General features: G+C 61.8%; 53 protein-coding genes and 7 pseudogenes. 28 read left to right on the top strand and 32 right to left on the bottom strand.

Features of this window, described 5'->3' with window-relative positions:
• The 3 genes from BMG07_RS14210 to BMG07_RS44070 all read left to right on the top strand — a co-directional run.
• Window positions 1-810: PA2169 family four-helix-bundle protein (locus BMG07_RS14210; protein WP_198085111.1), on the top strand; the 810-nt coding region annotated here is incomplete at its 5' end.
• Between the two features lie 258 nt (window positions 811-1,068).
• Entirely contained in the window at window positions 1,069-2,949 is a 1,881-nt protein-coding gene (locus BMG07_RS14205) for a diguanylate cyclase domain-containing protein (RefSeq protein ID WP_307866958.1), read from the top strand.
• A complete protein-coding gene (locus BMG07_RS44070; RefSeq protein WP_307866957.1) occupies window positions 2,946-3,197 on the top strand; it encodes an EAL domain-containing protein in 252 nt (83 codons plus the stop codon). Before BMG07_RS14205 ends, BMG07_RS44070 begins: the two co-directional genes overlap by 4 nt.
• 1,021 nt (window positions 3,198-4,218) lie before the next feature.
• Here BMG07_RS44070 and BMG07_RS14200 read toward each other — a convergent pair.
• Window positions 4,219-5,031 (bottom strand): oxidoreductase, encoded by an 813-nt coding sequence (locus BMG07_RS14200; protein WP_198085110.1) that lies wholly within the window; start codon window positions 5,029-5,031, stop codon window positions 4,219-4,221.
• A gap of 88 nt (window positions 5,032-5,119) precedes the next feature.
• Window positions 5,120-5,719, bottom strand: coding sequence for a TetR/AcrR family transcriptional regulator (locus BMG07_RS14195; RefSeq protein ID WP_198085109.1), 600 nt, complete (start codon window positions 5,717-5,719; stop codon window positions 5,120-5,122).
• 209 nt (window positions 5,720-5,928) lie between these two features.
• Between BMG07_RS14195 and BMG07_RS14190 the strand changes: the two genes are divergently transcribed.
• Window positions 5,929-6,114: a TOBE domain-containing protein gene (locus BMG07_RS14190; RefSeq protein ID WP_307866956.1), complete on the top strand. Its 186-nt coding sequence runs from the start codon at window positions 5,929-5,931 to the stop codon at window positions 6,112-6,114.
• Window positions 6,115-6,156: 42 nt separating this feature from the next.
• Here the strand turns inward: BMG07_RS14190 and BMG07_RS14185 are convergent, their stop codons facing one another.
• The 4 genes from BMG07_RS14185 to BMG07_RS14170 form a co-directional block, all read right to left on the bottom strand.
• Complete coding sequence (locus BMG07_RS14185; RefSeq protein WP_198085107.1) at window positions 6,157-6,318, bottom strand: hypothetical protein; 162 nt, start codon at window positions 6,316-6,318, stop codon at window positions 6,157-6,159.
• Window positions 6,319-6,419: 101 nt separating this feature from the next.
• Entirely contained in the window at window positions 6,420-6,599 is a 180-nt protein-coding gene (locus tag BMG07_RS14180) for an alpha/beta fold hydrolase (RefSeq protein WP_374221278.1), read from the bottom strand.
• A complete protein-coding gene (locus BMG07_RS14175; RefSeq protein WP_198085106.1) occupies window positions 6,581-7,153 on the bottom strand; it encodes an alpha/beta fold hydrolase in 573 nt (190 codons plus the stop codon). Before BMG07_RS14175 ends, BMG07_RS14180 begins: the two co-directional genes overlap by 19 nt.
• 205 nt (window positions 7,154-7,358) lie before the next feature.
• Window positions 7,359-8,147, bottom strand: coding sequence for an SDR family oxidoreductase (locus tag BMG07_RS14170; RefSeq protein WP_198085105.1), 789 nt, complete (start codon window positions 8,145-8,147; stop codon window positions 7,359-7,361).
• A 329-nt stretch (window positions 8,148-8,476) separates the two neighbouring features.
• Here BMG07_RS14170 and BMG07_RS14165 point away from each other — a divergent pair, with 329 nt between their 5' ends.
• A complete protein-coding gene (locus tag BMG07_RS14165) occupies window positions 8,477-9,082 on the top strand; it encodes a TetR/AcrR family transcriptional regulator (RefSeq protein WP_198085104.1) in 606 nt (201 codons plus the stop codon).
• Between the two features lie 959 nt (window positions 9,083-10,041).
• Window positions 10,042-11,196 (top strand): AAA family ATPase, encoded by a 1,155-nt coding sequence (locus BMG07_RS14160; protein WP_269758950.1) that lies wholly within the window; start codon window positions 10,042-10,044, stop codon window positions 11,194-11,196.
• 214 nt (window positions 11,197-11,410) lie between these two features.
• On the opposite strand, the gene BMG07_RS42090 is transcribed toward BMG07_RS14160, so the two are convergent.
• A complete protein-coding gene (locus tag BMG07_RS42090; RefSeq protein ID WP_269758949.1) occupies window positions 11,411-11,728 on the bottom strand; it encodes a hypothetical protein in 318 nt (105 codons plus the stop codon).
• A 21-nt stretch (window positions 11,729-11,749) separates the two neighbouring features.
• Complete coding sequence (locus BMG07_RS42085; RefSeq protein WP_269758948.1) at window positions 11,750-11,947, bottom strand: hypothetical protein; 198 nt, start codon at window positions 11,945-11,947, stop codon at window positions 11,750-11,752.
• An 86-nt stretch (window positions 11,948-12,033) separates the two neighbouring features.
• Between BMG07_RS42085 and BMG07_RS42080 the strand changes: the two genes are divergently transcribed.
• The 7 genes from BMG07_RS42080 (at window position 12,034) to BMG07_RS14125 (ending at window position 18,929) form a co-directional block, all read left to right on the top strand.
• Window positions 12,034-13,407, top strand: coding sequence for a S8 family peptidase (locus BMG07_RS42080; protein WP_269758947.1), 1,374 nt, complete (start codon window positions 12,034-12,036; stop codon window positions 13,405-13,407).
• Between the two features lie 68 nt (window positions 13,408-13,475).
• Window positions 13,476-14,426, top strand: coding sequence for a CBASS oligonucleotide cyclase (locus BMG07_RS14150; RefSeq protein WP_198085102.1), 951 nt, complete (start codon window positions 13,476-13,478; stop codon window positions 14,424-14,426).
• Window positions 14,423-14,914, top strand: a complete 492-nt coding sequence (locus BMG07_RS14145; RefSeq protein ID WP_198085101.1) for a hypothetical protein — start codon at window positions 14,423-14,425, stop codon at window positions 14,912-14,914. Before BMG07_RS14150 ends, BMG07_RS14145 begins: the two co-directional genes overlap by 4 nt.
• Entirely contained in the window at window positions 14,914-15,810 is an 897-nt protein-coding gene (locus BMG07_RS14140) for an ATP-binding protein (RefSeq protein WP_198085100.1), read from the top strand. The genes BMG07_RS14145 and BMG07_RS14140 overlap by 1 nt, the downstream gene beginning before the upstream one ends.
• Window positions 15,810-16,973 carry a hypothetical protein gene (locus BMG07_RS14135; RefSeq protein ID WP_198085099.1) on the top strand — a complete coding sequence of 388 codons (1,164 nt, stop codon included), beginning with the start codon at window positions 15,810-15,812 and terminating at the stop codon, window positions 16,971-16,973. The genes BMG07_RS14140 and BMG07_RS14135 overlap by 1 nt, the downstream gene beginning before the upstream one ends.
• Window positions 16,970-17,512 (top strand): 3'-5' exonuclease, encoded by a 543-nt coding sequence (locus tag BMG07_RS14130; RefSeq protein ID WP_198085098.1) that lies wholly within the window; start codon window positions 16,970-16,972, stop codon window positions 17,510-17,512. Before BMG07_RS14135 ends, BMG07_RS14130 begins: the two co-directional genes overlap by 4 nt.
• A 52-nt stretch (window positions 17,513-17,564) precedes the next feature.
• Window positions 17,565-18,929: an RES family NAD+ phosphorylase gene (locus BMG07_RS14125; RefSeq protein ID WP_198085097.1), complete on the top strand. Its 1,365-nt coding sequence runs from the start codon at window positions 17,565-17,567 to the stop codon at window positions 18,927-18,929.
• A gap of 78 nt (window positions 18,930-19,007) precedes the next feature.
• On the opposite strand, the gene BMG07_RS14120 is transcribed toward BMG07_RS14125, so the two are convergent.
• The 5 genes and pseudogenes from BMG07_RS14120 to BMG07_RS14105 all read right to left on the bottom strand — a co-directional run bounded on the left by BMG07_RS14120 (window position 19,008) and on the right by BMG07_RS14105 (window position 23,177).
• The gene (locus BMG07_RS14120) at window positions 19,008-19,289 is read right to left on the bottom strand and encodes a hypothetical protein (RefSeq protein WP_198085096.1); all 282 of its coding nucleotides are present in this window, start codon (window positions 19,287-19,289) and stop codon (window positions 19,008-19,010) included.
• A 12-nt stretch (window positions 19,290-19,301) separates the two neighbouring features.
• Window positions 19,302-21,071 (bottom strand): acyl-CoA dehydrogenase C-terminal domain-containing protein, encoded by a 1,770-nt coding sequence (locus BMG07_RS14115; RefSeq protein WP_198085095.1) that lies wholly within the window; start codon window positions 21,069-21,071, stop codon window positions 19,302-19,304.
• Window positions 20,960-22,285: an AMP-binding protein gene (locus tag BMG07_RS14110; RefSeq protein WP_269758951.1), complete on the bottom strand. Its 1,326-nt coding sequence runs from the start codon at window positions 22,283-22,285 to the stop codon at window positions 20,960-20,962. Before BMG07_RS14110 ends, BMG07_RS14115 begins: the two co-directional genes overlap by 112 nt.
• On the bottom strand, window positions 22,282-22,476 hold the full coding sequence (locus BMG07_RS42075) for a hypothetical protein (protein ID WP_269758946.1): 195 nt from the start codon (window positions 22,474-22,476) through the stop codon (window positions 22,282-22,284). Before BMG07_RS42075 ends, BMG07_RS14110 begins: the two co-directional genes overlap by 4 nt.
• Window positions 22,477-22,588: 112 nt before the next feature.
• Window positions 22,589-23,177 (bottom strand): annotated as a pseudogene (locus tag BMG07_RS14105) (2-hydroxychromene-2-carboxylate isomerase).
• 663 nt (window positions 23,178-23,840) lie between these two features.
• On the opposite strand from BMG07_RS14105, the gene BMG07_RS14100 reads away from it, so the two are divergent.
• From BMG07_RS14100 to BMG07_RS14070, 7 genes are all read left to right on the top strand, one after another.
• A complete protein-coding gene (locus BMG07_RS14100) occupies window positions 23,841-24,716 on the top strand; it encodes a branched-chain amino acid ABC transporter permease (protein WP_198085094.1) in 876 nt (291 codons plus the stop codon).
• A gap of 14 nt (window positions 24,717-24,730) precedes the next feature.
• A complete protein-coding gene (locus tag BMG07_RS14095; RefSeq protein ID WP_198085093.1) occupies window positions 24,731-25,807 on the top strand; it encodes a branched-chain amino acid ABC transporter permease in 1,077 nt (358 codons plus the stop codon).
• A complete protein-coding gene (locus tag BMG07_RS14090) occupies window positions 25,804-26,601 on the top strand; it encodes an ABC transporter ATP-binding protein (RefSeq protein ID WP_198085092.1) in 798 nt (265 codons plus the stop codon). Before BMG07_RS14095 ends, BMG07_RS14090 begins: the two co-directional genes overlap by 4 nt.
• Window positions 26,598-27,383, top strand: a complete 786-nt coding sequence (locus tag BMG07_RS14085) for an ABC transporter ATP-binding protein (protein ID WP_198085091.1) — start codon at window positions 26,598-26,600, stop codon at window positions 27,381-27,383. Before BMG07_RS14090 ends, BMG07_RS14085 begins: the two co-directional genes overlap by 4 nt.
• Entirely contained in the window at window positions 27,380-29,236 is a 1,857-nt protein-coding gene (locus BMG07_RS14080) for a long-chain fatty acid--CoA ligase (protein ID WP_198085114.1), read from the top strand. Before BMG07_RS14085 ends, BMG07_RS14080 begins: the two co-directional genes overlap by 4 nt.
• 34 nt (window positions 29,237-29,270) lie before the next feature.
• On the top strand, window positions 29,271-30,449 hold the full coding sequence (locus BMG07_RS14075; protein WP_269758945.1) for an ABC transporter substrate-binding protein: 1,179 nt from the start codon (window positions 29,271-29,273) through the stop codon (window positions 30,447-30,449).
• Between the two features lie 115 nt (window positions 30,450-30,564).
• Complete coding sequence (locus tag BMG07_RS14070; RefSeq protein ID WP_198085090.1) at window positions 30,565-31,617, top strand: alpha/beta fold hydrolase; 1,053 nt, start codon at window positions 30,565-30,567, stop codon at window positions 31,615-31,617.
• 44 nt (window positions 31,618-31,661) lie between these two features.
• Here the strand turns inward: BMG07_RS14070 and BMG07_RS14065 are convergent, their stop codons facing one another.
• The 5 genes and pseudogenes from BMG07_RS14065 to BMG07_RS42065 form a co-directional block, all read right to left on the bottom strand.
• Window positions 31,662-32,651, bottom strand: a complete 990-nt coding sequence (locus BMG07_RS14065; protein WP_198085089.1) for a nitronate monooxygenase family protein — start codon at window positions 32,649-32,651, stop codon at window positions 31,662-31,664.
• Window positions 32,652-32,715: 64 nt separating this feature from the next.
• Window positions 32,716-33,899 (bottom strand): annotated as a pseudogene (locus tag BMG07_RS14060) (acetyl-CoA C-acyltransferase).
• Between the two features lie 234 nt (window positions 33,900-34,133).
• Window positions 34,134-34,874, bottom strand: a complete 741-nt coding sequence (locus tag BMG07_RS14055) for an SDR family oxidoreductase (RefSeq protein WP_198085088.1) — start codon at window positions 34,872-34,874, stop codon at window positions 34,134-34,136.
• Window positions 34,875-35,020: 146 nt separating this feature from the next.
• Window positions 35,021-35,320, bottom strand: coding sequence for a hypothetical protein (locus BMG07_RS42070; protein WP_269758944.1), 300 nt, complete (start codon window positions 35,318-35,320; stop codon window positions 35,021-35,023).
• A 124-nt stretch (window positions 35,321-35,444) separates the two neighbouring features.
• A complete protein-coding gene (locus BMG07_RS42065) occupies window positions 35,445-35,609 on the bottom strand; it encodes a TetR/AcrR family transcriptional regulator (RefSeq protein WP_269758943.1) in 165 nt (54 codons plus the stop codon).
• A 570-nt stretch (window positions 35,610-36,179) separates the two neighbouring features.
• Here BMG07_RS42065 and BMG07_RS14045 point away from each other — a divergent pair.
• Window positions 36,180-36,518 carry a MarR family winged helix-turn-helix transcriptional regulator gene (locus tag BMG07_RS14045; RefSeq protein WP_307866955.1) on the top strand — a complete coding sequence of 113 codons (339 nt, stop codon included), beginning with the start codon at window positions 36,180-36,182 and terminating at the stop codon, window positions 36,516-36,518.
• A 274-nt stretch (window positions 36,519-36,792) separates the two neighbouring features.
• Here BMG07_RS14045 and BMG07_RS14040 read toward each other — a convergent pair whose 3' ends face one another.
• The 9 genes and pseudogenes from BMG07_RS14040 to BMG07_RS14005 all read right to left on the bottom strand — a co-directional run bounded on the left by BMG07_RS14040 (window position 36,793) and on the right by BMG07_RS14005 (window position 44,498).
• The gene (locus tag BMG07_RS14040) at window positions 36,793-37,077 is read right to left on the bottom strand and encodes a DsbA family protein (protein WP_307866959.1); all 285 of its coding nucleotides are present in this window, start codon (window positions 37,075-37,077) and stop codon (window positions 36,793-36,795) included.
• Window positions 37,029-37,433, bottom strand: a complete 405-nt coding sequence (locus BMG07_RS14035) for a DsbA family protein (RefSeq protein ID WP_198085086.1) — start codon at window positions 37,431-37,433, stop codon at window positions 37,029-37,031. The genes BMG07_RS14040 and BMG07_RS14035 overlap by 49 nt, the downstream gene beginning before the upstream one ends.
• A 184-nt stretch (window positions 37,434-37,617) precedes the next feature.
• A complete protein-coding gene (locus tag BMG07_RS14030) occupies window positions 37,618-37,878 on the bottom strand; it encodes a hypothetical protein (protein ID WP_198085116.1) in 261 nt (86 codons plus the stop codon).
• 27 nt (window positions 37,879-37,905) lie between these two features.
• Window positions 37,906-38,283, bottom strand: a pseudogene (locus BMG07_RS44880) (hypothetical protein); the annotation flags it as partial.
• A pseudogene (locus BMG07_RS14025) lies at window positions 38,232-39,473 on the bottom strand (AMP-binding protein); the annotation flags it as partial. The pseudogenes BMG07_RS44880 and BMG07_RS14025, both read right to left, overlap by 52 nt.
• A gap of 394 nt (window positions 39,474-39,867) precedes the next feature.
• Window positions 39,868-40,050 carry a hypothetical protein gene (locus tag BMG07_RS14020; RefSeq protein WP_198085084.1) on the bottom strand — a complete coding sequence of 61 codons (183 nt, stop codon included), beginning with the start codon at window positions 40,048-40,050 and terminating at the stop codon, window positions 39,868-39,870.
• A gap of 46 nt (window positions 40,051-40,096) precedes the next feature.
• Entirely contained in the window at window positions 40,097-40,576 is a 480-nt protein-coding gene (locus BMG07_RS14015; RefSeq protein WP_198085083.1) for an SDR family NAD(P)-dependent oxidoreductase, read from the bottom strand.
• 519 nt (window positions 40,577-41,095) lie between these two features.
• Window positions 41,096-43,215, bottom strand: a pseudogene (locus BMG07_RS14010) (3-hydroxyacyl-CoA dehydrogenase NAD-binding domain-containing protein).
• A 239-nt stretch (window positions 43,216-43,454) separates the two neighbouring features.
• Complete coding sequence (locus tag BMG07_RS14005; protein ID WP_198085082.1) at window positions 43,455-44,498, bottom strand: AMP-binding protein; 1,044 nt, start codon at window positions 44,496-44,498, stop codon at window positions 43,455-43,457.
• 436 nt (window positions 44,499-44,934) lie between these two features.
• On the opposite strand from BMG07_RS14005, the gene BMG07_RS14000 reads away from it, so the two are divergent.
• A complete protein-coding gene (locus BMG07_RS14000; RefSeq protein ID WP_198085081.1) occupies window positions 44,935-45,528 on the top strand; it encodes a TetR/AcrR family transcriptional regulator in 594 nt (197 codons plus the stop codon).
• A gap of 242 nt (window positions 45,529-45,770) precedes the next feature.
• Here the strand turns inward: BMG07_RS14000 and BMG07_RS13995 are convergent.
• Both BMG07_RS13995 and BMG07_RS13990 read right to left on the bottom strand, forming a co-directional pair.
• Window positions 45,771-46,727 (bottom strand): annotated as a pseudogene (locus BMG07_RS13995) (IS630 family transposase); the annotation flags it as partial.
• Window positions 46,725-47,392, bottom strand: a pseudogene (locus BMG07_RS13990) (IS5 family transposase); the annotation flags it as partial. The pseudogenes BMG07_RS13995 and BMG07_RS13990, both read right to left, overlap by 3 nt.
• A 574-nt stretch (window positions 47,393-47,966) precedes the next feature.
• Between BMG07_RS13990 and BMG07_RS42060 the strand changes: the two are divergent.
• The 5 genes from BMG07_RS42060 to ggt all read left to right on the top strand — a co-directional run bounded on the left by BMG07_RS42060 (window position 47,967) and on the right by ggt (window position 54,107).
• Window positions 47,967-48,959: an aldehyde dehydrogenase family protein gene (locus BMG07_RS42060; RefSeq protein ID WP_307866954.1), complete on the top strand. Its 993-nt coding sequence runs from the start codon at window positions 47,967-47,969 to the stop codon at window positions 48,957-48,959.
• A 14-nt stretch (window positions 48,960-48,973) separates the two neighbouring features.
• A complete protein-coding gene (locus BMG07_RS42055; RefSeq protein ID WP_307866953.1) occupies window positions 48,974-49,384 on the top strand; it encodes an aldehyde dehydrogenase family protein in 411 nt (136 codons plus the stop codon).
• Between the two features lie 68 nt (window positions 49,385-49,452).
• Window positions 49,453-50,553 carry an NAD(P)-dependent alcohol dehydrogenase gene (locus BMG07_RS13980; RefSeq protein ID WP_198085079.1) on the top strand — a complete coding sequence of 367 codons (1,101 nt, stop codon included), beginning with the start codon at window positions 49,453-49,455 and terminating at the stop codon, window positions 50,551-50,553.
• 76 nt (window positions 50,554-50,629) lie between these two features.
• Window positions 50,630-52,096: a DUF1254 domain-containing protein gene (locus tag BMG07_RS13975; protein ID WP_198085078.1), complete on the top strand. Its 1,467-nt coding sequence runs from the start codon at window positions 50,630-50,632 to the stop codon at window positions 52,094-52,096.
• A gap of 124 nt (window positions 52,097-52,220) precedes the next feature.
• Complete coding sequence (gene ggt, locus BMG07_RS13970) at window positions 52,221-54,107, top strand: gamma-glutamyltransferase (protein ID WP_198085077.1); 1,887 nt, start codon at window positions 52,221-52,223, stop codon at window positions 54,105-54,107.
• Here the strand turns inward: ggt and BMG07_RS13965 are convergent, their stop codons facing one another.
• The 3 genes from BMG07_RS13965 to BMG07_RS13955 all read right to left on the bottom strand — a co-directional run bounded on the left by BMG07_RS13965 (window position 54,108) and on the right by BMG07_RS13955 (window position 55,412).
• Window positions 54,108-54,485, bottom strand: coding sequence for a helix-turn-helix transcriptional regulator (locus BMG07_RS13965; protein WP_198085076.1), 378 nt, complete (start codon window positions 54,483-54,485; stop codon window positions 54,108-54,110). It abuts the gene before it with no gap.
• Window positions 54,486-54,608: 123 nt separating this feature from the next.
• Window positions 54,609-55,139 carry a hypothetical protein gene (locus BMG07_RS13960; protein ID WP_307866952.1) on the bottom strand — a complete coding sequence of 177 codons (531 nt, stop codon included), beginning with the start codon at window positions 55,137-55,139 and terminating at the stop codon, window positions 54,609-54,611.
• Window positions 55,140-55,163: 24 nt separating this feature from the next.
• The gene (locus BMG07_RS13955; protein ID WP_198085074.1) at window positions 55,164-55,412 is read right to left on the bottom strand and encodes an FCD domain-containing protein; all 249 of its coding nucleotides are present in this window, start codon (window positions 55,410-55,412) and stop codon (window positions 55,164-55,166) included.
• Between the two features lie 49 nt (window positions 55,413-55,461).
• Here BMG07_RS13955 and BMG07_RS13950 point away from each other — a divergent pair.
• Window positions 55,462-56,419 (top strand): IS5 family transposase gene (locus BMG07_RS13950; RefSeq protein WP_269758941.1). Its coding sequence is split into 2 segments (ribosomal slippage): window positions 55,462-56,178 and window positions 56,180-56,419, totalling 957 coding nucleotides; the frame shifts between segments, so codons are not numbered across the junction.
• Window positions 56,420-56,521 lie beyond the last annotated feature (102 nt).

The following is a 56,521-nucleotide window of genomic DNA, read 5'->3' as shown; positions in this document are numbered from 1 at the left end:
CTCGTGGGTGCCGTGGTCGGCGGCCTGGGCGGCAAGGCGGTCGCGGAGCGCGTCAACCCCACGGCGGAGCACAGCCACTGGGAGGGCACGTTCACGCGCGAGCCCTACTACGAGCCGGGCCTGGGCTACGAGCACTATGCGCCGGCCTACGAACTCGGCTGGAGCCGGCGCGCCACGAGCGATGACGGGTTCGCGGCCGTCGAGCCGACGCTGGCCCGCGAGTGGGAGCAGCAGCGCGGCGCCTCGTCGCTCACCTGGGACCGCGCGCGCCCGGCCACGCACGCCGCATGGGAGCGCGCCGACCGGCTCTACATGCGGGAGGAAGACATGGCGTTTCCCGAGGGCGATCCGATGTCGAACGACGACGTGGTGGACGTGCTGAACGACCTGATCGAGAACTCGCGCGACGGCGAAGCGGGCTTTCGCACCTGTGCCGAAGAGGTGAAGTCGGCGCGACTGAAGGAAGTGTTCGCGGTGCGCGCAGCCCAATGCCGCGAAGCGGCCGCGCAACTGGCGCAGCTGGTGGCGTCCTACGGCGGCAAGCCGGCCGACGGCGGCACCGCCGCCGGGGCCTTGCACCGCGGCTGGGTGCATGTGAAGGGCGCCGTGGGCGCGAACAGCGAACTCTCCATTCTCGAAGCGTGCGAGCGCGGCGAGGACGCCGCGGTGGCGCGCTATCGCAAGGCCATGAAGGCGCTGCTGCCGCGGGACGTGCGACAGGTCGTGCAGTCGCAGGCCATGGCCGCGCAGCGCAACCACGACCAGATTCGCGACCTGCGCAACGAGGCCCGGGCCGCGGCGCGCGCCTGAGCTTGCGGGCGCACTGCACGCGCGGTCTGCAAAAGAAACTGTGGCAGACTCATCGCACTGATCCGCTCTGGTGGTGGCATCGCGCATGTATGTCCCTGGTGGGGGCGGCAGGAGGCATGGTCTGGAACCCTGCGCGTCCTGCGGCAACCCGCTGCGGAATATCGAAGCCAGCTGTCTTCCGATGGCTGGCTTTTTGCCTGAGAACGAGTGCCTGTCCGGCGCGCCGTCCGCCAGACGGACTCGAATGGCCTCTGCACAGTGAACAACGTCCCCGTCTTTCTTCCGTCGCACCACAACCTGTGGGTCGTTGCCGCGTCGCTGCTTCTCGCAACCCTTGCTTCCTATGTGGCGCTGGACCTGTCGCGCCGCGTGCGGCATGCCAGCGGCCGGCCGCACCTGCTGTGGGGGGCCCTGGGCTCGCTGGCCATGGGCACGGGCATCTGGTCGATGCATTTCGTCGGCATGCTGGGTTTCTCGCTGCCGATTTCGCTCGGCTTCTCGGGCCGGCTGACGCTGATCTCGTGGGTGGCCGGCGTCACGGCCTCGGGCGTTGCGCTGTGGGTGGCCAGCGAGGCGAACTACGGGCTGCGCCGCGTCGCCATGGCGTCGCTGGCCATGGCGGCCGGCATCTGCGGCATGCACTATATCGGCATGGCCGCACTCGACATGGCGCCGCCCATCGTCTGGCGCATGCCGATCGTGCTGCTGTCGCTGCTGATCGGGCTGGCTGCCTCGGCCGCGGCGCTGTTCATCTTCAAGTTCCTGGGCGGCGTGCACAACACGCACCGCGTGGCCTTCCAGTTGCTGGCCGCGGTGGTCATGGGCATCGCGATCTGCGGCATGCACTACACGGGCATGGCGGCGGCGAACTTTCCGGCCGACTCGGTCTGCCTCAGTTCCGGCGCGCTGTATGGCTCGGGGCTCACCGCCATCGTCGCCATCGCCGCGGGGCTGCTGCTGTTCGGCACGCTCTTCACATCGATCCTCGAGTCGCGGCTGCAACTGGTGGCCAAGCGCCTGTCGCGCTCGCTCGAAGATGCGAACGCCGAACTCACGCAGGCCAACCAGGAGCTGCAAAAGCGCGCCTTCACCGACGCGCTGACCGGACTGCCCAACCGCGTGCTGTTCGAAGACCGGCTGCGGCACGCGCTGGCGCGCATGGACCGCGCCAACCACCTGCAGGTCGAGGAGCGCATTGCGGTTCTGTTCGTCGACCTCGACGGCTTCAAGCCGATCAACGATTCGTTCGGGCACGCGGCCGGCGACCAGATCCTGTGCATGGCCGCCGAGCGGCTGGCCCGCACCACGCGCGAGAGCGACACAGTGGCGCGCATCGGCGGCGACGAGTTTCTGCTGCTGCTCGAAGGCGTGCGCGACCGGGCCGAATGCGCGGAAGCCGCCAACCGCGTGCTGCGCGCGCTGAGCGAGCCTTTCAACGTGCTGGGCAAGCAACTGCAGATCGCGTGCTCCATCGGCATCGTGCTGCACCCGGAGCAGGGCGAGCCCGACAAGCTCGTGGCCAACGCCGACGCGGCCATGTACGAGGCCAAGCGCGCGGGCGGCGGCAACTACGTGATGTTCGAGCCGCACATGGGCGCCGACGCCGCCAAGCAGCTGCAGTTGCAAAGCGACCTGCGCCGGGCCGTGGAGCTCAAGCAGTTCGAGCTGTACTACCAGCCCAAGATCAACGGCGCGGGCGACAGCCTCAGCGGCGTGGAGGCGCTGGTGCGCTGGAACCATCCGCAACACGGCCTGATCGGCCCCACCGAGTTCATCGGACTGGCCGAGCGCTTCGGCCTCATCGTGCGCCTGGGCGACTGGATCCTCGACGAGGCCTGCCGCCAGATCGCGCAATGGCGGGCCCAGGGCACCTGGATGTGCGTGGCGGTGAACCTGTCGGTCATGCAGCTGCGCGAGGTCGACTTTGTCGCGCGCGTCGAGCAGGCGCTGGCCCGGCACGACATTCCGGCATCGCTGCTGCTGTGCGAGATCACCGAGTCGGTCGCCATGGAAGACATCAAGGCGACGCAGCGTACCTTTGAGGGGCTGGCGCGGATCGGCGTGTTCCTGTCGATCGATGACTTCGGCACCGGCTATTCCAGCCTGAGCCACCTGCGCAAGCTGCCGCGCGCCAGGTGAAGATCGATCGCAGCTTCGTGCAGGACCTGCAGACCAAGGAAGACGCGCGGGCCGTGATCGACGCCGTCATCCGCCTGGCCCATGCGCTGGGCTTGACCGTGGTGGCCGAGGGCGTCGAGAACGAGGCGCAGCGCGACATCCTGCTTGCGATGGGATGCGACGAGCTGCAGGGCTTTCTGTTCTCGCATCCGCTGCCTGCCGGCGAGCTGTTCGCCTGGTTCTCGCAGCGCACCCACACGGCGGGTTGAGCTGGCGCTTTCTCCGCTGCCGTCGCGGGGCGCGTGCAGGAGGAGAGGAACATCCCGCCTGCAGGGTGCAAGCGTCTTGGTGGAAAATGCAGGGGTCCTGCAGCACTGCCGCGGCACCCAGGCAATCGAGATCAGTTTTTCCCCGTGGCGATACGTGCAAGCACTGAGCCGAAAAATTCAGTGACAACCAGCACCCACCCGATGGAATCCACCGCTTACGACACGATGCGCCTTTCAGTCGCTCCCATGATGGATAAATCGGAAACCCGAGATAAATCAACTACTTAGGGGCGTCCGTGTGCAGCGCGTGTGCACTGGTTTTGGCGAGTTGGAAGCGTTTCAGATGATCTAGGTCGGCGACCATCTGTCTGTCACACCCGGGGGGCGCGGGTTCGAGTTCGTCCACTCCGCCAATCTCTAAGAAGAACGGGCCTTCGCGGCCCGTTTGCTCTTTCTATCCCCTTTGTACCCCCTCGCGTGCAGCCGAGTCAGGCAGAGAGGGGTCGCGACTTTGGGCATCGGTGAGCAGCGCAACGTCCTGGACGGCTGGCTCTGGTGCGCCTCCAGTAAGCCGAGAACCTGACTCACAGGACATCGAGCACCTCCCCCGAGAACAGCCGATCAAACGCGACAGCGTTTCGACGGAGCCTAGACGTGTCCGTTCTCCATCCGTGACAACATGGATGAGACCCGCGTCGTCAGATCGGTCTCGGTCGAGGTTCAATGGCGCTGCGTTCGCGGCGAGGACGAGCTCGCGGTATCGGGCATATCCATTTTCACGCGCAACAGAGATCGCAAATTCGTTCTAATGAAGCTGGAGCTATTTTTTCTCGGAGTTCTAAATTTTGCGGGGCACGTTCAGGACCTCGCTTCAAATCGCTCGTTAAACGTCAGAAGCGTTTGGGCGCGCTTGCGAGCATTGACGCGACGCACATGCCGGCCCCATGCACAGCCCGGCCAAGAATCGGCTTAGTGATGTCCGAGGCGCACGTCGGCGCGCCCGGCCAACAACGGTCGCCGCCTACGCGTCGAGCCGAAGGTCTTTGCGCAAGCCAGAGTCCAGCATGCTGGCGGGCGCAAATCTGCGCAGCAGGCGCAGGCGGCTGGCCATGCCAGGGGCGTAGTGGGTCTTGGGCTGCGCGGTCGTGGCCGCCTTCAACACGATGGCGGCCACCACCTCGGGGCTGTCTGCGCCAGCGATTCCCTCCCGGAGCCGTTGCTCCATGCCCACGCGAATTTCGCGGTACATGTCCAAAGGTGTATCGGGCTGCACCAAATTCGCTTCGAACGGTGTCTTGACGTAGGGGGGCTCCACCACAGAGACGCGAATGCCCTGCGTACGCAGTTCATGATCCAGCGATTCCGAATAGCCGGCGACCGCGTGCTTGGTCGCGGAGTACAGCGCCATATAAGGCGCGGGCAGGAACCCCACCACGGAGCCGATGTTGATGATGCGACCGCTCCCCTGGTGACGCATATGCGGTACGACGGACCGGATCATCCGCACCATGCCGAAGAAGTTGGTATCGAAGATGGCCTGGGCCTGCGCAATCGAACTCTCTTCCGCGCCGGCTGGAGCGACTCCGAAGCCGGCGTTGTTAACCAGCAGATCGATGCGGCCCTCCAACTGGAACAGTTGCCGGACCACAGCATCGACCGACGCGTCCTGAGTCACGTCCAGGGGCAGCATCTCGAACGCTCGTTGGCCCGCCTGGCCACCGCGCCGGCTGGTGCCGTATGCCTTGTAACCAGCCTTCGACAGCTGCTGCGCGATGGCTTCGCCGATGCCAGATGAGGCCCCCGTCACGAGGGCCACCTTGTTCTTCGCGTTCATCCTGATTTTCCTTCGCTGTAGATTTTCGAATGATGCTCATCATATTTTATGGCGAGCGGAAATCGACGGCTTTACGTCGCGTTAGGTGTTAAGTGATGGGCAGGTGCTTCAAAGCAGACTCGCGCAGGTTGTCGGATAGCGCGGGCTCGTCAACAACGCGGGCCAGTAGCAAAGTGCCAACCATGGTGGCGACGGTCACGAGGGCACGTTCGTGGGCACCTGCTTGGCCCCAATCCGGCGACTGTCGGGCAACAAGATCGACCATTTCCTTGATGTACCGGGTGGTCACACGCCGGACTTCGGGCGCTTGGCGCACGGTTTCCGAGCCCAGGGCGGCCAGGGGACAACCCTGTTCTATTTGCGCCAGATTTTCTCGCGAGAGATAGGCTTGGAGCATATAAGTCAAAGCCTGTTCTGGGGGCATGCTGGCGGCCGCGTCAGCCGCTACGGCTGCCGCTTCCGCACAGGCCCGCCCCGCAGCTTCCGCCAGCATGGCCTCGCGCGAGGCGAAGTGAGCATAGAAGGCGCCATGGGTCAGGCCGGCTTCTTTCATGATGTCGGCGACTCCAGTTCCGTCGTAGCCACTGCGCCGGATCGCACGCGCGGCGGCGGACACGATACGCTCGTGTGAGGCCTCCTTGGCTGTCATTCTGTCGGTGCGCTTAGACTTTCGCATGATGGGGATCATACACAATTTCCCAGAAAAGTGCTGTGACGTCTTGCACGACACCGTCCACTCGGTTGCGATTTTTCTGGTCGGCTGTTTGGGGATCGTGCTTCGGCTCGCGTTCCGCATCGGCCTTGAAGCGGCGACGGCGGTGGCATCCAAGAGAGAAGGCGACCTTGACCCCTCGCGTGGGCAGTTGGTCGGTTCAGTGGTTAACCGTTGCTTGAGTCGTGGCCGGCAAGGTCATCTCCATGGTCCGCGGTTCCGTGACGACCGAAGGCACGCTGGAGATCGCGCCCAGCGTGCAGGTCGTCTCGACCATCACCAGCAGCTCCGCGCAATCGCTCAACCTCACCAAAGGCGGCTCCGCCTATGCGGTGATCAAGGCATCGAGTGTGATGGTCGGCACCGACTGATCTTCACTCCCAGCGCGCCGGTGTGCCTGAGGGTGTTGCTTATCACATCGCCTGAGTTGCTGTGCCTTGGAGGATGTAGCAGTTGTTCAGGACGATCGTGCGGCCTGTCGTGCTGCCCACGAAAGCGATCAAGGCATCGACCGCGGGCATTAGTCGAACTGGGCCGGCCGCGATTCGCTGTCGCGTCTTGCAGAAGGCGGTCATGCGGCGGATTGCCGTTCACCGTGGCGGGCGTATATTCGAAGTACGTGCCGGTGAGCGGTGAGCGAATAGAGCCGGCGGACGGCGCAACGCGGGCGGAGCTCTCAGTCGCAGCGCACTGACGGCGCGGCAGCGTCGACGCGCGCGAGCTTTCGCACGAAGGCTTCGGCGACCGCCGCGGGCTGCTCCAGCGTCGACATATGGCCGCACTGCGGCACCACGATGAGTTCGGCGTTGCCGGGCAACAGGCTCGCGATCTCCTCGCTCAGTTCAGGGGGCGTGATCTGGTCCTCGCGGCCACACAGGACCAGCGCCGGCCCTTGAAACGCTCGCGCGCGTCGCGCCGGTGCATCGCGGCCTTCTGCTGCCGCGCGAAACCCTCGCTGCCGACCTGCCGTGCCATGTCGGCGAGCAGGTCTAGCAGCGCCTTGTCCTGCGTATGCGCCGGGTGCGGCACGCGCGGCGTGAAGCTCTCGACCACTTGCGCGAAGCTCGCGCCGCCCGAACTCAGCGCCGCCACCATTCTTTGCCGGTTCTGTGTGGCCTCCTGCGAATCGGCGCGCGTACCGGTATCGAGCAAGGCAAGGCCCGCGATCCTGTGGCCGGCTTGCCGGCACACCTCGAGCGCCACATAGCCGCCCAAGGAGAAGCCCGCCACAGCGAAGCTTCCGTCCGGCATGGCGGCGAGCGCCGAGGCGGCCTGGGCCTCGATGGTGTCTGCCGCGTGGGTCGGCGAAACAACCACATCGCGCCCGATCGGCAGCGCTTGCCGAATGGGATCCCACACGCGCGCATCGTTCATGAGGCCGGGTAGCAGCAGCGGTAAGGTGTTCGTCATGGAGAGTCCTCGGGTGAATGGCACGTCGATCGGCTCCGACCCGTTAGGGGTGATTCCTTCGGGGGAACGCTTGGAAAAGTATGGGTTCAAGGCTCGGGCATTGAGAAACATCGTGGGCCACGCTGCGCTAGTTGCGAGCTACGAGTCACGAGTTGCCGTGTCCCGAGTCAGGGAGAATCTGCTGCAGATGTTTGGGTTCGGCGCTTCAAGCCGTAGTTCGATAGCGCTCTGCCACATGCGCCTGCTGGATGCCCACGACCAGGGTCTGACGTGCCGCGTTCAGCACCTCCCAGCGCGCGGCATCGTGCAGCGGCGGGATGGTCACGAGCTCGCGGCGGTCGAAGCCGACTAGCGCGGCATCCACCAACTCTTCCACCCCCATCAGATCAGGCATTGCACTGATATCGATGCCCGCGCGCTCCCAAATCTCGGTACGGGTTCCAGCAGGCAACACCGCCTGCACGTAGACACCCTTGGGCGCGAGCTCCAGGCTCAGCCCCTGGGACAGGAACAGCACGAAGGCCTTGGTCGCGCCGTAGACCGATGCGCCAAACTCGGGCGCCAGGCCGACCACCGAACCGATGTTGACGATCGCGCCTTTGTCCGCTTGCACCAGGCGCGGGGCGATGGCGCTGGCCAGCCTGGCCAGCGCGGTGATGTTGAGGGTGATCAGGCGAGCGACATCGTCTGTCGATTGGTCGATGAACGAGCCGAACAACGCAGCGCCGGCGTTGTTAATCAGGGTTTCGATCTTGGCGTCTTCGCGCAGGCGCGCCTCGACTGCGGCCAGATCATCAGGCTGGGTCAGGTCGGCCGCAAGGATATCGACGGCAACGCCGGTTTCCTCGCGCAGGCGCGCAGCAAGCGCTTCCAGGCGCGCCTTGTCGCGTGCCACCAGCACAAGGTCGTGGCCGCGGCGTGCGAAGCGGTCGGCGTAGACGGCTCCAATGCCGGTAGAGGCGCCGGTGATGAGGACAGTGGAATGGGAAGTCATGTGTTTTCTCCTGATCGAAAGGTGAGTCCATGCCGCGACATGCAACATGGGAAAACGGCTATCGGAAGCTGGAATCAGCGAGGGCCGAATAGTCGATGCAGCCCTGGGTGGCACCGCGTGCGCCAACAGCGACGGGCGAATTTGTCGTCATCCACTTCACCGAAGCGGGTGGGGACAGTCAGGTAGGTATCGCTCATATACGAAGGCCTTCGAAAGTAAGTCGCGATAATGATGTCGATCATCATCTTTATTGTCAAGGCGTTTGATGGCGATTGACATCAATGTATATTCGTGACTTCACTGATGGCACATCTAGAGAGCTCCTGGACATGAAGGTCACCAAAGCGCAGGTGCAGGCGAACCGGGCGCACATCGTCGAGACGGCCTCTACGCTGTTTCGCCAACGCGGCTACGACGGGGTGGGGATTGCGGACTTGATGGCGGTCGCAGGCTTCACCCACGGCGGGTTCTACAAGCACTTCGGGTCCAAGGCCGACCTGATGGCGGAAGCGGCGACCTGTGGCTTTGCGCAGACGGCCGCCAAAGCCGAAGGCGTCGATGCGATCGAGTTCGTCAAGTACTACCTGTCCCGTGAGCATCGCAACGCTCGGGGTGAAGGTTGCACGATGGCCGCGCTATGCGGAGACGCTGCGCGTCAGCCAGAGTCGATCAAGACCGCTTTTGCGGCCGGCGCTGAAAGCTTGCTGGCGAACCCGGCAAACCAATTCGACACGCCGGGGGAAACCGATCGGGGAGGCGACGCGCGCGCTAGGCGGATCGAGGTCATTGCGCAGGCAATCGGCGCAATCGTGCTGTCGCGGGCGTGTCCCGACGACTCGCCGCTTGCCGATGAAATTCTGGATGTCTGCCGCGCCGCACTGCTGTCGAAGCTTTCTTCGACCACGGTTGGATCTTCCGGCTCTCAGATCAATTAGTCCAGTTTTTGGCCAAGGCCAACAACGTCGAGCCCTATCGATATCTCTTCGCGCCGTTCAAGAGCAACGTTGCTGCCCTGGTCCGATTGCCTCTACTTGGCTGCCTTCCATAAGGTGAATTTCCATTCCGCCGGCTCGCTTTTTGGGGCTTGTGAGATTCCACGTGAGTTGATGAAGGCAACGCGGCGGCATGTTAACGCTTGGTCTTGTCGATCCCACCAATCCAAGACTGCAGCAAGAACGCGATGGAATACGCTGCTCTCTTGTAACGGTTGGTCGAGCCTGGGAATGATCATCTCCGGATGGCATCGACAGTAGCCTCATTCACGGCGCGCCTCCTCGCCTGTGTGTCCATGAACAGGGGGCTGATCCAGGCGAAATTTTCCCTCTGCCCTCTGCCCTCTGCCCTGACGCGTGCAGCGCGTGCAGCGCGTGCGCCCGCATTGTTGCTTGTGGAGCGCCGGCGCTAGTGGGTGATTTCTGCCGCCTGGGCCCGTAAGAAGCTTCTCGCAATGTGCTCCTGCGCGAGATTCAGCATATGAGTCGCCAGACTCGCACGTTCCGCCTCAAGCTCTTCGTGGGTCTTGCGTTTGCCTTTGCGCTCTGCCTGTTCGGCGGTCTTGTAGGGGGCGGTGCTCGGTGGGCGGGGCTGCCGGCCGATCCCCGGGAGGCAAACGCAGCACGCAGGCCTGGGAGCGGCGAAAGCGTCAGGGATGAAAGCCGAATGGCTGCGGCTCGCGATGCGGCACAGGGCAGCGCCTCGCGAGCCCGGCGCCGGGACGCTGACCCGCCGAAGCGCGGGCGGCCAGGCGGGGGCATTTCCGATCGTTGCGGCTGTCTGTGCCCTCCGGCCAATCCGTGCCCTTCACAACCCGGTAAAAACGTGAGACAATAAAATAGTCCATTTTAAATTTTAAAAAACACTTAAAAATCAATGAGTTATTGGAATGTTGGACGAAATGAACGAAGCGCAATCTGATTTAGCCCAGGTCGTTCGACTGGCGCTTGCCGAGCAGACTGAGGACGTGCGCCTGTTCGTGGCTAGGCTCGTTCGGAAGTACCGGAACACCGACCCGGAGCTGGCGGAGCAGATGGACCTCTACCTGCGCGCGAAGTTGCCTCGAACGAGCGCGCCCACGCGCAAGGTCCCGCAGCCCGCGATGCCTGCGCATGCATTGCCGGTGGATGACGAGTCGCGGTTGTCACTGTTGAAGGTTTTCAAGGACACGCCCGATCGCGAGCAGCCATTGCTGTCGGTCGATCTTGAAGAAACGTTGAGCCAATTGATCCAGGAACGTCGTCAAACGGAACGCCTGGCGTCGATGGGGTTGAGCCCAACGCGTTCCGCCATCTTCGTAGGGCCCCCCGGCGTCGGTAAGACATTGACCGCGCGCTGGCTTGCCTCGCAACTGGGTGTGCCGCTGTACGTGCTGGATCTGACTGCTGTCATGAGCAGCCTGCTCGGCCGAAGTGGGACCAATCTGCGTGCTGCGCTCGACTTCGCGAAACGCAGTCCGTGCGTGCTGCTGCTGGATGAGATCGATGCCATCGCCAAGCGCCGCAGTGACGATACCGATATCGGCGAACTGAAGCGCCTAGTTACCGTCATTTTGCAAGAGGTCGATGAATGGCCAGCCACTGGACTGTTGCTTGCCGCCACCAACCACTCTGAACTCATCGACCCTGCGTTGTGGCGTCGCTTCGATCTGGTGATTGCGTTCAAGGCGCCGGAGATGTCGGCTGTCAAGGCAGCGATCAAACGCTTTCTCGGTCCGGACTACGCGCTGTTCGGCCGCTGGATCGACATTCTGACCTTTGCATTCGACGGCGAGTCGTTCAGCGACATTGAACGGGATCTTCAGCGTTTCCGCCGTGCGGTGGCGCTGGGCACGGCCTCGGATGCCGATCTCATTGAAGAGTTCATTAAATCGCGCGCGCTCGTCCTGGACCGACAGGCCCGCATCGATCTGGCTGTGCTGCTGGCGAAGCAGACCCGTCTGTCGCAGCACACTGTCTCTGATATCACCGGCGTGAGTCGCGACACCATCCGGAAGTACACGAACGAGCAGCCGCCTGCAGCGAAAAAAACCTCGAAGGGGAAGCCTGACACATGAGCCAAACCAATTTCCTTATTGGGCGCGGCGAGCTGCTGACCCACGATATCAAGGGACCAAAGCGTAAGCCCGGCAAGGCTGAGGTTTACTCCTTCCAAGAAGCCGCGGGGCGCCTTACGCCGCAGTTCTCCGCAACCGCGACAGCACTGGACGCCTTGCCACCGGAGGCTTGTCCTGGCGACTTCGGCGTTGCTCGGCTGACGATGAATCCGAGCTACATCGCGCGGTCTTTTTTCCCGGTTGCAATGCTGCGCACCGTAGGTCTGGAATCGGTCGGCAGCGAACGGTAAAGGTGATTCCTGGCGGCTGGACCAAGAAGGGCACGCCGCAGGAATGCACAACCACTGAACTGTTCGTCGCCGGCAAGCGTCAGGCCTTCCGCAACCTCAAAGGCTGGACGCGCGAGATCGAAGCCGAATCCGATGAGGCGCTGGACCTCGCGCATATCGAAAAGTTTTCCGTCTTCACACCTGAAGAACGAATCGCGAACTACGGCAGCAGGAAAGATCGCTTTTTCGAAGTAGGCGTCCATCTGCTGCCCGATGAAGACCGCTTATTCGTCCAGCGGGCCTTCGTGCGATACGCCAAGGGTGTGGATGTTAAAGTTCACAACGATCTCGGCTTCATGGCCGGCAACCTCTGGTTTGTCCCGGTCGAAGGCAAGCATGGTGATGTCAAGAGACTCGCCGAGTTCGTGTTCGTGCGCGTCATCCGACCCGTGCCCAAGCTCCGCGGCATGCGGCCAGTGCATCGCACCGGAGGGGTCTCGGTCGGCTGCAGCCTCCCGACAGAGCAACCACTGTCCTCAGAACCGAGGTTGCCATTCTCGACGGCGGCTTGCCGAAGCAGCACGCGATCAGCCCGTGGCTCCGTTCGTATCGTGTTCTCGACGAAGACGCGGGCGACGATCCCGAAGGTTTGGAGCATGGTTTGGCGGTCACTTCGGCATTTTTGTTCGGCCCGATCCAGCCGAATGGCGCCGCTGCCCGCCCGTTCGCCTACGTCGATCACCTTCGCGTGCTCGACAAGGACGCGGATACCGAAGACCCGTTGGAGCTGTACCGAACGCTGGGCTTCGTCGAGCAAGTCTTGCTGTCGCGTCAGTACCAGTTCGTCAATCTCAGCCTTGGCCCGGACTTGCCTATCGAGGACACCGATGTTCATGCCTGGACCTCGGTCATCGACGATCTGCTGAGCGACGGCGACACGTTGATGACGGTTGCGATCGGCAACAACGGCGAAAGAGACCGGCCGTCGGGCAACGCCCGTGTGCAGGTGCCCTCGGACTGTGTCAATGCGTTGGCGGTCGGCGCCTCGAACGATACGGAAGCGGGCTGGACCCGCGCCCCCTACAGCGCGATCGGTCCAGGTCGAAGCCCTGGCGTCGTCAAGCCGGATTTGATGGCCTTCGGTGGCGATGCGGCCAAGTATTTCCATGTTCTTGCGTCAGGCAAAAAGCCCGCGCTTGTGCCACAACTCGGGACCAGCTTTGCATCACCCTACCTCCTGCGCAGCGCAGTCGGCATTCGGGCCATCCTGGGTACGGAGCTGACCCCGCTGGCGATCAAAGCGTTGCTGGTCCATGCCGCCGAGGCCATGGAGCACGACAAGCTGGAGGTGGGTTGGGGCAAGGTGCCTGAGGACTTGATGAGCATCATCACCTGCCCGGAAGGGGTGGCGCGTGTGGTCTATCAAGGGGAGCTGAAGCCTGGAAAATACCTTCGCGCCTCGCTGCCGCTGCCGGCCGGCGGTCTCAACGGCAACATCCGCCTCAAGGCGACCTTTTGCTACGCCTCGCCGACCGATCCGCAGGATGCTGCCGCTTATACCCGCGCCGGGCTAGAGACGGTGTTCCGTCCCAACGACGAGAAGATCAAGGACGGCAAGGCCAACGCTGACACGAAAGGCTTCTTCGACATGAAGAAGTACGCGACCGAGGAAGAGCGGCGTTCCGACATGGGCAAGTGGGAAACCGTGTTGCACGGCGCAAAAAGCATGCGCGGCGGCGGCCTCAAGAATCCGGTCTTCGACATCCACTACAACGCCCGCGAAGCAGGTGGTCGCGCAACGGGTGCCGAGAAGATTCGCTACGCGCTGATCATCACCGTCGAAGCGCCAAAGCATGTCGACCTCTACAACGAAATCTTGCGTGCATACGCGAAAACGCTGGTGCCGATCCAGCCGCAGGTGTCGCTCCCGATCCGCGTCTAGCCCCTAGGCCAGGCAACGTCGATACGCAATCACTTAGTAACGTGTGAGCTTGGAGGCTGGAGAAAAAAATGCCACTGAACAATACTGAAATTCGATACTACGACAGCAATGTTCTGCGTTTGCCTGCCGACAAGCGCAAGGAGTACCACGAGCAGGTAGACAGGCTCGTGACCGAACTCAGCAAGCGCCTGAAGGATCAGAGCGAGATCAAGATCACGAAGGTGGTCAAGGCTGGGTCATTCGCGAAGTACACGATCTTGCGCAAAACGTTAGAAGATCCGGTGGACGTCGACGTGGTGTTCTATATCTCCGGACGCAGCGTTGAAAAGGAAACTCTCGCGAGCCTGAGTCAGCTGATCTACGACGCATTGATCAAGCTGTATCCGAACAAGGCCGTCGAAGACTTTGAGATCCAGCGCAAGGCCGCAACCGTGACCTTCGTTGGTTCAGGGCTGAGTGTGGACATCGTGCCGGTCATCGAAGACCCCGCGCGACCGGGCTACGGCTGGCAGTTCGATATTCACGACAACACCAAGGTGCAGACCTGCGCGCCTTGCCAGATCAAGTTCGTTCGTGATCGCAAGGATGTAGACGGCGACTTTCGCACCCTTGTGCGGCTTGCCAAGAAGTGGCGCAATCGAATTGAGCTGAAGCCGCTGAAATCGTTCGCCATCGAGCTGATCATGGCGCATCTCCTGGCCAAGCATGGCAAGGACGGATCTATCGAGAAGCGCTTCCGCGATTTCCTACTGTACATCGCGCAGTCAGGGCTCAAGGAGGTCATCACGTTCCCAGAGAACGGCAAGGTTTCTCCTGCGTTCACCGATCCAGTCGTGATCCTCGATCCGGTTTGCAACACAAACAATGTGACCAGCCGCATCTCCGAAGACGAGCGCCTGGAAATCGTCGCGGCTGCCACGGAGGCTTGGGAGACGGCCAACTTTGCTTCGACCGAGGACGACATCGAGATCTGGAAGGAACTGTTTGGACCACGATTCAAAGTCAAGGAGGAAGCATGAGTCAAACCTATAGCGCCACTGAAACCTACTCCGTCGCCGATGTCGAAATCGTCATGCGTCGCGTGACGGCGGATCTGGTGATGATTGCCAGCAGCTCTGGTGCCGTAACGGAGGACAAGGCACGCGATTGGGGCCATGACATCGAAGCGCTGGCCAAGAATGGTTACCTGCAGATGGTTGACCTCACGCTGATGAGCAATGGCATCGAGCAAAAGGCCACCCGCTTCGAGGTTAACACGGAGGCGGGCGACTTCACTATGAGCCGTCCTGGTGGGGTGCTATGGCCGAAGGTACCGAATCCAGACTTGCGAATTGTTCTGTACTACACCGCTGCGTACGGCGTTTCGGCGAAAGAGAGGATGGGCAGCAAGCTACGCATCGGTTGGGTGCCGACCAGTGCTGATACCAGCCACTCCACCCTGACATCCAGCGCTAGCCGTGATTACGTCAGCAATGGCTACGGCATGCAGCGAAGGGACTTCAGTTAATGAGCCAGCAGAATATTTTCGACGGCAAGATTCCACTGCCGGACGATCGCTTGGCGGCGCGTGAAAAGACGTTGCTGGGTTTTGACGCGCGCTATCAGAAGATTCATGATCAGTTGCGGCTCCTGCTGAATCTCGGCGAGCTCGCGACGTGGAGCAAGAAGCACCATCGTCAGAAGCTTGCAATCTGCGATTTGGTGGCCGAGCAGTATCCACTTGTGATCTTTTACGGGGATGTCGGTACCGGCAAGACGGCGACGGCCGAGTGCATCGCCAATCGCCTGGCGAAAGAATCACGCACCGAAGATTCCTTGCTGTTCAAGCTCAGCAACCGTGTGCGCGGCAGTGGCAAAGTCGGAGAAATGGGAACCTTGTTGACCCAAGCGTTCCATGAAGTCACGCAGTCGGCAGGCAAGACGCGTCGCGCTGTCCTTGTGATCGATGAGGGTGACTCACTTGCAGCGTCCCGCTCGCAAGAGCACAGCCACCATGAGGATAAGGTTGCGGTCAACACTTTGATCCAATGCGTAGATGACCTACGGCATTTCGGGGGCAGGGTGGTCGTGTTCCTGTGCACCAATCGTCTGTCGGTGCTGGACGCCGCCCTGCAGCGCCGGGCCGCAGTCGTGGAAGAGTTCCAGCGCCCGAGTGACGAAGAGAGGCGCGCATTGTTCAAGATGGACCTTGATGGCCTTGCGCTCACCGAGCGCCAGATCGACGAACTCGTCGCGACCACCGGCCCGCACAGCAAGCGACCGGGTTGGACCTTCTCGGATATTCGAACCAGGTTGTATCCAGCCGCCATGGCGCAGGCGTTTCCCGATCATCCGCTGACCTTTAAACATCTCCACGACGCGGCAGCGGCACTGCGTCCATCACCTGTTATGGAGGACAAGTAATGGCGCGGTCATCACTGTTCGGGCGTCGTATTCATATCACCGGCAGCATTGCGGCCGACGCCTTAGCGGCGACCACGGAGGAGGTGACCCGTGCGCGTGCAGTTGTGGAAGTGCTGGTCAAGGATCTGCTTCGCAAAGGCGCCAGTTTCGTTATCCCGGTCGATGCCGAGAAGACACGATCGGATGGTCTGCCCATTTGCTTCGACTGGTTGATCTGGGACACCATTCAGAAGAATCTGCATACACGTCCTGAGGGGGCTCCGAACCCGTTGGTGGTCGCGGTCAAGCATCACAAGAACGAAGATCAGATTCCCGAGCAGTTCGCTGGAGTCTGGGGCGCGCTGCGCGGTTCGGCGCTGGTCCAGATTGAAAGCGCTGCGCACTGGAACATGAACAGCAAGCGGATGGAAGCGCAGGCGCGACACGGCGACATCCTCATCGCACTTGGCGGCGGAGAAGGCGTGCTCTTCCTGGCCAATCTCTACCACGACGCCGGCAAGCCCGTGATCCCGTTGAACTTGAAACTCGGACCGGCTAACACCGGCGCGCTTCGATTGTTTGAGTTCGGCCTCACCGGCAGCAATGCGCAGCGCCTGTTTCAGACGGAAGGTGGTACTCCTGCGCATAGTTGGCTCAATCGCATCGAGATGCCTGCGCGAACAGATGTGGCATCTGGTGTGCATGATCTGTTGGACCTGCTAGAGGGGCTGGTTCCACCCAAAGCATTCGTCGTCCGGTTGCTCAATCCGACACACGCTGACTACAACGACGTTCAGGACTTCTTCGACACGGTCGTGCAGCCGGTTATGGAGGGTGAACTGGGGTACAAGCTGACGGTCGTTGACGGCAACCAAGCGTACGACCATGCGCGTATCGACCAGGAGATTTTCACGAAGCTGCATCGCAGCCGCGTCGTGCTTGCTGACATCACCGGCCTGCGCCCAAACTGCTTCTTGGAACTGGGCTATGCGCTGGGGAGAGGGCTGCCGACCATGGTGCTGGCAAAAGCCGGCACGGAACATCCTTTCGACATCTATTCGCTATCGGGTCACCATTGGAAGACAACTGGTAGTGCAGAGGATCGGCGCCGCGAATTTCGTGCGCACTGGAATGCGATCAAGAGCCGTCCACCTCTCGTTCCCACGGAGCCTTTAATTCCATGAGCAGCAATCGCGAGGTCTTTCTATCGGTAGACGTTGAAACGTCGGGACCCATCCCGGGTGAGTTCAGTCTCCTCACTATTGGCGCATGTGATGTTTACGACTTGCGCCAAACGTTTTCATGCGAGCTGAAGCCGACCACGCGTAATGCAGATCCAAAGGCACTGGAGGTCACGGGTCTCTCTTTGGACAGACTAGAGAGCGATGGACTTGAGCCTGTAACTGCCATGCTGGAGTTCAGGGCCTGGGTGCTCAGAGTCGCGGGGCCTGATGCCTTGCCGGTCTTCGTTGGATTCAACGCACCGTTCGACTGGTCCTTTGTTAACTACTACTTCCATCGCTATCTGGGAGAAAATCCTTTCGGCTTTGCCGCGCTCGACATCAAATCGATGTACATGGGGGCATTTGGGAGTAGGTGGGCAGACACAAGGTCCAGCCAAATCGCTGCAGCGTTGCATCCCACGCTGAAGGGCGATCACGAAGCGTTGCATGACGCCCAGTATCAGGCTGAACTGTTCCGGCTGATTCAGCAAAGGAAGTAGCGCGCTGGCACACCTCTCGGCGCGGCGCGCCGCTGTCGCTCAACAACTATTCATGAACTATATCTGCGCCGCTTGCATCGGAGAGCCTGTTCTTCAACGCCTCGTCTTAGTCGAAGCATCTAGCGCCAATACTTGTGACTACTGCGACAGAGAGCAACCAGCCGCCGAAGTCTGGTTCGTCGCCCAAAAGTGCGACATGGTGATCGCGACGTTCTATGAGCTTTCTAGCCAAACGATGGCTGTGGTGCATTTCGACAGAACGCCGGCTGGAACGGACCTGGAGACAACGATTCAGGAACTTGTCCAAGTACCGCGGGATGCGCTGGAAGCGATCGTGGAAACGCTTCAGTTCATGTGGTACGACAGCGATAGCGAAGAACATCAATACGGCGATGAGGATCCATGGTTCGTTTTAAGGACCCGCTTGGATTCACCTCTCAGCGAAGACTGGATAGCTATGGAGAGTAGTCTGCGAGGTGAGGCGAGGTACCTGAATCCGAAGGTCAATCAGTTTATGGAATCGGTGTTTGGCGGCATTACGGAAGATGTCGCCGCCAACGGGACATCGGTCCTTGTCGATGCGGGTCGTGGATCAACTTATGACTCGCTTTATCGGGCGCGGGTATTCCAATCCGAGAAGAGCCTGAACGAAGCCTTGCAACATCCAGAACGATTCCTTGGCGCTCCAGCAGCAGGCATAGGAGCGGGCGGTCGCATGAACGCGGCCGGACAACCTGCGTTCTACGGTGCCACGGATGTGTGGACAACGCTCGCAGAAGTGCGGCCGCCGGTAGGAAGTTGGGTCGTTGTGGCGAAGTTTTCCGTCATTCGAGCGCTCAAGTTGCTGGACCTCACGTTGCTCGGTCAAGTTCAACTCAGAGAGGAGGCAAGCCTGTTTGATCCGGCAACTAAGTTCGCGGCACATCGGCGCGATTTCTTGCGCGTGCTCAGCGAGAAGATGATCGTGCCTGTCATGCCTGAGAGTCAGGATCACAACTACCTGATCACTCAGGTTGTTGCGGACTATCTTGCGATGCATCCATCGTCATCGATAGACGGGATTGTTTACCCATCGGTGCAGCGCAGCGGTGGCGATCATGATGCGTGTGGAGTGAATATCGCCCTTTTTCACAAGGCTGCGACAGCGATTGGTGCGCACAGTGAAAAAGCTACTGCTCAAGCGGAACTTTGGGAATACGAAGAGGACGGGCCACGCCAATATTTCCAGCCGACGATCCTTTATCACCCAGACAATCCCCAGTATTTTTTCAGGCCGCTAGGCTTTCACCCAGAGCCCGCACTGCAATTAATCCGCGACAGCATTGAGATCCACCGCGTGCAGTCCGTTGATATCCGGACTAAGTCGACACTTGTGGAAGTTGTGAATCTGGATGAGACCAATTGGCACCGTCGCTGATCGTGAGCAATGGCGACGAGCCAGTTGACGGACATATCGTAGTGGAGCCAAACCAAGTTCATGCTCGATAGGTCGCCTTTAGGGCGCGTCGATCTGACCGGGCAAGCGCGAAGACAGTATTGCGACCTTTGCGTCCGCATCCCGCACGATGTAGCTGAGGTCGGCGCTCGAGAGCTTCGTCGAGGCCAGGACGTAGTAGAGGCCGATGCGCTCGGCCGGCAGCGACAGGGCGAGCAGTTCGTTGGCGGCACGGTTTGCCTCGGCGTCGAGTTCCGCAAAGGTGAGCTTCCGTCCACTGGGCAGGAACAGCGCGGCGATTTTGCCGGGCGTTGCCAATGCGGGGTTGGCCAAGTGGTACATGCAGACCTGGTCCTAGAGCCAGTCGACTTCGGGCTCCATTACGCACGAGGAGCCCGCAGAGATCGCCAAGACCAGGCCATGCACCTCAGGCAGAAGTCTTTGGAAATAGAAGCGCGCGGTGGCAACCTTGGATGCGTATATCTTGTCTTCGCTCTCTTGATTGGCCAGACCGATCGCCGCCATGCGAGCCCACATCCAAGCCAACGACACGTGGCCCACGAGCCGCAGGAAGGGCGCAGCGGCGCTCCCGACCTCATCGGCGTTATTACGCGCGCGTTGCGAAACCTCCACAGTAACCCGGTGCGCCAGCGCGACAACATCGCTGAGTGCTGTGGAGATCTCCTGCATTCCCACGGCGTCTGCCTGGGAGTCGGCGAAGGCGCTGATCATCTGGAGGTACGCGATCAGCCGTTGCCCGCCGTCGGTGACGACCTTGCGCCCGAGCAGATCCATCGCCTGAATCCCATTCGCACCTTCATACAGAGGAATGATGCGGGCGTCGCGCAGGTGCTGCTCCACGAGGTTTTCGCAGATGTACCCGTGTCCGCCGTAGACCTGCATCGCCATGCTGATGCACTCGATGGCCAAGTCGCTGGAGAATGCCTTGACGATCGGGGTGGCCAGCGCCAGCAATTCGGCGGCTTGCGCCCGCTCGGCAGGGTCTGCACTGTGATGTTGGAGATCGATCAGTTGCGAGGCCCACAGAGCGAATGCACGCGTTCCCTCGATATAGGCTTTCTGCGTCAGAAGCATGCGGCGCACATCGGCATGCGCCACGATGGGATCGGCCGCGCCGATGCGGGTGGCGGCTGATGGTGCGCGCCCCTGCGTACGATCCTTCGCGTAGGCCAAGGCCTTCTGGTAGGCCGCCTCCATGAGGCCGATCGAGTTTACGCCGACGATCACGCGCGCGTGATTCATCATCACGAACATCGAGGCAAGGCCGTTGTTGGGTTCACCGAGCAACCAGCCGGTCGCACCGTCGAAATTCATCGTGCACGTGGCATTCCCGTGAATGCCCATCTTGTGCTCGATCGACCCGCAAGTCACGGCGTTGCGAGTTCCCAAGCTTGCGTCAACTGCAACGATAAACTTGGGCACGATGAAAAGCGAGATGCCCTTGACGCCAGGGGGCGCATCAGGCAGCCGGGCGAGCACAAGATGGATGATGTTGTCAGTCAGATCCTGTTCGCCGCCGGAAATGAAGATTTTCGTTCCAGTCACTGAGAACGTCCCGTCGGACTGGGGAAGTGCGCGGGTCCTCAATAATCCCAGGTCGGTCCCTGCATGGGGCTCCGTCAGGCACATGGTCCCCGCCCAAGCTCCCGATGCGATGTGGGGCAGGTACATCTTCTTCTGCTCAGGCGATGCATTGGCTGCCAGGCATGTGTAGGCGGCGTTTGACATGCCGGGATATGCAGACCAACCCATGTTCGCTCCGCAGAGCATCTCGAACAAAGCGTTGTTCACCACGATTGGCATGCCTTGCCCGCCATGTTCTGGCTGGCAAGACACCGACGGCCATCCTGCCTCGACGTACTTGTCGTAGGCGGCCTTGAAGCCAGAAGGCGTCTTGACGACGCCTTCGGCCGGCATGGAGCAACCTTCACGGTCGCCCACGCTGTTCAGTGGTGCAATGATCTCGGATGCGAAGGTGCCCGCGGCATCCATCACTTGGTCGATGGTCTCCCGGTCCAGATCTTCGATGCGAAGCGGGTCGACCACATTGAGCAATTCATGAAGGACGAAACTGATGTCACGGGTGGGTGGGCGATAGAACATGAAGGTCTCTTTCTGTGTGGAGTTTGCGATCTTTGCCAGTGCGCCAGATCAGAAGCCGGCTGAGGATGGGGGTGCGACATCCCGCAAGTCCCTGCGAAGGATCTTTTCTGCTGCGGCTTTGGGGAGGCTCTCCACAAACGTGATGCGGCGAGGGATCTTGTAGCCGCCAGATTGACGCGACAGTGCGACACGATGTCGTCGGTGGTGAGTGCAGGGTTGCGGCGCACGGCGAAGAGGTGGGGCGCCTCGCCCGAGCGTGGATCGGAGACCCCGACGCATGCACATTCCACGACGCCCGGGAGCATCGCGACCCCCGCCTCGATCTCGTTGGGATAGACGTTGAATCCGGAGACGACGATCATGTCCTTCTTGCGATCGACGATGTACATGAAACCCTTCTCGTCCATGCGCACGACGTCGCCCTGAACCATCCATCCGACTGCCTTCTGGATCGAGGCCCCGGCACCTGTGAGCAGGCTTGTACGGGAGAAGTCGACGTTTGCGAGATTTGAGTCGTCAACCAGCGAGTTGAACAGGGAGTTGACGCCGATAAGCATGTCGAACGGCTCGCGCGCGAGCTCAGCGATGACGCCGGCTGTATCGCGAGGGTTCGGTATAAGGCGGTGGTTCGCCCCCAAATCGAGCGCCGCAAGCGCCATGGCGAGGGGGTACACGTGATAGGGAAGCAGCGGCGTAACGATCGATATGCCGTCGACTGGGAGGATCAACCGAACCCAACTGCGTATCTGCCTCAGGCTGGCTCCGAAACTCCGGTGGGTCAGGATCGCGCCCTTCGAAACCCCGGTCGTACCGCCTGTGTACTGCAGGAACGCGGGATCGCTTGGCAGAATTTCCTCCGGTTCCAGCACGGCTTGCAGGCCGCTCGAGATGGCAATAGGCAGATGAACTCGGCGCGGCACGCCGGAAGCGGGTGGCCGACCAAGGTTGGTGAGATCATCTGATTTGGTGCGGGGCGGTGCCTCACGCAGGTTCGCGACAGGCGCGATGACCATGTTCTCAAGCGCAACGCGCGGGAGAATCTGCTCCGCCGACGGGAGCATCGGCTCCGCGATCACGAGGCACTTCGCACCTGAATCTTCCAGCAAGGCCTCAAGTTCCCGAGGCGTGTAGAGCGGGTTGACGTTTACGACCACAAGGGCTGCACGCAAAACGGCCGCGAGGGCCAGCGGGTACGTGAGGCAATTGGGCATCATGAGCGCCACGCGGGCGCTTTTTCAAGGCCGACCTGCTGCAGGTGGACGGCGGGTCCGTGCGCGAAATGTCCAAGCTCCGCATAGCTGAGCGATTCACCCAGGCAGGTCACCGCAGGTTGGGGACCGTGTTTCTCGAACGTCTGCTCCAGCAGCCACTTCAAGGTCTCGTCACTCTGAAGCGCGATGTCCAACGGCAGTCCTGCCGGATAGGAGGAATGCCAAGCTCGAGCCTGCATATGCGAATCTCCGCTGTCGTTGTTAAGCGTCGGAACGCGCGCCCCGACATCAGGTCTCGGTTCCAGGCTATGCCAGCGCTTCCCGGACAAAGTCGAAGCGGTCCTGACCGAAGAACACCTCTTCACCGATGAATGTCGTCGGCGCTCCGAAGACACCTCGTCGCACCGCCTCATCGGTGTTGGCCTTCAACGCGGCTTTGATCTCGGGATCGCTCACCAGGCTTGGATCTCTTCAGGCGGAAATCCCGAGTCCGCCAGCGTCTTGGCCGACAGAGCGAGGTCGTTGAGGTTCAGTGCGTCGATCCACAGCCCCTTGAAAACCGCTGCGAGGAAGACCTGGAAGCGTTCCGGCTGCCTCAGCTGGACACCGATTGTTGCCCGCATCAGGTGAAGCGTGATGACAGGAAAGTGAGGGTTGTCAGTGAACGGAACCCCATAGCGCCTGGCGTGGCGCGCGTAGTCGTACGAGAAATACCAGCCCTTCACCGGGATGGTGGCGGGTGAGGCATTGCCCGTGGCTGGTAGACGCCGCCGAGCAGCATTGGCTTGTAGACAAGCGTTGCGCCGTGTTCGGCGCAGATTTTTGGCAGCTGGGTCCACGCCAAGTAGGACGAGGGACTACCCACGTCGAAGAAAAACTCTGCAACCTTGCTCACTGTGTATTTTCTAAGTAAACGATCGTTAACTGAAGTAACGTTAAGACATTTATTTTCCCGTGTCAACCCGACTTACGCCAATGTGACGGAACGTTTTCGAGCTCTTCCGGGTCGCGAAGGCCAGACAGAGGCGTCAGCAGTGCGCCTCGGAAGAGCAACAACCCGATGCTCTGTCCTAGGCAGTCGCGCTGCGATGTCGGTCAGGGGGCGACGCAGGCGCGCCATGGCCGTGGCTTAAACCTCTGGCGTCCCGTGCGCCTCGGATCACCGCAGTTGAGCTTGATCGTGTAGCGAGGGCGGTCGAAATTCTCTGGGGCGCAAGCGTCGGCGACTCCGGCCTCGTCTGGGGGGCGGAAGTGCAGGTGTGCCACTCGCCGGCAGTGGGCGGCTCGCGCGAGCGGCTCGCCGATGCATTGACCGATTGACGACGCGGAGAGGGCGGGCCAAGGAAGACCCGTCAGCCGGGGTGGATGGGGGAGCGAACTTGGCAAAAAGATCATAGGTCGTTAACTGAACGATCGATAGCTTAACGATCGGTCAATGTCAACGCGTGCTTTCACGCTCACGGTCGGAGCCGCCGTCACATACAAACGAAGCATTCGACAAGGCCATGGCGTTGCGCCCACGCGCTTCGACCGGAAGGCAACCTTCAGGAGACAACGCTTGCAGTTTGTTCAGATCATCGTTAGCGGCATCTCGCAGGGCTGCATCTACGGTCTCATCGCGCTCGGATTTGTGCTGATCTACAAGGCCACCGAGACGGTCAATTTCGCGCAGGGCGAATTCATGATGCTCGGGGCTTTTTGCGGCCTGGCTTTGATGGTGGCGGCGGGACTGCCGTTCTGGCTGGCCTCGCTGCTGGCAGTGGTCGCGATGACGCTGCTCGGTGTGCTGCTCGAGCGAATCGTGATTCGCCCGATCCTGGGTCAACCGGCGTTCTCCATCATCATGCTCACGATCGGCATCGGCTACGTGGCGCGAGGGCTGATCACGATGGTGCCCAACGTCGGGACTGAGACGCACGCGATGCCCGTGCCCTACAAGGACCAGGCCTGGACTGCAGGTGCACTGGTGCTTAACGTCGAACAGCTGGTCGTGATCGCGGCCACCGCCGTGCTCAGCGCGTTGCTGTATGTCATGTTTAGGTTCACCAAGCTCGGAGTCGCCATGCAGGCGACATCGCAGAACCAACTCGCCGCCTACTACATGGGCATTCCCGTGAAGCGGCTCAATGGCCTGGTGTGGGGGCTGGCCGCCGCCATGGCGACGGTGGCGGGGCTCTTGCTTGCGCCGATCACTTTTGTGCACGCCAACATGGGTTTCATCGGGCTGAAGGCATTTCCCGCCGCTGTGGTCGGGGGCTTCGGAAGTCTGCCCGGGGCAATCGTTGGTGGATTGGTGATCGGGATTGTCGAGGCGCTGTCAGGCTTCTATCTGCCGGAAGGCATCAAGGACATCGCTGCGTACGTGGTCGTGCTGGCCATGCTCGTCGTCAGGCCCAGCGGGTTGTTCGGGCGTGCGTCCCGCAAAAAGGTCTGAGAAAGAGTCATCCGATGAGGTTCATCTTCAAAACCGCCTACGAGCAGGACATCCGGCTTGTCAAGCATGGCGGCCATCTGTTCTGGTATGGCGCGCTGTCAGTGCTCCTGATCGCAGCACCTTGGGTGTTTGCCGAATACTGGCTGGCACAGCTGACTTTCGTGCTGATCTACGCTGTGATTGGTCTCGGCCTGATGCTGTTGGCCGGGTTCACCGGGCAGTTCTCGCTGGGCCACGCCGCTTTCGTTGGGGTTGGCGCCTACACGCAGGCGGCCTTGACGAGCGCGGGCCTGCCCTTTCCGCTCGCGTTGGCAGCTTCAGCTTCAATATCAGCCGCCGTGGGAGTCGTCATCGCACTGCCGGCGCTGCGACTCAAAGGCATCTATCTTGGCATCGCGACATTGGCATTTGCGTTCATTGTCGAAGAGGTTTTTGCCCGCTGGGAGAGCGTCACTGGCGGGAATGCAGGCGTTCATGTCAGAGCTCCCGATATTCTTGGCTGGAGAGCGGATACCGCCGAGAGTTTTTACTGGATGTGCTTGGGAATAACGGTGCTGACAACCATCGCGATCCTGAACCTGTTGCGCTCCCCGACGGGCCGTGCATTCGTCGCCATCCGCGATTCGGAGATCTCGGCCCAGAGTATGGGTATCCATCTCGCCCGCTTCAAGACGCTCTCGTTTGCGATTTCTGCGGCGCTTGCCGGAGTGGGGGGCGCGCTGTATGCGCACAAGCTGAAGTTCATCTCTCCGGACCAGTTCGGCGTGCTGCAGTCGGTCGAGTTGCTGCTGATGGTCGTGATTGGCGGGTTGGGGTCGGTGCATGGCGTGTTCCTGGGGGCAATCTTCCTGATCGCGATGCCGCAAGTCATCGCAGTGGTCAAGGACGTTCTACCGCCCCTCCTGGGCCAAGCGCCGGGGTTGCAGGGGATGATCTACGGGTTGGTGCTGATTGGCTTCGTTCTGTTCGAGCCCTTGGGCCTCTACGGGCGATGGCTCAAGCTGCGCACCTATATCCAGCTCTTTCCCTTCTATCGGCGCGGCATGTTCAAGCGGCAGAAGAGTTTCCAGAAGTCGGAGCGAGTGAAATGACGCTGCTGCTTTCTGCCAAGAACTTGAGCGTGCGCTTCGGTGGCGTGCAGGCTGTCAATCGGGTGAGCTTCGATGTGCGGCGAGGCGAGGTCTTCACCTTGATCGGGCCGAACGGCGCGGGCAAGACCACGGTCTTCAATCTGATCAGCCGCATCTACACGCCAACCTCCGGCGCCATCGACTTCGATGGCCAGCCTTTGCTGACCTACGCTGCGCATCAGATTGCACAGCTGGGCATTGCGAGAACCTTCCAGAACATTGAGTTGTTCGAGCACGCCACAGTATTGCAGAACCTCCTCATCGGCCGTCATGTGCACCGGAGCACGGGCGTGTGGAGCCAGATCTTCTTCACGCCTGCGACCCGGTCGGCCGAAATCCGTGCTCGCGTCAAGGCGGAGCAGGTGATTGAACTGCTCGACCTTCAGCGGCATCGCGATTCGTTGGTCGCCGGGTTGGCCTATGGGATCCGCAAGGTGGTGGAGTTGGCACGCGCGCTGTGCACGGAGCCGAAACTGCTGCTGCTGGACGAACCGTCTTCGGGCCTGAATGTGGAAGAGACCGCCGACATGGCATTCTGGATTCAAGACATCGTTCGAGAGTTGGGCGTGACCATCATCATGGTGGAACACGACATGACCCTCGTTTCCAAGGTCTCCGATCGGGTCCTGGCGATGAGTCAGGGCGAGGCCCTAGCGACCGGAACGCCCTCCGAGGTGCAGGGCGACCCGGCCGTGATCGAGGCCTACCTGGGCTCGAGCGATGACATTTCGGCCCTGAGGAGGCAGACGGCATGAGTGCCGCTGTTGAATCCGCGATCCTGAGGCTGCTGAACGTAGAGAGCGCCTACGGTCCGGTCAAGGCCATCCGCGGCGTCAGTCTCCAGGTGCCGCGTGGACAAATCGTGACCGTGCTGGGCTCCAATGGAGCGGGCAAGACCACCATCCTGAAGACCATCTCGGGGATCCTGGACCCCACGAGGGGCAGCGTCGAGTTCAAGGGGCATGACATCACGGCGCGCGATCCCGCGCTGATCGTGCAGCAGGGTCTCTCTCACGTTCCAGAAGGAAGGGAAGTGTTTCCTTTGCTCTCGGTGCACGACAACTTGATGATGGGTGCATATACGCGCAGCGACCGCGACGGTGTGGCACGTGATCTGCAGACCGTCTATGGATTCTTCCCGGACCTGAAAAAGCGCTCTGCCCAGGACGCCGGTCTGCTTTCGGGCGGTCAGCAGCAGATGTTGGCGATCTCGCGCGCCCTCATGGCCGCACCGGAGCTGATTCTTCTGGACGAACCCAGTCTGGGCCTCTCGCCCAGGCTCACACGCGAGATCTTCGAGATCGTCGTGCGCATCAATCGCGAGCGGGGCACGACCATCCTCTTGGTCGAGCAGAACGCGAACATGGCCCTCAACGTTGCGGATCACGGCTATGTGCTGGAGAACGGCCGCGTTGTGATGGAAGACAGCTGCGAGAGGCTCCGCGAGAAGGACGACATCAAGGAGTTCTATCTGGGGATCAAGGAAGTCGGCGAGCGCGGCGAGCGACGCTGGAAAAAAAAGAAGACATGGCGATGAACGATCTTTGGGATTTCTATCATGCCGCTCCGATTGCGGACGTGGAGGTGCACGGTGAAACTGTGGCCGAGATGTTCTGGAATGCTGCGCGCATGCGCGGGGAGCGTGTCTTCATGCGTCAGAAGCAGCTTGGGATCTGGCGGCAATGGACCTGGCACCAAACCGCGGGGGCGGTACGGGAGATCGGCAATGGGCTGTTGAGTCTGGGATTTCAGACGAGCGAGTGTGCGTCGATCCTGGGCAACACGGTGGTCGAATGGCTTCTCGCCGACATGGCGGTCCTGAGTTGCGGTGGCGTCTCCAACGGCATCTATCCGACCGACGCTGCCTCGCAAGCGCAATACCTCTGCGACGATTCGCGGACGGTCATTTTGTTCGTCGAGGACGAAGAGCAATTGGACAAGGTGCTTCAAATACGGGAGCGGCTTCCGTTGTTGCGAAAAATCGTCGTTTTCGACATGAAGGGCCTTCGGGACTTCAGAGATGTCGACGTGATCGACCTCGACGCGTTGCGGGCGCTGGGGCGTGCATATGGCGAGCGGCATCCTGAAGAACTCGATGCAAGGGTCACGGCGTGCAGCCCGGAGGCGTTGGCGATCCTGGTCTACACCTCGGGGACGACGGGCAAGCCCAAGGGTGCTATGCATTCTCACGCAGGCCTGGTTTACACGGTTCGTGGTTTCAACCGGGTTCTGCCGCAGGATGAGCGTGACGAGCGATTGTGTTTTCTCCCGCTCTGTCACATCGCCGAACGGGTCGCTGGAGCGTATTTTTCAATCTATACCGGCACGGTGCTGAATTTTGTCGAGCGACCTGAGACCGTTCCCGAGAACGTGCGCGAGATCGCTCCGACGGTGATGACCGCCGTCCCACGTGTTTGGGAAAAGTTCTACTCGGCCGTGACCATTGCGGTGAAGGAATCCAGCCGCCTGCAGCAGGCGACCTACGCGTGGGCGATTGGCGTCGGCGCCCGCAAGGCGGAACGGATACTGGCCGGGACCCCGGTGGGGTTGTGGTTGGGTCTGGAATACCGGTTGGCCAGAGTGCTTGCCCTGAACAATGTGCGGCGGTTGATCGGCCTGCATCGGGCTCGCCTGTGTGTGACCGGCGCAGCGCCAATTTCGCCAGAGCTCGTCAAATGGTACTTGGCCCTGGGGGTGCCAATGGTCGAGGTCTGGGGCATGACCGAAACCTGTGGTGCGGCCACAGCGACGCCACCCGAGCGTATCAAACCCGGCATGGTGGGATCGGCGTGCCCGTACAACGAAGTTCGGCTCGATCCTGCGACGGGCGAATTGATGGTCCGGGGGGCGAATGTCTTCATGGGCTATCTCAACCTTCCCGAGCAGACCGATGAGGCCCTGTCGTTTGATGGCTGGCTGCACACGGGCGATCTAGGTTCGGTGGATCCGGATGGCTACTACAAGATCACTGACCGTATGAAGGACATCATCATCACGACGGGCGGAAAGAACATCACTCCCAGCGAGATAGAGAACGACCTCAAGTTCTCTCCCTACATCATGGATGCGGTCGTCGTCGGCGATAGGCGACCCTACCTGACAGCCATCGTGATGGTCGATCAAGAGAACGTCGAGAAGTTTGCCCAGGACCGGGACATTCCTTTCGGCAACTACGCCAGCCTGACGCGTGCACAGCCTGTTCAGGAGCTCATCTGGAGCGAGATCGAGCGAGTCAATGGCAAATGCGCACGCGTCGAGCAGATTAAGAAGTTCTTCCTCATCGACACGCTCCTGAGTGCCGACGATGAAGAGGTAACACCCACGATGAAGCTCAAGCGCAAGCTGATCGAGAAGAAGTACGCGGCCCGCATCGATGCGATGTACGGCTGAAAGATTTCCCCCAAAAGTCAACTGGAGACAGACCATGAAGAACGAAATGAGACTGCTGCTCGCTATATGCGTGATCGCGGGCGGATCAGTCGCAGCCCAGGCCGCCGTGCCGCCGCAGGGTGTCAGCAAGGACGAGATCGTCCTTGGCTCTATCCAGGACCTCTCCGGCCCCACGGCCGGGTTTGGTAAGCAGTTGCGCGCCGGCATGTTGTTGCGGGTCGCGGAGATCAACGAGCAGGGTGGCATCAACGGCCGGAAGGTCAACCTGGTGGTGGAGGACTCTGGTTACGACCCGAAGAAGGCCGTCCTGGCCGCACAGAAGCTCGTGAACAAGGACAAGATCTTTGCGATGGTCGGCCACTTCGGCACGGCGCAGAACAATGCCGCCATGCCGATTCAGTTCGAGAAGAACGTATTCAACTTCTTCCCGATCACAGGCGCGCGGGAGATGTATGAGCCGGCCCACCGCCTCAAGTACGCCTTTGCCGTCTCGTACTACGACCAAATTCGCGATTTCCTCCCTCGGCTTGTCAAGGAGAAGAGCGCCAAGAAGGTTTGCGTCATTTACCAGGACGACGAGTTCGGCTTGGAGGTGGCGCGAGGCGGAGAGGCAGGGTTGAAGACTGTCGGCATGGAATTCGTCGAAAAGACCAGCTTCAAGCGGGGCGCTACCGACTTCTCCTCGCAAGTGGCGCGCATGAAGGCCGCCGGCTGCGATCTCGTGGTACTCGGGACCATCATTCGCGAAACCATTGGAACCATCGCCGAGGGTCGCAAGAGCGGCTTCAACCCGACCTACCTGGGCGCCAGTGCAGCCTACACCGACCTCATTCACAAGCTGGGCGGCAAGGCGATGGACGGCATGTACGCCGTCATGGGCTCGATGAACCCTTATGTCGACGACGCCTCGCCCAAAGTTGCGTTCTGGGCGAACAAGTACAAGACCAAGTTCGGCGAGGATCCGTCGGTGTTTTCGGTCTATGGCTACTACATCATCGACACCTTTGCAACGGCGGCGCAGAAGGCGGGTGGCACTCTCACGACCGAGAGCTTCATCAAGGCGATGGACAGCACAACGGTCCCGCAGGACATGTTCGGCAGTCCGCAGATGACCTTTTCCCCGACCAAGCGGCTGGGCAGTGCTTTGTCACGCCTTTCTCAGCTGCAGGATGCGCGCTGGGTGGTGGTCCAGGACTACCCGAAGGTGCAGTAGAAGCAACTCGCAAGGGCGCGCGCTCCCGCGGGTCGAAGCGAAGGACCGGCGCGGGCGAACGGAAGTCGAACGCTCGCGCCGGTTTGATAGACCCACCACCACCAAGAGGAGACATATGGACAACAACAGCACACCTCCTGCGGCCAGCCGCAGGTCTTTCATGACAAAAGCAGCATCGACATTCACTGGCGTGGGCGCCGGCTTGGCGCTCGGCGCATGTGGAGGGGGATCGAGCGGTGTGAGCGCCGCAGCTCCCGTTGTCTCGTCAGGGGCGCCATGTACCGCGGTCGCACCGAAACCACAGGCGATCGCGTGGCCCGCGCCAATGATGGTGCCTGGCGGCAGCCGCACCAATGCGATGAATATTGCGGTCAGAGAGTTCGGTAATCCGAGTGGGAAGCCGATCCTTTTCATCCACGGCTTTTCGCAGAGCATGCAGTGCTGGAACCACCAGGTGATGGCTGCGGAACTCATCGGGTTCCGACTGATCACCATGGACCTGCGCGGGCATGGTGATTCCGACAGAGCCCTGCCGGCCAACTTTCCCAATGCGGGCTATCAGCCGGTGGACCAGGCCGACGATGTCGCGGCCGTCATCGCGGCGAAAGGCCTCGTCAAGCCGGTGATCGTAGCGTGGTCCTTTGGCGGGATTGTCCTCGGCGACTATCTCAAGGCCCACGGCACTGGCAAGGTCGCTGGCTTGAACTTCGTGGGCGCTTTGACGCGCTTCGAGGCCACGCATACGAGCGATTTCCTCGGGCCCGGCTTTCTCGGCGTGGCAGTGGACTGGTTCAGCCCGATCTGGCCGAACAACATCAAGGGCAGCATCAACTTCGTCGCCGCCTGCACCAATGCCCCGTTGTCCGTCGATGACTTCGCGACCACGCTGGCTTGCAATATCGCTGTCCCGTGGACCAACCGGGCTGCTACGGGCATTCGCCCAGACATCTTTCACGACCAGACCACGTTGAACAGCATCGCGCCCGTCCCGACAGTAGTGACACACGGATCGGCTGACCAGGTTGTCTTGCCTGCAAGCAGCGACGCAATCGTCGCCGCCATCGCCGGAGCCACTCTCTCGCGCTATGACGGAGTAGGGCACATGCCGTTCGTCGAGGATGTTGCCCGATTCAATCGCGAACTGGCAGCACTTCGAGCGTCAGTCTAAATGCTGCTCAGGAGTGTTGGCGCCGGCCGAAATTTGACCTACGGTCAAATTTCGACCGGTGCCGACAGCATGCCGCTCAGCCTGCGTCGAATCAGCACCTCCGCCTCGGCCATGATTTGATCGATCAGATCCTTGACAGTGGGGATGTCGTGGATCAAGCCGACCACCATGCCGCAGCTCCATGCGCCCGCATCCATAATTCCCTCGACCATGACCTTGGGGTAGACGCCGGCGACTTGCTCGAAGATGTCGTCGATCTTGAGGCTGCTGCCCTTTTCCCGTTCGATCTCCATCAACCTGTCGACGCCGGCGTTCTTGAGAACACGCTCGGTGTTCCTCAGCCCACGCATCACGAGCCGGGTGTCCAGTTCCGAAGCTGCAACGATGGCATCCTTGACGTTCTGGTGGACGGGCGCCTCCTTCGTCGCGACAAACCGCGTACCCATGTTGATGCCGTCTGCGCCGAGTGCGAGGGCCGCAACCAGCCCTCGGGCATCGGCCATGCCGCCGGAGGCGACGAAGGGAACACTGAGTTCTTCGGCAGCGCGAGGCAGAAGGATCATGTTCGGCAGGTCGTCTTCGCCCGGATGACCGCCACACTCGAAGCCGTCGATACTGACGGCGTCGCAACCGATCTGTTGCGCCTTGAGCGCATGGCGCACCGACGTGCACTTGTGAATGACCTTGATGCCTGCTGCCTTGAGGGTCGGCATGTAGGCCTCTGGACTGCGACCCGCGGTCTCGACGATGCGGATGCCGCCCTCCGCGATGGCTGCGATGTACTCGGCGTACGGTGGCGAAGTGAATGCGGGCAGAAAGGTGAGGTTCACGCCCAGCGGCTTGTCTGTCATCTCACGGGCCCGTGCAATCTCCTTGGCCAGAAGCTCGGGTGTCCGCTGGGTCAGCCCCGTGATGAGCCCCAAACCGCCAGCCTTGGAGACCGCCGCGGCAAGTTCGGCGTACCCGACATAGTGCATGCCGCCCTGGATGATGGGATGCTCGATGCCGAACAGTTCAGTGATCCGTGTTTTCATTTGAGGTTCCTGTCAAGTTGAGTCAGTGGTGATCGGAGGAGGAACGTGCGCAGCAGGTAACCGGCTAAGCGATCTCAAACAGGCCGGCGGCGCCCATGCCGCCGCCGATGCACATCGTGGCGATCACGTATTTCACGCCGCGCCGTTTGCCTTCCAACAGCGCATGGCCGACCAGACGCGCACCTGTCATGCCATAGGGGTGCCCGATGGAGATGCCACCGCCATTGACGTTGAATCGCTCCGGATCGATCTCGAGTCGGTCCCTGCAGTACAGCGCCTGGCAGGCGAAGGCTTCGTTGAGTTCCCACAGGCCGATGTCCTCGACCCGCAATCCATGCTGCTTCAGGAGCTTGGGGATTGCGAGCAGCGGCCCGATGCCCATCTCTTCCGGCGGACATCCTGCGACGGCGATTCCGCGGTAGATGCCCAATGGCGCGAGCCTCGACGCTCCGCAAGTTTGGCGTCCATGATGACGCAGGCCGATGCGCCATCGGACAGTTGGCTCGCATTTCCGGCCGTGACAACGCCGCCGTCAACGACAGGCTTGAGTTGCGCCAAACTCTCGAAGGTCGTCTCGGGGCGATTGCCTTCATCCCGGAGGAGGGTGATTTCCTTCAGGGTCACGTCGCCGGTCTGTCTGTCCACGACGGCCATGGTGGCCGTGATAGGCACAATTTCCTGGTCGAATAGGCCCGCCTTCTGTGCCGCAGCTGTTCTGCGTTGAGACTCTGCGGAGTACGCGTCCTGCACATCCCTGGAGATCTTGTACTTGTTCGATACGAATTCGGCCGTCATCAGCATCGGCATGTAGGCGGCTTCCGCGCGCGCGATGACTGCAGGGTCCACGGTCTCGCCGATCCATTTTGCATAGTCGTTCTGCACGGCAGAAATGTTCTCCTGCCCACCCGCCACGACGACGTCCATGCCATCCATGGCGACCTGCTTCGCCGCGATGGCAATGGCCATGAGCCCCGAGGCGCACTGGCGGTCCACCGTCTGGCCGGCGACCGTCATGGGCAGGCCGGCCGCGATGGCGGCATACCGCGCAACATTCATCCCCGCGGTACCGGCCGTTAGCGTAGTGCCGAGCACGACGTCCTCGATCTCGGCGCCCGAGACGCCAGCGCGTTCCACGGCATGTGCAATTGCGTGCCCCGCCAAAGTCGGTGACTTGATGTTGTTCAGCGAACCTCGGAACGCACGGCCGATGCCGGTCCGCGCAGTGGAAACAATGACCGCGTCTCTCATGCTTGATCTCCTAGTATTGATCGTTTGTTCTAAGGGGCAGGGCTGCAAGCGCCGGGCTTGCTTGCCCGCCCTATCGATTTCGGCTTTTCGAAGGCATGCCCAGTGCCGGGGCGCCTGTGCTCGGGAGAGTCAACGGCGCTGCCGGCCCTCGGGCGCCAGCGCACTGGCAACCGTACGAGACGATGACAGCCGCGTCTCGCGCACTGGAGCGTGGTGCGGGCCTTGCCGTGCTGTCTACCAAGTCTCCATGTAAGGCCTCAGGTCCAGCTCGAAGGTCCACGCATCGCGCGGCTGGGTGTGCAGGTGCCAGTAGTTCTCGGCGATGTGGTCCGGGCTGAGGATGCCGTCCTGTTCCTTCAAGGCATACTTGTCCGGGAAGTTGGTGCGGATGAAGTCCGTGTCGATCGCGCCATCGACAACGACATGGGCAACGTGGATGTTCTTCGGTCCCAGTTCGCGCGCCATGCTCTGCGCCAGCGCACGCAGCGCGTGCTTGGCCCCAGCGAAGGCGGCGAAGTTGGCCGAGCCGCGCAGGCTGGCTGTTGCTCCGGTGAACAAGATGGTGCCGCGGCCGCGCGCGACCATGCGCTTGGCCACCTCGCGGGCGTTGAGGAAGCCGCCGAAGCAGGCCATCTCCCAGATCTTGAAGTACTTGCGCGCGGTCTCCTCCAGAATGCTGGAGGGCACATTGGCACCGATGTTGAAGACGAGCACCTCAATCGGACCGTGTTCGGACTCGACCCGCTCGATGAGAGCGATGACTTCTTCCTCCTTGCGCGCATCGCTTGCGTAGCCGAAGGCTGCGCCGCCTGCGGCCTTGATGCTGTCAATCAGGGGTTGAATTTTGTCGGCAGAGCGGCGCGTCAGACAGGCCGCATAGCCTTCGTTGGCGAATCGCGCGGCAATCGCACCGCCAGTCGAGTCACCAGCACCGATCACCAGCACCACCTTGGGTCGCGTTTCGTTCGATTGCATGTATTCAGTCTCCTTTATTGGAAATAGATCGTTAGATAAACGAACGTTAGCCAACTGGGCGAGTGTTGTCAATACGAAGTCGATAGGTATTTCGTAGCTGGGCACTAGGCCCATGTCACTTCGGCGCACCGCTGGCCGACTGGCAGCTAAGCGGCGGGGTCCGCGTCGAGGTCGCGTGTTTTCACCAAGTGAGTCTTGTCCAGAAACTGCCTGCTGGACGCCAGAATTTCCTTGCGAGTCTTTTCGCTGTCCACCGCGCGAGTGCGGACCAGGGCGCCGACGCATTGCGCAATCAAAGCCCGGGCGGCGTCCGGGTCGCCGATACGGTCATTCCAGTTCTTCTGAGTGCGCTTCAGACCGCGCTCGACCGCTTGCCGCACTTCTGGCTCCGCGCGTGCGATCTCCTGTCCCAGGGTGGGCAGGACGCAGCCTTGCTCCGGGTTCATCGCGTGGAAGGTGCTCAGTTACTTGCGCAGCGCCTTTGCGACGTGGTCGGATTCAGAGGTCTCGTCGCCAGCGAGCATCTGCGTTGTTCTCCACCCCTTTGTCAATGAGCGCCGCGAAGAGCGCCTACTTCGAAGGGAAGTGGCTGTAGAACTCGCCGCCTGTCAGCCCGATTGCGGGCATCAGTGCATCCACGCCGGTCGTCGTAAATCCGCCGCGCTTGGCAATTGCGCGACCGCTGGCAAGCAACTTCTCGCGAATCTCTTCCTTATGGGAGTTTGAATAGCGCATGTTGACCCTCGGGATTTGTCCTCGTTGACATCTATTAAGCGATAGCATACCTTTCGTTAATCTAACGAAAGTTTAGCAATGAGCCGGGGTCGATTAAAGGCAATGAGTCATTCGCCGGCAGGCCCGTGCCGGGAAAAGACGGCTGTACAGCGCACCGGAGCGTTGTGTGTACGTGTGGAAGCCGGTGGCGGCGGCCCGTGTCGAACCCATGGTGAGCGAGCAAGCCGGAGGGCTGGGCGTGAAGCGGTTGAACGAAGTGAGGTAGTCAAAGAATGCGGTTCGAACGATTGTCGGTTACGACGCAGGCGGGCAACGGTGGTCGGCTGGCCTTAAGTGGTGCAACCTGCGTGGATGTGAGCATCTCATCGCCTGGATGCGACATCTCTCCACGCCGCGGCCTCGCCGGCTGTTTGGGGCAGCGTGCCTTCTCGGCGTCCGAGGCGGGGAGAGCACAGTTTCAGTTGTCAGAGCGCAATGGCCCTCCGCGTTGATCTGGGGGCTTGCACCGAATCGAGGGTGCGCCAGTTGACGCGCTGTGTATCACGTCACTTTGACGCGGAGCTGTCGGCTGTGGGCATCAAGACCACCCAGTACTCGGTGCTCTGCCAGATGCTGGTGATGGGGTGCCCGCGCCCCGGCGACCTGGCGGTCTCCATGAGAATGGCCGCCTCGACCTTGAGTCGCAATCTGCGTCCTTTGCGGGCCGCCGGCTGGATAACCGTCGGCCCCGGCAAGGACAATCGAAGCCGCTGCGTATTCATCACCCCGGATGGTCGGCTCAAGCAGCAGGAAGCTAGCGGCTACTGGAGGATTGCGCAGATGAAGCTCGATGAACGCCTCGGCCGCGAACGCGTCCTAGCGCTGCATACGCTGATCGACGAAGTGCTGGTCCGCTTGGGGAACGCGTAGCCGGCCAAGTCGGTTGTGGGGATACATCGGCTCGGCGAGCGTCCAACATGACGCCTGAAAGGCTGGCTCTGGGCGCTGAGACGCTGTGGCCAGATGTTGACGCCTTTCCTTTGCGTGCGATCGGTTGCGGACCTCGGCAGATTGAATGCAGCTTGCGCTGTCCTTCAGCCGGGTGGACTTCGGCTCTTCGTTGAATCAGGAAGTGAACGCACCTGATCGTCGCCCGCGACCTTGCCCGCGCGGAATCGTCCTAGTGAACGGATTGGCCATTCTGCTACCGCAGTGCGCCAACTTGCCGGACTTGATCTGCCGTCGAACGAGCCTGGTAACTGCCGCCGTTGGCCAGGTAGTGCTCCAGCAGCCAGAGGCGGTCCACTCCCCAGAAGAGTTCCTCGTCAACGACGAAGGTTGGCGAGCCGAAAACGCCTCGCGACAGCGCCTCGTTGGTCTGGTCGGTCAGCGCTTGCCGTGTTTGCGACGACTTCACCGCCGCTTCGACCTCCTCCGCCGTCATGCCGAAGGCGGACGCGATGCGAACCAGATTCGCCAGATCGCCGATGTCGTGTCCCTCCGCCCAGTGGGCCCGAAATAGCGCCTTGGCCAGTTCTGGTGCCGTGCTTCCGGTGCGGCGTAGAAAAGTTGGGCTGGGGGTAAGGGATTGGGCAGGCCTGGCGGCGGCGCAAGTGGAAGGTCCAACACCTTAGCGAGCCGAGCGATGTCGCGCAGGATGTAGGGAGCCTTTAATGGGGTCTCCATGTTGGGGCGCAACCCCATCACCTTGACAACAGCCACGCCGAGTCGAAAGGGTCGCCACCTGACCGCGCGTCCGTGGCGGGCTGCCACGCTCTCGATGCGCGCCGCCGCCAGGTAGCCGTAAGGGGAAAGAAAGTCGAAATAGAAATCGATGACGCTCATAAGGTGGACTCTCGGGCAATGGGGTAGATGTAGGGTGAGAGTGGAACCTCGCGGCCCGATGCCTTGAAAGTGATCGAGCGCCATCGGGACAATTGCCAGCCCCTCCGGAGTCGATCTGCATGCGCTATGCCGACGGCCGCTGCGGGGCCGGCCGGGGGACGAGGGACGAGAAACTGCAGCGCGTTCATGCCGGAGTTGTAGTGACCGTGCAGTCGAAGAGGTAGCTCTCGAGTGCGGTCGCGACCAGTTTTCGTTTCGCCTCGAGGCCTGCCGGCAACTGGATGTTGACCGTCATGCCCCTTCGGCCACCCGCTTGAACCATGATCGTGGCGTCGGGCGAGCCGATCACCTCCGCCACGATGGGGGTGACCAGGCGGCTTACCGCGTCGCAGCGCAGCTCCACTTTGAAGATCTTCCCGACGCCAGTCATCGGAATGGCATCCACGAGATAGATGTGCTTGGGCCACGCCGGCCGTTCCGCAATATGTTCCTCGGCGTAATGTCGCAGCTCCTCCAGGGTGACCTGGGCATTCGGCTTGAGGGCGACATAGCAGACCGGCAGCTCACCCGCGTAAACATCCGGCTGGCGACGGAGGCGGCCATGTGCACCTGGGGATGGGATTGCAGCGCATCCTCGATCATGCGAGGGTCGATGTTGTGGCCGCTGCGGATGATCAGGTCCTTGGCGCGACCTGCGATGAAGAGGCGTCCCTCCTCGTCGGTGTAAGCCAAGTCGCCGGTGTTGAGGTACCCGGGCCTGATCGCGTCGGGATCGCCGACATCGCCCAGATACCCTGGCGTCACCGTCGGGCCGGTCACTACGAGGAGCCCGACCTCTTGGTGTGGGCACACCTCTCCGACCGCACCGCCGGCCAGAATTCTGTGGACCGTCGCTTGTGTGTAGGGCAGACGAAAGCCCACCGAGCCCAAGACGGGTTCTACCGCTGTCGGTGCGATCGCGATCAGTCCTCCGGCCTCGGTCATGCCGAAGATCTCGTGCAGCCGGGTTCCCGTGTGGGCCTCGAACCGCTGGGCAACGGCGTGAGGTGTCGGCGCTGCGCCGACGAAGCTCGCCCTCGCCGAGGAGATGTCGGCGTCCACCGGAACGTTCAGCAGCGCGGCCAACGAAGTTGGTACGCCGCCGAGGATGGTCGCCCGATGGCGTTGGGTCGTCTGCCAGAAGTTCTTCACGACGCCGGGATCGCGCATCCCAGCCGGTGTCATGATCAAGAGCTTGGCCCCGCACATGTGAGGGGCGAGCCCGTTCGAGATCGTCGCGGCGACATGGAACATCGGCAATCCATGGGGCAGGACATCGGTCTCGCTGTACTCGAGCATCACGGCAGCGCCGAACGCGGCGACGAGCTGGTTGCGATGCGTATGGGCCACTAGCTTGGGTGCCCCGGTGGTACCTCCGGTATGGAAGTAAGCGGCAATCTGATCATCTTTTCGCGCCTCGCCGAAGGTGAGGTGGGAGCCATCCTGTTCGCGCAGCGCAGTCGTGAAATCGCCGACCGGTCCGCCTGGCAGGGAAACCTGCAGCAGAGTGACACTCGGCACTGCCGCCTTGACCGCCAAGGCCTTTTCCCAGATGTTGAGTTGAGGATGGGGACCGAGGGCCACCAGGATCTTGACGCTCGATGTGCGGACGATGTCCGCAATGTGCTCGGCGCCCAGTAGGAAATTGATCGGCACAGCGAATCCAGCGGTTTCCGCGCCCCACAGGGTATAGAAGGTCTCGATCAGATTTGGCAGCAAGTAGGCGACGCCGGGGTTCTCGCCGCCGATGTCGGCGAACAGGTTGGCGGCCCGATTGATGCCATCCAGCAACGCGGGGTACGTGATGAGACCCCGTTCCGCCTCATCCGCGGCGCTGCCCCAGAGCATGGAAACGGCCACGCGGGTTGGGAAGCGGGCGGCGCTCTCCTTGAAGACGTCATGAACGCTGCGCGCTCTGACGCGGTCGCTGAAGGGCTTCTCGTTCTCGAATGCAACGATGTCCTCCAACGTGCGAAGGGGGTGTTCTGTGAAGAGCGACATTGGCGTTTCCTTGGGCGGTGCTGCGGACTTGGTGCGATGCTGGGAATGAGCTGGACGAACGCGCATTCGGCGGTTGTGAGACGGCCCCGATAAAGAATCTCAGTTCAGGTGGGCAGGAGAAGCGATGGATGTCGCCTTTGACTAAACGATCATTTAACTATAGAGTGACCTGCCTCTTGGCGTACTAGTGGAAGCCTAGTCCGTCGATGCAGCGAAGGCTCGAGGCCCGACGATGGCGAGCGGAAAACGGTTCAGGGCGCAGGTTGGCCGTACGGCGGAGCACCGCAGTACCGATGGTCCGCGCGCCCCAGAGCTCCAGTCCCGAAGCGCACCAGGAATCCGCGCCGATCGCAGGAGAAGTGCGTCCTGGTCGGGGTTTTGCTCCGCCTAACATTTACACACGGGGAGGCACGAGATAGATACTCGGGTCTTCAGTCAGACCGGCCTTGATCTGGCTGGCCATGTCGTCCGCCAGCACTTCTTCCGCCCCGGCCTCCAGCGCATCGAACGTGCGGTCTACGACGACATGGGGCGCAGACTTGGGCATGTCCATCCCCCGCGTCAGGTCGGCATCCACGAAGCTCACATGCATTCCCAGAACTTGCGTGCCTTGTCAGCGCAGTTCATGGCGAAGTGCGTTGATAAGCGCCCCATGCCGCGGACTTGCTCGCGGATTGGGTGGCCAGACGCGGGGAGCTGACCCAGGTCGCGATCGACAACACATTCAGTATGGCGCACCCCCATTCGCCGCCAGCGTGGGAGCGAATGCCTTGGTCAGTTGCAGGGGACCGAAAAAGTTGATCTCGAGCTGGACACGTGCAGCGTCGACGCTGCCTTCCGAAAAGGAACCCGCCGAGGATGGCCACGCCGGCGTTGTTGATCAGCAAAGTTAGGTCGCCACACCGCTGCTCGGCCGCCGCAATGTCCTCCGGCCGTGTGACGTCCAGCTGGACGACATCGACGCCTGGCAGAGTCTCGGACGTGGGATCTCGCGCCCCGGCGTAGACCTTCCGGGCGCCGCGCAAGAGAGCGGCGCGCGCGAACGCGAGACCGATGCCGCGGTTGGCACCGGTGATGAGAACTGTGGCGCTCTGGAGCTTCATGGTTCAGGTTCTTGATGTGCTGCTGTGCAGCGAGGGAATTGCACAGACGCCCAAGGCGTCGTGCACGGAGCCAGTTCGCGCATGTCAGAGCGTCAAGAGGTCTTCCACCGCTGGATCCAGAATCGAGGCTCCACGCTCTCGATTCTCGACTTCAGAGAGAGGGAGGGCGTTGCCGCCCGAGATCCAATCGTTGGCCATTTGCTGTTGCTCGATGGTTCTGGCAGCCGTACGGGCCCTGTTCCCGGTCAATCGCCAAGGCGGGGGCGGCGGCAGGGCAAAGCCACGATGTTTTGTCTTGGCGGATCTCGAGCAGTCGATCGGGAGCGGCGTTGCGGTGACACCCGACCATGTCGGCCCAGCAATGGCCACAACCTGACCTCATCCCCTTCTGAGATGGGGCCACATCGTGCAGGTCGTGCCCCTCCACGCCGCGTTGCCTCTTGCACACAACGTTGGTTGTCCTTCAGGTCAATGACAGCACGACCGCCGCACCGAGGCGGGAACTCGGCGTTTGCGCGTTCATGCGGTTCGATTGAGGCTGGCGAAATCACTCTCTCGCAGCACCAGATCGACAAGCAACGGGGAGGGCTGCCAGAAGAAAGCGTCCTGTTCGGCGAATTCGCGCAGACTGGACAGCACGTTGGCGAGACCGATCAGGTCGGCGTACTTCATGGGTCCGCCTCGGTACCGTGGGAAGCCATAGCCTGACAGAAAGGTCACGTCGACGTCGAGCGGCCGAAGCGCAATGCCTGCGTGCACGACATTGGCTCCCTCGTTGATCATCGCGGCCATGTAGCGCCGCACGATCTGCTGATTCGTGAAGGCGCGGGGTGTGAGGCCCACGCGTTTGCGCTCAGCCTCGATGATCGCCAGAACCTCGGGGTCAGGCTGACCAATTCTGGCCCCTTCGGGGTACAGGTAGTAGCCGCGACCGGTCTTCTGGCCGAACCAACCTCGCTCGCAAAGGCGGTCGGCGATCTGTACGTAGCGCTCGCGCGGGTCGCGCGTCGCAGCCTTGCGCTTTCGGGTCGCCCAGCCAATATCGCCGCCCGCCAAGTCGGCCATCTGAAAAGGACCTATCGGAAAACCGAACTCACGCACGGCTTGATCGATCTGGTAGGGCGAGGCGCCATCTTCCACCATGTGCGCGGCGGCTTCGATGTACACCGCGAGGATGCGGTTGCCGATGAAGCCGTCACAGACGCCGGCACGAACCGGTACCTTCTTGAGCTTCTTCGCCAGTTCGAAGCCGTCGCGACCACGTCAGCACTGACCTTGGCCGGGACCACGATCTCCAGCAATTTCATGATGTTGGCGGGTGAGAAGAAGTGCAGGCCCAGTACATCCGACGGCCGCGAAATGCTGGCCGCGATCTCGTCGATGTCGAGGTAGGACGTATTGGTGGCGAGCACAGCGCCTGGCTTGCACACGAGGTCCAATTCGGCAAAGACGGCCTTCTTGACAGCGATCTCCTCGAAAACCGCCTCGATCACGAGATCGACTTCGGCGAGCGCGTCATAGGCGATGCTGCCACCAAACCGCGCCATGACGGCGTTCATGGCTTCAGCGGTGATCCGGCCTCTCGCGACGAGTCCGGCGTACACCTTTTCCACGTGGGCCTTGCCGCGGGCCAGCGATGCCTCGTCGCGTTCAATCATCGTCACCGGCAAGCCAGCGTCAAGCACGGACACGGCGATGCCGGCCCCCATCGTGCCGCCCCCGATAACGCCGACGCTTGCGATGATGCGTGGCTTCGCACTGCGGGTCTCCGGCGCCTTCAGGACTTCGCGTTCAGCGAAGAATGCGTGGACCAAGGACGCATGTTGCGGGCTTGCCAGACATTCCAAGAAAAGGGTGCGCTCCAGCGCAAGGCCTTCGTCGAACGACTGGTCGAGCGCGGCCTGTACTGCCTCGATCACTTTGAGTGGGGAGAAAAGGCCCTTGGCCCGCTTCAAGGAATCGCTGGAAGCGGCATCAATGGTCGCTTGCGAAGCTTCGCGGTCCTGCAACGCCTTGCCGTCGCGACTGCGGCGAACCGGCGCGTGGCTGGCCACCAGTTCGCGCGCATAGGCGAGTCCGAGCTCGGTTGCGTCTCCTGTGCCGATGCGGTCGACCAGCCCCAGCGAAAGCGCCTCTTCGGCGCCGATGTGCCGTCCGCTGAGCATCAGATCGAGGGCAGCCTTCGCGCCGATAACGCGAGGGGTGCGCTGGGTTCCGCCGCCGCCGGGCAAGAGCCCCAGCAGCACTTCGGGCAGCCCAAGCTTTGCATCGGACAGCGCAATGCGGTAGTGGGCCGCAAGGGCGACCTCCAGCCCGCCGCCCAACGCCGCGCCGTGGATGGCGGCCACGACGGGCTTGCTGGATGCCTCGATCAGGTCGCAAACATCAGGGAGGGCTGGCGGTTGAGGCGGGCCACCAAACTCCCGGATGTCTGCGCCGGCAATGAAGCTGCGTCCCTCACCGACGATCAGAACGACTGCGACGTTGGCATCGGTCTGCGCGGCCTCGATCGCGTCGAGCAGGCCTTGGCGCACGTTAACGCTCAGTGCATTGACCGGCGGGTTGTGGATGCGAATCACCTGGATGGCGTCGACTACGCGCGATTGCACAACGGGGACTCTGACTTGGGTATCTGACATGTAAATTCTCGGTTGAGATGAAACTGGAGTGGCTCGAGGCTCACGGGTGAGCCGCCATGGTCGACGCGTCGACCCCGGCGCACGGTCCGGTCGCCGCGCGAGACCAGATGGGGTGGTGTTGTGGATGAGGTCCTGAAGGACAAGGATGAGGGGCCTCGATGGCTACGCAGGCGTCACAGGTTTTTGTCGAAGATCCTTGCGCAGGATCTGTCCGATAGCAGACTTCGGCAGTGCATCGATCAGCGTGACGTGGCGCGGCACCTTGTACGCGGCGCCCCGCTACTGCGCGCTGTACCGATGCGCCGGCGCCAACCACAAGGCGCGTCGCGGAGAAATCCACTTTGGCAAGGTCCGGGTGATCCACCAGCGAAACGAAGAGCGTGTTGACCCCGATCAGCATCGCGAAGGGCCGGCGGCGGAGCTCCGCTATCACGGATGCCGGTGTCGCGAAGATCCGGAATCAGACGGTTCTCGAAGCCCAGCGCCATAGTTGCGATGGTCACTGCCAGTGGATAGATGTGGTATGGGGGCAGAGGGGAAACCGTGGACGACATCTGGTCCCGGAGGTGGAGTCGCGTCCAGGACAACATCTGCGCGAGGCTGGCCGTCATGTTGCGATGCGTCAGGATCGCGCCTTTCGAGACGCCAGTGGTTCCACCGGTGTACTTGAGGAATGAGATGTCGGTCGGACGAAGGCGTACGGGCTCGAACAACGACGCCGCACCCACCGCGAGAGCGATATCCAAGGGGACAGGCTGGAGCTTCGTCGTACCCGTCGCCTGCGTGTCAGATGGAAACGCGCGTCCAGTCGAGCCGGGCGCACCGAGGATTTGCGCGGTGATGATGTGCTCGACCGCGGCGTTCGGCAGGCACTTCAGGACCCGTGGAATCAGGGCCTCCAGCACGATGACGCTTCGTGCACCAGCGTCGCGTAATTGGTGCTCGACCTCGCAGGGTGTGTACATAGGATTGACGGTTACGACTGTCATGCCGGCGCGTAGGATGCCGGCCAGCGATATCTGGTAGGCCAAGCAGTTGGGCAACAACAGGGCGACGCGATCGCCCGTGCTCAAGCCCAATTGCCGAAGGAAGATGGTCAAGCTGCGGGAGTGCTCGTCCAGCCGCGCGTACGTCAGCTTGTCGCCCAGGCACGATACAGCGTCGTTGTCGCGATGGCGCTCGAACGACTGCTCCAGGGTCGAGACCAGATTGGCATCGTCCGGCAGTTCTATGTCATGGGCGAGCTCTGCCGGATAGGACGAGTGCCAGGGTTTAGCGTGCATGGTTGTCTCCCAATGGATTTTTTGCGGGGCGGCGGCACGCTGTCGTAAACGCGCGCGTGTTCTTAGGCGGCCGATTGGCCGGTGCGCCAGTACCGAGGGTTCATGGCGACGCCATGGCCGGTGGATTCGAGCCGGGTTTTGCCCGAAACAGTTCCTCATCGTTGAAGGTCATCGGCACTGCATTTCGCCACGCGGATGGGCCTCCAGCTTCCTGCCTCGCGGACTGGAGACGAGCAGGCCTGGTGCGAACCGTTCTCCGCACCTGCCCATTCGGCAACGATGTTTGGGTGAGCGATTGCATCAGGACCTTCAACACCTAGAGAACAGGCCGCGGACTTCACGATTTGGGGACTTCAATTAATAAACTATCGTTAACCAAACGAAAGTTATGCTAATGTTCGCGCCATGTCAACAAGAGAATCGTCGAGGTTTTTCGATGCGGTATCCAATTACACACAAGGAAGAAACGCGCCGGAAGCTGCTCGATAGCAGTCGGGCGATCGCGAAGCGGGGTGGGTTCGAAGCCAACGGCGTCGATGCTCTGATGTCGGCGGTCGGCTTGACAGGAGGGGCCTTCTACAGCCATTTCCCCTCGAAACAGGCGCTGTTCGAGGCGATGGTGGCTGAAGAAATCGAGAACAGCGGCAATATGCTGGCCTGTGATGAAAATGCATCCGATGAGCATGTCGCGAACTGCCTTCGCAATTACCTGAGCACCTTCCACGCGCTGCATCCGGAGGTCGGGTGTGTCTTGCCCACGCTGGGTTCGGAGATCGCGCGTTCCGGTCCCGAGGTCAAGGCGGTGGTCGAGCGCGGGCTCAAGCGCACTCAAAAGAGCTGGATCGAACGGGTCGGCGGTGATCCGGATGCGGCCTGGGCGCTCATCGCTCAGTGTGTGGGGGCATTGGTGCTAGCGCGTGCCGTCGAAACCGATCGGACGCGCAAGGAAATCCTGACCGCGAGCCGGCGCTTCCTCGATAGAACCCACGCAATCGAAACGCGCGGACGTAGCGCCCCAGACAAAGGCTGACACAGCCCGAACTGGGCGAATCGCACCTTCATGTTCTCAATGAATCGATCAGCATCGCTGTTGCTCTCAAATACGGTAGGTAATGTCACGATTGCCACAGCGACGGCCGGGGGAACGAAATCCCGGCGTGATACGTCTTGGTCTGCGGCGGCGTTTTATATGCTGACGTCATGAGGGAAACCGCTTGGAAAAGTATCGATTCGAGGCTCGGGCGTTGAGAAACATCCTGGGCATACGCTGTGCTAGTTTGCTGTCCCGCTGATACGTGAACCAAGTCGACGCAGCTTTTCGAGGATCGAATCAGCGGTGGCAGTCCAACGAAAAGGCTGGCAATTCGCGTTGTGATGCGTCACGAAATGATCGATGCGCTGCACGAGTTGTTTGACGCTGGTGAATGAGCCGCGGCGAATGGCCTTGTCCGTAATCAGCGCGAAGAATCGCTCGACCTGGTTGAGCCATGAACTGTAGGTCGGGATGAAGTGCAAGTGCCAGCGAGACCGGCTTGCGAGCCAAGCCTTGGTCGTCGGATGACTGTGGGTGGCGTAGTTGTCGACGATGCAGTGGATGTCCAACTCGGGCGGCACCGCTTTGTCGATCTCGCGCAAGAAGCCCAGGAACTCTTGATGTCGATGACGCGGCTTGCAGGTGGCGAGCACGGCGCTGTTAAGGACATTCAAGGCGGCGAACAGAGTGGTCGTTCCGTGGCGCTTGTAGTCGTGCGTCACGCCTTCCACGTAGCCCAATTCCATGGGCAACATCGGTTGCGTGCGTTCAAGCGCCTGGCACCGGCTCTTCTCGTCCACGCAGAGCACCAGCGCGTTCTCCGGCGGGCTCAGGTACAGGCCGACCACGTCGCGCAGCTTCTCGATGAAGAAAGGGGCGGTTGAGAGTTTGAAGCCTTCGCTGCGATGAGGTTGCAGCCCGAAGAGTTGGAAGTAGCGCTGCACACTGGTCTTGGAAATGCCGGTCTCGGAGGCAACCGTTCGAACGCTCTAGTGCATTGACCCATCGGCGGGCTTGGTGTGCAGCGTCGTCTTGATCAACTGCGCGATGCGCTCATCGTCGATCGTGCGTGGCTTGCCTGGGCGAACGTCGTCGTAGAGCCCGGAAATTCGTCGTTCGATGAAGCGCATGCGCCACTTGCCCACCGTCGCGTTGGTGAGCTTCAGTCGTTGGGCAATCGAATTGTTGAGCTCGCCGTTGTCGCCGTGCGCGGCTGTCTCATCGCCATGCAGCAGCGCACCGGCCTGCGTCACATCGTTGACGTTCGCCGCCGTGCCGACCACCGTGTGCACCAGGCCCGACTCGGCATCCACGCCGATGTGCGCTTTCATGCCAAAGTGCCATTGGTTTCCCTTCTTGGTCTGATGCATTTCGGGGTCGCGTGCATTGCTTTCGTTCTTCGTCAAACTCGGCGCCGCAATGATGGTGGCGTCCTCGATGGTGCCTGCGCGCATCAGCAGTTCCTGCTCGGCCAAGTCAGCGTTGATCTGGTCGAACAGCGCCTTGGTCAGGTCGTTGGCCAGCAGCAGCCGCCTGAACTTGAGCAGCGTGGTCGCGTCAGGAACCGACTCGCGCGACAGGTCGATGCCAACGAAGTCGCGCAGGGCCTGGCTGTCGTACAGCGCGTCTTCCAGCGCCTCGTCGGCCAGGCCGTACCACTGCTGCAGGCAGTACATGCGCAACATGCGGCTACGCCCATGGGCTGGCGGCCGACGCGGCCGCTCGTCGGGTACGGCGGCTCGATCACCGCGATCAGACGCGACCACGGCACCACACACTCCATGTCCGCAAGGAGATTCTCGCGCCGCGTGCGCTTCTTCTTCATCGCGTACTCGGCGCTGGCAAAGCTGCGTTGACTCATGTCACTCCTGTTGCAGTTCTGAATGCCTTCGCGCATGCATAGGACATGCCTGATGCGGCATATTGATCAGCGTTTCCCTAACCGGGCGAAGGTGATCCAGTCGTGCGACGCATCTCGTCGATGTCGGCGGATTGATTTATTCAACCGACTACAACGGAGGCCTTTGTATTCGTGAGTTCGGAGGTTTGCGCTAAGTCCACGCGACGCCGGTCTGCATCTCCGAAGGAGCCTACCTCCACGGCATCAATGCCGGTTCGGCGGGCAGTTATGCAAGGGGAGTTTGTTTCCCAACTCAACTACGTTGACCGCAGCCAGGTCCATGCCGACCGGTCAACGTTCATCCAGCACAGTCCGACGCTCCCACGGGAAAGCGAGCAGCCTCGCCGTTGCGTTTGGCGGATAGCGCTGCGCAAATCGGATCGCGCAGATGATCCTTCGCGAGCAGACTGGCTTCGCGACGCTGCAAGCCCCTCCCTATTCCATGTCCGCCAACCCGTGAGTGACCGATGAATCTGAATACTGAACTGGGCCTCTCCGAGCCTACGGCGCCTTTATCGACAACGAGTTCCAGCCCGTGGCTGGAGAGAGCTTCGCCGCGAATCACGCCAGCACCGGCGTATCGCTAGCTCGCATCGCGCGCTGCGGCGCTGCGGACGTCGACCGTGCTGTACAGGCTGCCACGAAAGCATTTCCCGCCTGGCGCGCCACTGTGCCCGAGGAACGCGCGGCCTTGCTGCTGAAGCTGGCGGATGCGATTGAAGCGGACGCGAAGCGACTGGCCCGCATCGACGCCGTGGATATCGGCCGACGCCTGTTCGAGACAGAGTGGGACCACATGCTCGCGGTCTCGCAATACCGCTACTTCGCGGCGGCCGCCATCACCCACGAAGGTTTCGGCAGGCCGATTCCGAACGGCTACCTGGTCGCCAAGCGGGAACCTTATGGCGTGTGCGGCCAGATCATTCCTTGGAACGTGCCTGCGATCATGGCCGCGCTGAAGATCGCCCCCGCAGTGGCCGCCGGCAACACGGTCGTTCTGAAGCCCGACGAGAACGCCTCGCTCAGCACGCTGGAGCTGTGCAAGCACATCGCGAAGATCTTTCCGCCAGGCGTCATCAACATCGTCCCCGGTTATGGAGAAGAAGCCGGTGCCGCGCTAACGGCGCATCCGGGCGTAGCGAAGCTGGCCTTCACCGGCAGCAGCGAGGTCGGCCGGATCGTCTCCCGCGCTGGCGCCGAGCGACTTGTGCCGACATCGCTGGAGCTGGGCGGCAAGAGCCCGAACATCGTCTTCCCCGACATCGACGACATCGACGCGGTGGTCGACAACGCAATGTTCGCGACGATGTACTGCAACGGCCAGTCCTGCCTGGCGGGCACGCGGCTGTTCGTGCACGAAGCGGTGTACGACGCGGTGATGGAGCGCCTCGTCGCGGCCATGGAACGTGTGAAGGTGGGATCGTCGCTCGCTCCCGACACCGTGCTGTCGGGCCTGGTCTCCGCACAGCAGGGGCAGCGCGTGCTCGACTACATCGGCATCGGCAAGTCCGAAGGCGCGCGCTCGTAGCCGGCGGCACGCGCGTGCCGGTGGAGGGCCACGAGGCGGGGTACTTCATTGCGCCCACGGTGTTCGAGGCACGCAACGACATGCGCATCGCGCAGGAAGAGATCTTCGGCCCCGTGCTCAGCGTGATGCGCTGGAAAGACCGCGACCGGATGATCGCCGAGGCCAACGGCGTGCGCTACGGGCTCGCGGCGGGCCTGTACACCAGCAGCCTGCGCAACGCCTGGGACACCGCGGACCGCCTGCATGCCGGCTCGGTGTGGATCAACCACTACTTCAACCTGGCCAGCGGCTCGCCGTTCGGCGGCTTCAAGGAAAGCGGCATCGGCAGCGAGTTCTGCCACGAGACGCTGAACATGTACACGCACCTGAAGGCGATCACGGTCCAGACCAGCGTCAGCCCGGCCTGGTTCGCACCCAAGCCCTGATTTCCGGCACGCGGCCATCGCGGCCTGCGTGCCATTCCGGATCCCAAGCAACCTCGAAAGGACGACACATGAAGATCACCGCCGCCGTGATGCGCGAGAAGGGTGGGCGCTTTGCGCTCGAAGGCATCGAACTGGACGAACCGAAGGACGACGAGGTCCTGATCCGCATGAACAGCTGCGGCATCTGCCACACCGACACGCTGCCCCGGGACCAGGTGGTCCCGGGACCCTTCCCCGCCGTGTACGGCCACGAGGGCGCGGGCATCGTGGAGAAGGTCGGCAGTCGCGTGAGCAAGCTCGCGCCCGGCGACCACGTGGTGATGAGCTGCAACTCCTGCGGGCACTGCGACACCTGCCAGACCGGCAAGCCTATGTATTGCCGACATTTCTTCAAGGCCAACTTCAGCTTCGCCCGTATGGACGGAACGCCGACGATGCACAAGAACGAGGAGGTAGTCCACGGCGCGTTCTTCAACCAGTCGTCGTTCGCCACCTACGCTTTGGGCACCGAGCGCAGCGTGGTGAAGATCCCTTCCGACGTCCCGCTGGAGCTCATGGGTCCACTGGGTTGCGGCGTGCAGACCGGCGCGGGCGCGGTTATCAACTCGTTGCATCCGCAGGCCGGCGACTCGATCGCCATCTACGGAGCGGGCTCGGTGGGACTGTCGGCGCTGCTGGCCGCCGTCGTGACGGGATGCGCAGTGCGCATCTGCGTCGATCCGAACGAGGAGCGCTTGAAGCTCGCGCTCGAACTGGGCGCGACGCACGTCATCAACCCTCGCACGGCCGATCCGGTCAAGACGATCCAGGAGATCACGGGTGGGCACGGAACCCAGTTCTCCCTCGAGACCTCGGGCAACCTCTCAGCGCTGCGCCAGGCGGTCGACTCAATCCGGATCATGGGCGAATGCGGAATGATCGGCGCTCCCGCTTTCGGCAGCGAGATCGGTCTCGACACCTGGGGGCTGCTGCTGGGCCGGAAGATCCGCGGCATCTGCGAGGGCGACGCGGTGCCCGACCTCTTCATTCCGAAGCTCATCGAACTGTACCGCCAGGGCCGCTTCCCGTTCGACAAGCTGATCAAATTTTATGACTTCGACCAGATCAACGAAGCCATGGAAGACAGCGAACGTGGTCGAACCATCAAGGCCGTGTTGCGCTTCAAGTAACACGCCCCCTTCCAATTTTTTCAGAGTATTGAAGGATCATCGTTTTATGTCACTCAACCGAAGGAGCGCATTCAAGATGGCGACATCCTTGACCGTGCTCGGTTCCGGATGCGCTGTTGCCGGCCCCGAAGATGCCGCGCGTGCGCGCGACGCCATCGACACGCAAATCGGTCCACTGGCGTTCGATCTCGGCATGCCGACGCACGAGACCGCCGCGCATCTCTACGACACGCTGGACTTTCAGTCGGCATCGCTCGCCTACCTCTGGGCCATACCTACCGTCGGTACGGAAAGCGCCCGGCAGATGCTGATCGACAACGCCGGTGCGCGCAGCGGTGACCTCGTGCTGGTCGCGGGGTACCGCGATGTCAGCGTGCTACTGGGCTCCAATGTCACCACACCGTACGTCTTTGCCTACTTCGAGCTCGCGCGGGGCCCGCTCGTCATCGACTACCCGCCTGGCGCTACGGCCGGTTCGCTGGTGGACTGGTGGGACCGCCCACTCACCGACCTAGGCGTGGCCGGGCCCGACGCGGGCAAGGGCGCCACCTTCGTCCTTTTGGGGCCGGGCCAGCAAACGCCGCGCGATGTTCCCGTGGGGGCGCATGTGCTGCGGTCGCGCACGAACAAGGTCCTCATGTTTTGCCGAGGCCTGGATGCGGAACTGAAGAAGGTGGAAGACGTGTTCTCGGCGACCAGCGTACGCTCCTACAGCCAGAGAGCCAACCGCACCGGCTCCCGCCTGCTGCAGTTCAAGCTGCAGGCCACGCTGACCAGCATGGCGCACCCGGAAGGGCTGGCCTACTGGCAACGGCTCGCGAATGCGCTTCAAGACGAACCCGTCGAGGACCGCGACCGCTTCTTTGCCGCGATGCTCGAGCGGCTCGGCATTGGTGCCCATCGTCCGTTCAATCCCGACGGGCGGCAGAAGTTGATTCTGGAAAAAGCGTCGGTGCTGGGGCAGGCAACGGCAAAAACCATCGCGTACAAGAAACGCATCTCCGGCATGCGCTATCGCGACGACGCGCACTGGGAGTACTTCATCCCACCGCTTTTCGTGAACGAGCAAGACACTCCGAACGGCACGCTGTTCGAGGAGCGGACAGCGTTCTTCTACGAGGTCACCGGTACTTCTGGCGCCGTGTTGACCAAGACGCCGGGCGTCGGCTCGGCTTACCTGGCGGCCTACTACGACGCGAAAGGCGCCGCATTCGATGGCGCCCGTTCGTACCGGCTTCGCGTGCCGCCCAGCGTGCCGGCCAAGCTTTTCTGGTCGGTCACGCTGTACGACACGCAGACGCGCGGCCTGATCCAGAACGCACAGCAGATCGTCGATCGGTCGTCGCGTCAGGAACTGCAGAAGAACCCCGACGGGTCCATCGACCTCGTGCTGGGCCCGACGGCACCCACAGGCCTCGAGAAGAACTGGATTCCGACGGCACCCGGGAAATCCTGGTATGTGTACTTCCGGCTCTTCGGACCCTTGGAGCCTTACTTCGACCGTTCGTGGTCACTACCGGATATCAAGCCCCTGGCTGCTTGATCGACGCTTGAACGTCAAACAGCGGAGAAGTCACCACTCCAAGCGCGGATGACCGGCCGCCGCATGCAAGCCATGCCCTCAAGAGGCATGCGTGCAATCGGACTCACCACAATGAGGAAACAACATGACAACGACAAGTTCAGCGCAGGCGCGCGCTTTCACATCCATCGCGGCGCTGAGCTGCTGCGCGCTGATGGCTACTGCCTGCGGCGGAGGAAACGGCCCTGCAAGTGGCGGGCTCGGGAACAGCAAAAGCTCCGCGGTTCCTCAAGAATGGACAACAGGAAAGGCTTACCGTGATGGTGTCGTCACTGCGCAAAACCCTTACGCCGCGGAGGCTGGTGCCCGCCTCCTGGAGGAAGGCGGCAACGCTGTCGACGCCGCCGTTGCGGTGGCATACGCGCTGAATGTGGTCGAGCCGCACATGGCGGGCATCGGAGGCGGCGGTTTCATGATGATCCACACCGCGGAGACCGGCAAGACCATCGCGATCGATTCGCGCGAGAAAGCGCCGGGCGGCGCAACGCGCGACATGTTCGTCGGCGTAGGCAATCCAACCCAGCAGGGGGTAGCCGTCGGTGTGCCGGGCATGGTGCGCGGCACGGCAATGGCCGTAGAGAAATATGGCAAGCTCACCCTCGCGCAAACGATACAACCCGCCATCGAGCTGGCGGAAAAGGGCTTCGCCGCGACCCCGCTCTGGGCCCGGTCAAGCTGCGGTGAACGCGCGCTGAATTCGCCCGAGACCGCGGCTTACTTCTGTTCCGGCGGCCGAGCTGCCCAAGCCGGTGAGATCGTGCGCAACCAGCCGCTCGCCGAGACCTTCAAGCTCATCGCGAAGAACGGCCCCGACTGTTTCTACCGTGTGCGGCCTGGCACCGACTGCGACATCGCGCGTGGCGTGGTCGAAGGCCAAACCTTCTCGAAAGGACCGAGGGGAAAGGGCGGGAGCATGACGCTCGCGGACCTCGAGGCGTACCAACCCGTGGAGCGCACGCCGGTCGAAGGAAGCTATCGCGGCTGGAAGATGAAGATCATGGCGCCGCCTTCGTCTGGTGGGCTCACGGTCTTGCAGATCCTAGGTCTACTAGAGCGTTTTCCGATCGGTGACAAGTCCGCAGGCTTTGGCTTCGGCACGCCGAAGACGCTGAATGTCATGGCCGATGCGCTGCGTGTCGCCTTTGCCGATCGGAGAGACTGGATTGGCGACAGCGATTTCGTTTCGGTGCCGGTCAAGGGGCTGGTCAACAAGACGTACCTCTCTTCCCGCAGCAGTCTGATCCAGCCAGGCATCCGCCTGAACCCCGACCCCAGCAGCAGCGACCCACGCCCTTACGAGACGGCGGGACTGCAACCTCAGGCCAAGTTGAAAGTCGCGCTCGCCGCGGACGGCAATGAGAAGGGAACCACGCACTTTTCCGTGGTCGACAAGTGGGGCAACATGGTGTCGTACACGAACACGGTGGAGGCCGCGTACGGCATCGGAGTGTTCGCGGGCTACCGGCTGCCGAACGGGGATTTTAAAAGCTTTGGGTTCGTGCTCAACAATGAACTGACGGACTTCAACATCACCCCCACGACGCATCCGTACCTGGATGGCGTGGGTGCCAACGACGTGCAACCCAACAAGCGTCCGCGCAGCAGTATGTCGCCCGCCATGCTCTTCACGCCCGAAGGCAAGCCGGTGCTGGCCTATGGCTCGCCCGGAGGGCCGACCATCATCAATTCGGTGGTCAATGTCACGCTCAATCTCATCGACCACCGGATGGGCCTGCAGGAGGCCATCAATGCGCCCCGCATCTCCGCGACCGGCGTGGCGGCGAGCGTCACGATGGAGCCGGGCTTCCCCTCCGCCTCGGTCGACGCGATGAAATCGCTGGGCTATACCGTGACAAGCGACAGCGTAGGCGCAGTGCAGGCCGTACTGGTCGCTCCCGATACCGGCAAGCAGTACGGCGGAGCGGATCTCCGCTACGAAGGCACGATTGTTGGGCTGCCGCGCAGGCAGTAGTCACCTCGCCGTGCGGCGATGGCGGGCGCGCAAGGTGTCGGAAGGCGCCTCGTCGAAGTGCTGCTTGTAGAGCTGTGCGAAGCGGCCCAAGTGAAAGAAACCGTGCGCCAACGCGATGTCGGTGACGGTCACGGTGTCGCCCGCTGCGCTGTTCAACAGGCACTCGCGCGCTTGCTTCAGGCGAATCTCGCGCAGATAGGCCATAGGCGTCGTGTCGCGATGTTCCTGGAACGCGGACTTCAGGGCGCGGATGCTCACACCGCTCGCGCGGGCGATGTCCGCGACGGTCAGTGACAAGTCGTCGATGCGGTCTTCGACGAAGGCTTCAGCACGATGGACCAGAAGCGCTGGCCGCGACACGGTCTTCTCGCCGTGCATCCACCGTGTGTAGTTGTGCGGGTGCCCGCTGAGCAGGCACATCAGCACGAACTGCTCGAGCGAGCGGTTGGCCGGGTCGGGCAGCAAGCCCGGCAGTGCCCCAATCAGGCCGAGGATGCCGGTCTAGGTGCGCTCGAATTCGGTACTGAATGGCACCATGTCGAATTTCAGCCGGTCGTCGAGCGGATGACCGGTGAAGCTCGAGCAGCAGGCCTCGAGCGCCGTCGTATCGAGCAGGAAGGTGGTCTGTTCAAAGCTGGCCCCGAAGTCGTACCAAGTGAACCTGTCCACCGAGACGGGAATGGTCAATCCAAGACTCCAGGTCGATTGGTTTCGCCCCTGGCACACGATGCCTTCGCCAGCGGTGCAGCGCATCAGCAGAAGCAGGTCGGGAGATTCGCCAGCATCGACCTCGACGTGCGCGCCATAGGCGAGACGAACGACAGAGAGGTGACGGGCCTCCCAGACACTCAGCTGGGTGTCGAGCGTGGCTGCGCGACGGTCCAGATGCAAATCGTGCGGGCAGTAGACACGCTGACGGCATGAATGGCCTCGTCGAGGTCGCCGGTCTGGAAATGCATGGCAGCTGCTCAGGCAGGTAGCGGAGGGGGCGGCGGGAGGCCATCGTACCGTAGCTTCCCGCTTCGGCAACACCCGATTGGCTGGCGAAGCCGTGGGTTAGCCGTTGGCCTGATTAGCCACGTCTTGGCCGGCCATCCGCGCAACGGCGGCGCGGATGTGGTTCTTGATCGCGCGTCCCGCAGCATCGGCGTCACCAGCGGATATGGCTTCGTAGACCGCACGATGCTCGTCCTGTGCACGTTGCGGCAGCCCCTTCGCCTGCGCGCTGTCGATCGCTGTCGCGTAGGGCTTTGACTGTATTGGCAAGTTGCAGTGGCATGCGATCGCTAGGGAAGGCCTGATCAAGAGCACGTTTCTTGCATGAAGGATTGACCCCTGCAAAGGAGCACGAGCGATGAGCCAGATCAGTTTTTCGGATGCGGAGCAAGCGGGCAAGAGGAAGAAGCCCAGGCGCGAAGTCTTCCTTGCCGAGATGGAACTGGTGGTGCCGTGGAAGGCGCTGCTCAAAGTCATCGAGCCCCACTATCCAGTGGCAGGCCGAGGCCGTCGTCCCTACCCGCTGCAAGCCATGCTGCGCGTGCACCTGATGCAGAACTGGTTCGCCCTGAGCGACCCCGCAATGGAAGAAGCCCTGTATGAGATCGCCTCGCTGCGCACGTTCGCCGGACTCGGTCTGGAGACGATCCCCGATGAGACGACCATCCTGAACTTCCGCCACCTGCTGGAAGCCAGCGATCTGGCCGAAGACATCTTCAAGCAGGTCAACGCCCATCTGGCCAGGAAAGGGTTGTTCCTGAAGCGCGGCTCCATCGTGGACGCAACCATCATCGCGGCGCCCAGTTCGACCAAGAACGAAAGTGGCGAGCGAGATCCGGAGATGCATCAGACGAAGAAGGGTAACCAGTGGCACTTCGGGATGAAGGCGCACATCGGCGTAGATGCAGACTCGGGGCTGGTGCATACGGTGACGACCACGTCAGCCAACGAGGCAGACGTGGAACAGGTGAGCGATCTGCTGGACGGCAAAGAGGATGCGGTGTGGGCGGACTCGGGCTACCGAGGTGCACAGAGCCGGGTGAAGCGGAATGTGCAGTGGCACATCGCGGGCAGGCCCAGCGACATGGCGAAGATGCCAGAGGGCTGAGCCAAGGCCAGAGCGCGCAAGCAGAAATACCAGAGGCCAGCATCCGTTCCGGGTGATCAAGCGGCAGTTCGGCCTGGCGAAGGTGAGGTTCAAGGAGCTGGCCAAAAACACGGCGCATGTGATCACGCTGTTTGCGCTGTCCCATCTGTGGATGGCGCGCAAGAAGCTGATAGCGATGATGGGACAGGTGCGCCCGCAAACAGCCTGAGGGCGCGGATGAAGCGCAGACCTCGTCGATTCGGGGCAGTTGACGGTGCGACTCACCTCCGTACATACCGTTGGCCTTCATCGCACGCCAATTGGTGACCTG

The organism is Variovorax sp. E3, assembly GCF_016082275.1.
Lineage (GTDB): Bacteria > Pseudomonadota > Gammaproteobacteria > Burkholderiales > Burkholderiaceae_C > Variovorax.
This window is presented reverse-complemented; position numbering and strand designations above follow the sequence as displayed.

Excerpts from the sequence above, each read along its gene's own strand:
- BMG07_RS14200 (WP_198085110.1), bottom strand. The coding sequence starts at position 5,031 with ATGAACGCGAAGAACAAGGTGGCCCTCGTGACGGGGGCCTCATCTGGC.
- BMG07_RS14195 (WP_198085109.1), bottom strand. The coding sequence starts at position 5,719 with ATGATCCCCATCATGCGAAAGTCTAAGCGCACCGACAGAATGACAGCC.
- BMG07_RS14185 (WP_198085107.1), bottom strand. The coding sequence starts at position 6,318 with ATGACCGCCTTCTGCAAGACGCGACAGCGAATCGCGGCCGGCCCAGTT.
- BMG07_RS14175 (WP_198085106.1), bottom strand. The coding sequence starts at position 7,153 with ATGACGAACACCTTACCGCTGCTGCTACCCGGCCTCATGAACGATGCG.
- BMG07_RS14170 (WP_198085105.1), bottom strand. The coding sequence starts at position 8,147 with ATGACTTCCCATTCCACTGTCCTCATCACCGGCGCCTCTACCGGCATT.
- BMG07_RS14165 (WP_198085104.1), top strand. The coding sequence starts at position 8,477 with ATGAAGGTCACCAAAGCGCAGGTGCAGGCGAACCGGGCGCACATCGTC.
- BMG07_RS14160 (WP_269758950.1), top strand. The coding sequence starts at position 10,042 with ATGAACGAAGCGCAATCTGATTTAGCCCAGGTCGTTCGACTGGCGCTT.
- BMG07_RS42090 (WP_269758949.1), bottom strand. The coding sequence starts at position 11,728 with ATGGACGCCTACTTCGAAAAAGCGATCTTTCCTGCTGCCGTAGTTCGC.
- BMG07_RS42085 (WP_269758948.1), bottom strand. The coding sequence starts at position 11,947 with ATGCACTGGCCGCATGCCGCGGAGCTTGGGCACGGGTCGGATGACGCG.
- BMG07_RS14150 (WP_198085102.1), top strand. The coding sequence starts at position 13,476 with ATGCCACTGAACAATACTGAAATTCGATACTACGACAGCAATGTTCTG.
- BMG07_RS14145 (WP_198085101.1), top strand. The coding sequence starts at position 14,423 with ATGAGTCAAACCTATAGCGCCACTGAAACCTACTCCGTCGCCGATGTC.
- BMG07_RS14140 (WP_198085100.1), top strand. The coding sequence starts at position 14,914 with ATGAGCCAGCAGAATATTTTCGACGGCAAGATTCCACTGCCGGACGAT.
- BMG07_RS14135 (WP_198085099.1), top strand. The coding sequence starts at position 15,810 with ATGGCGCGGTCATCACTGTTCGGGCGTCGTATTCATATCACCGGCAGC.
- BMG07_RS14130 (WP_198085098.1), top strand. The coding sequence starts at position 16,970 with ATGAGCAGCAATCGCGAGGTCTTTCTATCGGTAGACGTTGAAACGTCG.
- BMG07_RS14125 (WP_198085097.1), top strand. The coding sequence starts at position 17,565 with ATGAACTATATCTGCGCCGCTTGCATCGGAGAGCCTGTTCTTCAACGC.
- BMG07_RS14120 (WP_198085096.1), bottom strand. The coding sequence starts at position 19,289 with ATGTACCACTTGGCCAACCCCGCATTGGCAACGCCCGGCAAAATCGCC.
- BMG07_RS14115 (WP_198085095.1), bottom strand. The coding sequence starts at position 21,071 with ATGTTCTATCGCCCACCCACCCGTGACATCAGTTTCGTCCTTCATGAA.
- BMG07_RS14110 (WP_269758951.1), bottom strand. The coding sequence starts at position 22,285 with ATGATGCCCAATTGCCTCACGTACCCGCTGGCCCTCGCGGCCGTTTTG.
- BMG07_RS14095 (WP_198085093.1), top strand. The coding sequence starts at position 24,731 with ATGAGGTTCATCTTCAAAACCGCCTACGAGCAGGACATCCGGCTTGTC.
- BMG07_RS14090 (WP_198085092.1), top strand. The coding sequence starts at position 25,804 with ATGACGCTGCTGCTTTCTGCCAAGAACTTGAGCGTGCGCTTCGGTGGC.
- BMG07_RS14085 (WP_198085091.1), top strand. The coding sequence starts at position 26,598 with ATGAGTGCCGCTGTTGAATCCGCGATCCTGAGGCTGCTGAACGTAGAG.
- BMG07_RS14080 (WP_198085114.1), top strand. The coding sequence starts at position 27,380 with ATGAACGATCTTTGGGATTTCTATCATGCCGCTCCGATTGCGGACGTG.
- BMG07_RS14075 (WP_269758945.1), top strand. The coding sequence starts at position 29,271 with ATGAAGAACGAAATGAGACTGCTGCTCGCTATATGCGTGATCGCGGGC.
- BMG07_RS14070 (WP_198085090.1), top strand. The coding sequence starts at position 30,565 with ATGGACAACAACAGCACACCTCCTGCGGCCAGCCGCAGGTCTTTCATG.
- BMG07_RS14065 (WP_198085089.1), bottom strand. The coding sequence starts at position 32,651 with ATGAAAACACGGATCACTGAACTGTTCGGCATCGAGCATCCCATCATC.
- BMG07_RS14055 (WP_198085088.1), bottom strand. The coding sequence starts at position 34,874 with ATGCAATCGAACGAAACGCGACCCAAGGTGGTGCTGGTGATCGGTGCT.
- BMG07_RS42070 (WP_269758944.1), bottom strand. The coding sequence starts at position 35,320 with ATGAACCCGGAGCAAGGCTGCGTCCTGCCCACCCTGGGACAGGAGATC.
- BMG07_RS42065 (WP_269758943.1), bottom strand. The coding sequence starts at position 35,609 with ATGCGCTATTCAAACTCCCATAAGGAAGAGATTCGCGAGAAGTTGCTT.
- BMG07_RS14035 (WP_198085086.1), bottom strand. The coding sequence starts at position 37,433 with ATGAGCGTCATCGATTTCTATTTCGACTTTCTTTCCCCTTACGGCTAC.
- BMG07_RS14015 (WP_198085083.1), bottom strand. The coding sequence starts at position 40,576 with ATGAAGCTCCAGAGCGCCACAGTTCTCATCACCGGTGCCAACCGCGGC.
- BMG07_RS14005 (WP_198085082.1), bottom strand. The coding sequence starts at position 44,498 with ATGCACGCTAAACCCTGGCACTCGTCCTATCCGGCAGAGCTCGCCCAT.
- BMG07_RS14000 (WP_198085081.1), top strand. The coding sequence starts at position 44,935 with ATGCGGTATCCAATTACACACAAGGAAGAAACGCGCCGGAAGCTGCTC.
- BMG07_RS13980 (WP_198085079.1), top strand. The coding sequence starts at position 49,453 with ATGAAGATCACCGCCGCCGTGATGCGCGAGAAGGGTGGGCGCTTTGCG.
- BMG07_RS13975 (WP_198085078.1), top strand. The coding sequence starts at position 50,630 with ATGGCGACATCCTTGACCGTGCTCGGTTCCGGATGCGCTGTTGCCGGC.
- ggt (WP_198085077.1), top strand. The coding sequence starts at position 52,221 with ATGACAACGACAAGTTCAGCGCAGGCGCGCGCTTTCACATCCATCGCG.
- BMG07_RS13965 (WP_198085076.1), bottom strand. The coding sequence starts at position 54,485 with ATGCACGGCGAGAAGACCGTGTCGCGGCCAGCGCTTCTGGTCCATCGT.